The organism is Cupriavidus sp. D384 (genome assembly GCF_001652915.1).
In the GTDB taxonomy this organism is placed as follows: Bacteria; Pseudomonadota; Gammaproteobacteria; order Burkholderiales; family Burkholderiaceae; genus Cupriavidus.
The window spans coordinates 56,230-99,133 of the sequence record NZ_BBQI01000088.1 but is presented as its reverse complement, the minus strand read 5'-3'; the positions used below and the strand labels follow the sequence as shown (position 1 = coordinate 99,133).

Annotated in this window: 36 protein-coding genes (1 of these 36 cut by a window edge); 15 read left to right on the top strand and 21 right to left on the bottom strand. The window is 67.0% G+C overall.

Going from position 1 to position 42,904, the window contains the following annotated elements; all coding sequences use genetic code 11:
- Window positions 1-152: 152 nt before the first annotated feature.
- The 4 genes from purT to A9J21_RS17720 all read right to left on the bottom strand — a co-directional run bounded on the left by purT (window position 153) and on the right by A9J21_RS17720 (window position 5,528).
- Window positions 153-1,355 carry a formate-dependent phosphoribosylglycinamide formyltransferase gene (purT, locus tag A9J21_RS17735; protein WP_066737957.1) on the bottom strand — a complete coding sequence of 401 codons (1,203 nt, stop codon included), beginning with the start codon at window positions 1,353-1,355 and terminating at the stop codon, window positions 153-155.
- A gap of 148 nt (window positions 1,356-1,503) precedes the next feature.
- Window positions 1,504-3,684: a TonB-dependent siderophore receptor gene (locus A9J21_RS17730; RefSeq protein ID WP_066737955.1), complete on the bottom strand. Its 2,181-nt coding sequence runs from the start codon at window positions 3,682-3,684 to the stop codon at window positions 1,504-1,506.
- A 237-nt stretch (window positions 3,685-3,921) separates the two neighbouring features.
- Complete coding sequence (locus A9J21_RS17725; RefSeq protein ID WP_066737953.1) at window positions 3,922-4,746, bottom strand: IclR family transcriptional regulator; 825 nt, start codon at window positions 4,744-4,746, stop codon at window positions 3,922-3,924.
- The gene (locus A9J21_RS17720) at window positions 4,743-5,528 is read right to left on the bottom strand and encodes an IclR family transcriptional regulator (protein WP_066737951.1); all 786 of its coding nucleotides are present in this window, start codon (window positions 5,526-5,528) and stop codon (window positions 4,743-4,745) included. The genes A9J21_RS17725 and A9J21_RS17720 overlap by 4 nt, the downstream gene beginning before the upstream one ends.
- A gap of 134 nt (window positions 5,529-5,662) precedes the next feature.
- Between A9J21_RS17720 and A9J21_RS17715 the strand changes: the two genes are divergently transcribed.
- Together A9J21_RS17715 and A9J21_RS17710 are read left to right on the top strand one after the other, a co-directional pair.
- Window positions 5,663-6,820 carry an acyl-CoA dehydrogenase family protein gene (locus A9J21_RS17715; protein WP_066737949.1) on the top strand — a complete coding sequence of 386 codons (1,158 nt, stop codon included), beginning with the start codon at window positions 5,663-5,665 and terminating at the stop codon, window positions 6,818-6,820.
- A gap of 58 nt (window positions 6,821-6,878) precedes the next feature.
- Window positions 6,879-7,868, top strand: a complete 990-nt coding sequence (locus A9J21_RS17710; protein ID WP_066737947.1) for a tripartite tricarboxylate transporter substrate binding protein — start codon at window positions 6,879-6,881, stop codon at window positions 7,866-7,868.
- 53 nt (window positions 7,869-7,921) lie between these two features.
- Here A9J21_RS17710 and A9J21_RS17705 read toward each other — a convergent pair whose 3' ends face one another.
- From A9J21_RS17705 to A9J21_RS17680, 6 genes are all read right to left on the bottom strand, one after another.
- Window positions 7,922-8,608 (bottom strand): GntR family transcriptional regulator, encoded by a 687-nt coding sequence (locus tag A9J21_RS17705; RefSeq protein WP_066737945.1) that lies wholly within the window; start codon window positions 8,606-8,608, stop codon window positions 7,922-7,924.
- A 75-nt stretch (window positions 8,609-8,683) separates the two neighbouring features.
- Window positions 8,684-9,685: a TRAP transporter substrate-binding protein gene (locus A9J21_RS17700; protein WP_066737943.1), complete on the bottom strand. Its 1,002-nt coding sequence runs from the start codon at window positions 9,683-9,685 to the stop codon at window positions 8,684-8,686.
- Window positions 9,686-9,753: 68 nt separating this feature from the next.
- Window positions 9,754-11,019 (bottom strand): TRAP transporter large permease, encoded by a 1,266-nt coding sequence (locus A9J21_RS17695; RefSeq protein WP_066737941.1) that lies wholly within the window; start codon window positions 11,017-11,019, stop codon window positions 9,754-9,756.
- Between the two features lie 3 nt (window positions 11,020-11,022).
- Window positions 11,023-11,667 carry a TRAP transporter small permease gene (locus tag A9J21_RS17690; RefSeq protein ID WP_082926490.1) on the bottom strand — a complete coding sequence of 215 codons (645 nt, stop codon included), beginning with the start codon at window positions 11,665-11,667 and terminating at the stop codon, window positions 11,023-11,025.
- A 112-nt stretch (window positions 11,668-11,779) separates the two neighbouring features.
- Window positions 11,780-12,694 carry a dihydrodipicolinate synthase family protein gene (locus tag A9J21_RS17685; protein WP_066737939.1) on the bottom strand — a complete coding sequence of 305 codons (915 nt, stop codon included), beginning with the start codon at window positions 12,692-12,694 and terminating at the stop codon, window positions 11,780-11,782.
- Window positions 12,695-13,133: 439 nt separating this feature from the next.
- Window positions 13,134-13,694, bottom strand: a complete 561-nt coding sequence (locus tag A9J21_RS17680; protein WP_066737936.1) for a YSC84-related protein — start codon at window positions 13,692-13,694, stop codon at window positions 13,134-13,136.
- Between the two features lie 262 nt (window positions 13,695-13,956).
- Here A9J21_RS17680 and A9J21_RS17675 point away from each other — a divergent pair, with 262 nt between their 5' ends.
- The 4 genes from A9J21_RS17675 to A9J21_RS17660 all read left to right on the top strand — a co-directional run bounded on the left by A9J21_RS17675 (window position 13,957) and on the right by A9J21_RS17660 (window position 18,150).
- On the top strand, window positions 13,957-15,249 hold the full coding sequence (locus tag A9J21_RS17675; RefSeq protein WP_082926489.1) for an LssY C-terminal domain-containing protein: 1,293 nt from the start codon (window positions 13,957-13,959) through the stop codon (window positions 15,247-15,249).
- Complete coding sequence (locus tag A9J21_RS17670) at window positions 15,246-16,529, top strand: LssY C-terminal domain-containing protein (protein WP_066737932.1); 1,284 nt, start codon at window positions 15,246-15,248, stop codon at window positions 16,527-16,529. The genes A9J21_RS17675 and A9J21_RS17670 overlap by 4 nt, the downstream gene beginning before the upstream one ends.
- An 82-nt stretch (window positions 16,530-16,611) precedes the next feature.
- Window positions 16,612-17,652: a hypothetical protein gene (locus tag A9J21_RS17665; protein ID WP_231906964.1), complete on the top strand. Its 1,041-nt coding sequence runs from the start codon at window positions 16,612-16,614 to the stop codon at window positions 17,650-17,652.
- Window positions 17,653-17,889: 237 nt separating this feature from the next.
- Window positions 17,890-18,150: a hypothetical protein gene (locus tag A9J21_RS17660; RefSeq protein ID WP_066737927.1), complete on the top strand. Its 261-nt coding sequence runs from the start codon at window positions 17,890-17,892 to the stop codon at window positions 18,148-18,150.
- 56 nt (window positions 18,151-18,206) lie between these two features.
- On the opposite strand, the gene A9J21_RS17655 is transcribed toward A9J21_RS17660, so the two are convergent.
- The 6 genes from A9J21_RS17655 to A9J21_RS17630 are packed head-to-tail and all read right to left on the bottom strand — an operon-like array spanning window position 18,207 to window position 23,829.
- Complete coding sequence (locus A9J21_RS17655; RefSeq protein WP_066737925.1) at window positions 18,207-20,177, bottom strand: response regulator; 1,971 nt, start codon at window positions 20,175-20,177, stop codon at window positions 18,207-18,209.
- Entirely contained in the window at window positions 20,167-21,168 is a 1,002-nt protein-coding gene (locus A9J21_RS17650) for a sensor histidine kinase KdpD (protein WP_231906963.1), read from the bottom strand. Before A9J21_RS17650 ends, A9J21_RS17655 begins: the two co-directional genes overlap by 11 nt.
- Window position 21,169: 1 nt before the next feature.
- Entirely contained in the window at window positions 21,170-22,162 is a 993-nt protein-coding gene (locus tag A9J21_RS17645) for an ATP-binding SpoIIE family protein phosphatase (protein ID WP_066737923.1), read from the bottom strand.
- Between the two features lie 28 nt (window positions 22,163-22,190).
- Window positions 22,191-22,601, bottom strand: a complete 411-nt coding sequence (locus tag A9J21_RS17640) for an anti-sigma regulatory factor (protein ID WP_231906962.1) — start codon at window positions 22,599-22,601, stop codon at window positions 22,191-22,193.
- A 1-nt stretch (window position 22,602) separates the two neighbouring features.
- The gene (locus A9J21_RS17635) at window positions 22,603-22,962 is read right to left on the bottom strand and encodes an STAS domain-containing protein (protein ID WP_066737922.1); all 360 of its coding nucleotides are present in this window, start codon (window positions 22,960-22,962) and stop codon (window positions 22,603-22,605) included.
- Between the two features lie 15 nt (window positions 22,963-22,977).
- Window positions 22,978-23,829: an STAS domain-containing protein gene (locus A9J21_RS17630; protein ID WP_066737920.1), complete on the bottom strand. Its 852-nt coding sequence runs from the start codon at window positions 23,827-23,829 to the stop codon at window positions 22,978-22,980.
- 279 nt (window positions 23,830-24,108) lie between these two features.
- Here A9J21_RS17630 and A9J21_RS17625 point away from each other — a divergent pair, with 279 nt between their 5' ends.
- The 5 genes from A9J21_RS17625 to pdeM are packed head-to-tail and all read left to right on the top strand — an operon-like array spanning window position 24,109 to window position 30,567.
- Window positions 24,109-24,381, top strand: a complete 273-nt coding sequence (locus tag A9J21_RS17625; protein WP_082926488.1) for a hypothetical protein — start codon at window positions 24,109-24,111, stop codon at window positions 24,379-24,381.
- A 6-nt stretch (window positions 24,382-24,387) separates the two neighbouring features.
- Window positions 24,388-25,506 (top strand): ligase-associated DNA damage response exonuclease, encoded by a 1,119-nt coding sequence (locus A9J21_RS17620; protein WP_066737919.1) that lies wholly within the window; start codon window positions 24,388-24,390, stop codon window positions 25,504-25,506.
- Complete coding sequence (locus A9J21_RS17615) at window positions 25,503-27,182, top strand: ATP-dependent DNA ligase (protein WP_066737918.1); 1,680 nt, start codon at window positions 25,503-25,505, stop codon at window positions 27,180-27,182. The genes A9J21_RS17620 and A9J21_RS17615 overlap by 4 nt, the downstream gene beginning before the upstream one ends.
- Window positions 27,179-29,878 carry a ligase-associated DNA damage response DEXH box helicase gene (locus tag A9J21_RS17610; protein WP_082926487.1) on the top strand — a complete coding sequence of 900 codons (2,700 nt, stop codon included), beginning with the start codon at window positions 27,179-27,181 and terminating at the stop codon, window positions 29,876-29,878. Before A9J21_RS17615 ends, A9J21_RS17610 begins: the two co-directional genes overlap by 4 nt.
- Window positions 29,875-30,567 carry a ligase-associated DNA damage response endonuclease PdeM gene (gene pdeM / locus A9J21_RS17605; RefSeq protein ID WP_082926486.1) on the top strand — a complete coding sequence of 231 codons (693 nt, stop codon included), beginning with the start codon at window positions 29,875-29,877 and terminating at the stop codon, window positions 30,565-30,567. Before A9J21_RS17610 ends, pdeM begins: the two co-directional genes overlap by 4 nt.
- Window positions 30,568-30,845: 278 nt before the next feature.
- Here pdeM and A9J21_RS17600 read toward each other — a convergent pair whose 3' ends face one another.
- Entirely contained in the window at window positions 30,846-32,750 is a 1,905-nt protein-coding gene (locus A9J21_RS17600; RefSeq protein WP_066737971.1) for a PAS domain-containing sensor histidine kinase, read from the bottom strand.
- A gap of 422 nt (window positions 32,751-33,172) precedes the next feature.
- Between A9J21_RS17600 and A9J21_RS17595 the strand changes: the two genes are divergently transcribed.
- On the top strand, window positions 33,173-34,234 hold the full coding sequence (locus tag A9J21_RS17595; protein WP_404851391.1) for a Rieske 2Fe-2S domain-containing protein: 1,062 nt from the start codon (window positions 33,173-33,175) through the stop codon (window positions 34,232-34,234).
- A 52-nt stretch (window positions 34,235-34,286) separates the two neighbouring features.
- Here the strand turns inward: A9J21_RS17595 and A9J21_RS17590 are convergent, their stop codons facing one another.
- Window positions 34,287-35,375: an alkene reductase gene (locus A9J21_RS17590; protein ID WP_066737908.1), complete on the bottom strand. Its 1,089-nt coding sequence runs from the start codon at window positions 35,373-35,375 to the stop codon at window positions 34,287-34,289.
- 128 nt (window positions 35,376-35,503) lie between these two features.
- Between A9J21_RS17590 and A9J21_RS17585 the strand changes: the two genes are divergently transcribed.
- The 3 genes from A9J21_RS17585 (at window position 35,504) to A9J21_RS17575 (ending at window position 40,045) form a co-directional block, all read left to right on the top strand.
- On the top strand, window positions 35,504-37,087 hold the full coding sequence (locus A9J21_RS17585) for a phospholipase D family protein (protein ID WP_231906961.1): 1,584 nt from the start codon (window positions 35,504-35,506) through the stop codon (window positions 37,085-37,087).
- 202 nt (window positions 37,088-37,289) lie between these two features.
- Window positions 37,290-39,653: a glycosyl hydrolase family 28-related protein gene (locus A9J21_RS17580; protein ID WP_197497523.1), complete on the top strand. Its 2,364-nt coding sequence runs from the start codon at window positions 37,290-37,292 to the stop codon at window positions 39,651-39,653.
- Between the two features lie 50 nt (window positions 39,654-39,703).
- Window positions 39,704-40,045 (top strand): YciI family protein, encoded by a 342-nt coding sequence (locus A9J21_RS17575; RefSeq protein ID WP_066737904.1) that lies wholly within the window; start codon window positions 39,704-39,706, stop codon window positions 40,043-40,045.
- A gap of 47 nt (window positions 40,046-40,092) precedes the next feature.
- On the opposite strand, the gene A9J21_RS17570 is transcribed toward A9J21_RS17575, so the two are convergent.
- The 3 genes in view from A9J21_RS17570 to aepX are tightly spaced (at most 30 nt apart) and all read right to left on the bottom strand, a layout consistent with a single transcriptional unit that may run on beyond the window.
- Window positions 40,093-41,160 (bottom strand): 2-aminoethylphosphonate aminotransferase, encoded by a 1,068-nt coding sequence (locus tag A9J21_RS17570; protein ID WP_066737902.1) that lies wholly within the window; start codon window positions 41,158-41,160, stop codon window positions 40,093-40,095.
- 30 nt (window positions 41,161-41,190) lie between these two features.
- Window positions 41,191-42,378 (bottom strand): phosphonopyruvate decarboxylase, encoded by a 1,188-nt coding sequence (gene aepY / locus A9J21_RS17565; protein ID WP_066737900.1) that lies wholly within the window; start codon window positions 42,376-42,378, stop codon window positions 41,191-41,193.
- Window positions 42,375-42,904: the 3' portion of a phosphoenolpyruvate mutase gene (gene aepX, locus A9J21_RS17560; protein ID WP_066737898.1), read on the bottom strand. It continues 1,183 nt past the right edge of the window; 530 of the gene's 1,713 nt are visible here — the last part of the coding sequence; the start codon falls outside the window, past its right edge — the gene reads right to left on this strand; it ends in the stop codon at window positions 42,375-42,377. The genes aepY and aepX overlap by 4 nt, the downstream gene beginning before the upstream one ends.

Genomic DNA, 42,904 nt, shown 5'->3' with positions numbered 1-42,904 from the left:
CCCTTTTTGGGGGGGGGGGGGGGGGGGGGGGGGGGAGCGCCTCAAGACGCGACGGCCTCGATTTGAACCGCCGTGCCCTCTCCCCCAGCCCCTCTCCCGCAGGCGGGATGTGGTTGTCTCCCCTGTCCCGTGCGGGAGAGGGGAAAAATACATCAGGCCTTGCGCGGCTTGACCTTGCTGGCGGATTCCTTGGCGCGATTGCGGGCGGTATCGACGTCGGCGGCATAGGCCAGCGCCACACCCATGCGGCGCTTGGTGAACGACTCGGGCTTGCCGAACAGGCGCAGTTCGGTCTGCGGGACGCGCAGGGCTTCGTCCACGCCATCGAATACGATGCCTTCGGCGTCGACGCCGCCGTAGATCACGGCGCTGGCGCCGGGGGCGCGCAGGCTGGTGTCGACCGGCAGGCCCAGGATGGCGCGGGCGTGCAGTTCGAATTCGTTCTGCCACTGCGAGATCATCGTCACCATGCCGGTGTCGTGCGGACGCGGGCTGACTTCGCTGAACCAGACCTGCTCGCCCTTGACGAACAGTTCCACGCCGAACAGGCCCTGGCCGCCCAGGTCGGTCGTCACGGCGCGCGCGATGTGCTGGGCCGTTTCCAGCGCCTTCGGGTGCATCGGGTGCGGCTGCCAGCTTTCCACATAGTCACCCGCCACCTGCACGTGGCCGATCGGCTCGCAGAATTGCGTTTCCACCTGGCCATTGGCGCCCACTGCGCGCACCGTCAGCAGCGTGATCTCGTAGTCGAAATCGATAAAGCCTTCCACGATCACGCGACCGTGGCTGACACGGCCACCGGCCATGGCGTAGTCCCACGCCGCCTTGACGCCTTCGGGGCCGTCGATCTTGCTCTGGCCCTTGCCCGAGCTGCTCATGACCGGCTTGACCACGCACGGATAGCCAATGCCGCCATCGATGGCGGCCTGCAGCGCTTCGAGCGAATCGCAGAACTTGTACGGGCTGGTGGGCAGGCCGAGCGTTTCGGCGGCCAGGCGGCGGATGCCCTCGCGGTCCATCGTCAGGCGTGCGGCGCGGGCGGTGGGGATCACGCGGACCACGCCGGCCGCTTCCAGGGCTTCGAGCATCGGCGTGGCGATGGCTTCGATCTCGGGCACCACCAGGTCGGGACGCTCGGCCTCGATCAGCGCCTTGAGCTGCTCGCCGTCGCTCATCGTGATCGTGCGCGCGTGGTGGGCCACCTGCTGGCCCGGCGCGTTCTCGTAGCGGTCCACGGCGATGGTTTCCACGCCCAGGCGCTGCAGCGCGATCAGCACTTCCTTGCCAAGCTCGCCGGAGCCCAGCAGCATGACTTTGGTGGCGGACGGGGAGAGGGGCGTTCCAAGGGTGCTCATGGCGGGGGCTCGGCGGGAAGGAAAAACCGCGATTGTATACGGGCAGCAGGCTCACGGGCCAGCGGCGCGCCAAAAACAGAAAGGCCCCGCCGGGGCGGAGCCTTTGCGGCCATCCGGGGCAGCCCCGGAGCATGGCGATGGCGTCAGATCAGTACGCGATCTTCGCGCTCAGGCTGATGGAGCGCGGGTCGGCCGGCTGGGCGTAGTTCTCGTACTGGAAGGCCCAGTAGCGCTTGTTGGTCAGGTTGGACAGCGCCGCGCGCAGCGTCAGTTCCTTGCCCGCCACACGCGTGTTGTACGTGGCACCGAGATTGAACACCGTGTAGCCGCCCAGGTTCAGGTTGTTGGCGGCGTCGGCCTTCATCGGGCCGGTGTACTTGCCGTCCACGCCAACCTTCAGGCCCGGCACGAACGGGATGCGGTAGGCCACGCGGCCGGTCAGCATGAAGTTAGGGGCGCCCGCCACACGGTTGCCGATATTGGCATCGCCCTCGGTGTACTCGGTGTGCAGGAACATCGCGCTGCCGCCCACTTCCCACTGCGAGCCGATCCGCGACGAGCCGGCCAGTTCCAGGCCCTGGTAGACCGACTGGCCGTCCTGGACGAAGGTAGGCAGCGTGCCCGGGCCGTTGTCGCGCGCGAATTCGCTGCGGCGCTCGATGCGGAACAGCGCGGCGGTACCGGTCCAGATGCCCTGGTCGGTTTTGGCCCCCACTTCGTACTGGCGGCTCTTGGCCGGTGTCAGGCCCTGGCCGGCGTTCGAGTAGTTGGTTGCCACCACGCCGCCACCGTCAAACGATTCCACGTAGCTGGCGTACAGCGTCGTGCTCGGCATCGGCTTGAACATGATCGCCGCCGTGGGCGTCAGCAGGCCGTTCTTGGTGAAGCTGGTGTTACCCGAGCCCGTGCCGGTATAGCTGTTCTGCTCGTAGTTGGTCACGCGCAGGCCTGCCAGCACCGACCATTTGTCGGTCAGGTGCATCGTGTCGCTGACGAACGCGGCCTTCTGGGCCGTATCGCCGGCGCGGTATTTCTGGAACGCCGTGTCGCTGTAGTGCACGCCCGTGTACGGAGCGTAGAGGTTGCCGGACGCGAACGAGGAGTCGTTGAAAAAGTTGCTGGAATAGCGGTCGATCTGCTTTTGCCAGCTCAGGCCGGCCACCAGTTCGTGGCGGAACTGGCCGGTGCGGAACTTGCCCTCGACCATCGTCGTCCAGTTGCTGAATTGCTGGTTCTCGGCGCCGTCGTAGCGCGAGCTGGTGTAGTTGCCGGCGGCATCCGACAGGAAGAACGTGCTTTCGTTACGGCTGCGGGCCTGCTTGCTGAAGCTGTAGGTCGTGCTGACCGTCCAGTCCTGGTTCAGGTTGTAGCGCAGGCCGGTCTGGTAGACCTGCAGATTCGAGTAGAAGTGCGTGTCCGGGCCGCCGTAGAGACCGCCACGGCCGCTGATCACGCCCGGCAGCTGGTTGCCGCTCAGGCTGCCCAGGTAGAACGACGGCGTGGCGCCCCAGGTATTGCGGTCCTGATAGATGCTGTCGAACGTCCAGGTCAGGTCGCGCGTGATGCGGGCGTCCAGGCCCAGCGACACCGAATTGCGGTTGATGCCCACGGCATTGGCCGGCTTGCCTTCCTCGTGCGTCACGTTCAGGCGATACCCGAACATGTTGTCGGCGCCCGCGCGGCCGCCCACGTCGACGTGCTCGGTCCATACGTGCGACGACCGATAGCCCAGTTCCACGCTGGCCGTGAACTGGTCGGTCGGTTTCTTCGTCACGTAGTTGACGGTGCCGCCCGGGTTGCCAAACCCGTACATGAAGCCGGACGCGCCCTTGAGCAGTTCGACCTGGTCCAGCTGCTCGTACGGCAGCGTGATGCCGTAGGCGATAAACGGCATGCCGTTGATCTTGTACGCATTGCGCCAGTCGAGTTGCAGCCCGCGCACGGTGGTGTACGACGCCCACGCGTTGTTGCCGTTGCTGTTGTCCGAGACCGAGGCATCGTTGAAGAACACGTCGCCAACCTTGGTTACCTGGCGGTCGGCCAGGTCTTCACCGCTGACCACCGTGGTCGAAAACGGCGTGTCGAGCTGCGACCGGCTGCCCAGCGCGCCGCCGGAGGCCTTTTTCTGGAGCTGCGGGCCTACTTCGATGTCCTGCGCGGCGCTCACGGTCACCGTCGGCAGGGCCTGGTCGGCCGGCGCGGTCTGGGCGAAGGCGGTTCCGCATAGCGGAAAGCCGGCCAGGACGGCCACACGGGCGAAGGCGGCGAGAGGGCGGATGCGCGAGGGGGCGTGCTGCCGGCGGGATGCCGGCGACGGGCAGGACGTCATGATGCGGTTTGGCTCGTAAATGAAAACGTAAACCGTAATGCGAACAACTCGCATTACGGTGTCAAAGGGCGAATCATGCCCAGTGAGCACTTGAGCCGTCAAGAAAAAGCCATGGACCAGGCACGGCCTTTGCCATATTTCCAACAGGTGGCGGATTGGATGCAATCTGGACAAGACACGGCATCCGTCCCGATGCTGGGGGCGCGCTGGCGCGCGCTGGCGCTGACCACCCGATGCTCAGCGCAGTCCGAGCAGGTCTTCCAGCGTGCGGGCCAGCGCCACCACGCGCGGCCCCACGCGCTTCTGCACGGTGTCGAACGTGCCCGGGCGCGCTGGCACGCCGCAGTTGACGATGAACCATTGGGAGTCCACCGGTCTGCATAGCGGAACGGCGAAGCCGAACACGTCATGCCGCCATTCGGCCCGGTTCGAGCAGTAGCCGACACTTTCCAGGTCATGCCGCGCCTGGGACAGGGCCGCTTCGGCGCGGCGCCAGGCGTCGGGCGACGCCAGCCGCAGGCGGTTCAGCACCGGATCGCGCAATTCGGCTGGCACGCGCCACAGCCACGCCTTGCCGATGGCGGTGGTCAGCATCGGCAGCGCCGCGCCGATATCGGGCGGCACCACCAGGTTGTCGGTCGAGCGCGCGGTTTCCACGTAGATCATCTGGGTGCGGTCGCGGATGCCCAGCGACACGGCGCCGCCTATCTCGTCGGCCAGTGCCTTCATCAGCGGCCGCGCCACCTGGCGAATCTGCATGCTGGCGAGCAGCGGATAACCCGGCGCCAGCACCGGTGCGCCCAGGCGGTACTTGCCCAGTGCGGTTTCATGGCGCAGATAGCCCAGCACGGCCAGCGTATGCGTGAGCCGTGCCACCGTGGATTTCGACAGCCCGGTGCGCTGCACGAAATCGCGATTGCCCAGCAACGCCTCGCCGGGGCGGTAGGCCAGCAGGATGTCGATGCCGTTTGCCAGTGTCCGGGCGAACTGGCGGTCGGACGGATCGTTGTCTGGGGCGGGTGGCGGCGGCGTCCCGGTGTCATCGTGGATGTCTTGTGTCATGCCAGCAGCGCCTCGACTTCGGCCACCAGTTCCAGCAGGCGCGGCCCCATCTCGCTTTCGAGCTTGCCCGTCTTCATGCGCGCGGCGGGCACGCCGCAGTTGAACACCAGCGTTTCGCCGTCGATGGGCCGTTGCATCGGCACGGCCACCGCATGGACATCGGGCAGCCAGTCGCCCGCCGAACGCGCAAAACCGAGCGTGGTCAGGTCTTTGATGGCGGCCGGGATGGCGTCGGCGTGACGCTGCCATTCGTCGGGCTCCGTTTCGCGCAGGCCGGCCAGCACGGCGGCGCGCAGGTCGGCAGGCGCCTGGGCCAGCCAGGCACGGCCGATGGCCGACGCCAGCATTGGCAGCGACGCGCCGATATCGGGCCGGAAGGCAATGGCGTCGTGGCCCCGGCTGGTTTCCACGTAGACCATGCGCAGGCGGTCGCGCAGGCCCAGCGACACCGAACCGCCCATGCGGTCGGCCAGCGCCTTCATCAGCGGCCGTGCCACCTGGCGCACGCGCAGGCTCGCCAGCAGCGGATAGCCGAGCGCCAGGGCCGTCGACCCCAGCCGGTAGCGGCGCAGCCGCGCGTCATAGAGCAGCAGGCCGCGCACGGCCAGCGTGTAGGTCAGCCGGCTGATGGTGGCCTTGGACAGCCCCGTGCGCTCGGCCAGTTCCTTGTTGCTGAGTACCGCTTCGCCCACCCGGAAACACTGCAGCAGCGCCAGGCCATGCGCCAGCGTGGTGGCGAATGCCGGGTCGGGGTGGTGACGGGGAGATTTGGGCGCGGTCATTGGTTGTCATCCTACCGAAGCCAGTATGGCGCCGGGCGGGCGGGTGTTCAAGATAGCGAAACAACTGTGCCGGCATATCGAAGCCGCGCGTACGCTTGCTTCATCACAAAACACAAGACCGATGGAGCGAGACGATGATTCGTGACCCCGACGTATTCCAGCCGTTCCTGCATTCGCTGCGCCGCTTTGTGCGCGAGCGGCTGGTGCCGCGCGAAGCCGAGGTGGCCGCGCAGGACCGCGTGCCCGAGGATCTGGTCAACGCCATGGCCGCGCAGGGCATGTTCGGCTATTCGATCCCCGAGGAATACGGCGGCGCGGGCATGACCACCGAGGAACTGGTGCTGGCCGCGATGGAACTGTCGCAGTGCTCGGTGGCGTTCCGCGCCCGCGTGGGCACCAACACCGGCATCGGCTCCGAGGCCCTGGTGGCCGATGGCACGCCCGAGCAGAAGGCCCGTTACCTGCCACGGCTTGCCAGCGGCGAGCTGACCGGCTCGTTTGCGCTGACCGAGCCCGATGCAGGCTCGGACGCCACGGCGCTGAAGACCACGGCCGTACGCGACGGCGATGACTACATCCTGAACGGCACCAAGTGCTTCATCACCAATGCGCCCATTGCCGGCGTGTTCACGGTCATGGCGCGCACCGACCCGGAGAAGTCCGGCGCGGGCGGCATCTCGGCGTTTATCGTGCCGCGCGGCACGCCGGGGCTGGGCACGGGGCAGCCGTACCAGAAGATGGGCCAGGCCGGATCGCCGGTGTCCGAAGTCTATTTCAACGATTGCCGCGTGCCGGCCGCCAACCTGATCGGCGGCGAGGAAGGCCAGGGCTTCAAGACCGCGATGAAGGTGCTGAACAAGCAGCGCATCCATCTGGCGGCACTGTGTACCGGGCCGGCCATTCGCATGCTCGACGACGCGGTGCGGTTTGTCACCGAGCGCAAGCAGTTCGGGCAGTTGCTGGCCGACTTCCAGCTGGTGCAGGCCATGATTGCCGACTGCCAGACCGAGATCCACGCAGCCCGCGCGCTGATCCTGGAAACCGCGCGCAAGCGCGACGACGGGCAGGACGTGACGATGGAGGCGTCGATCTGCAAGTACTTCGCGTCCGAAATGTGCGGCCGCGTGGCCGACCGCTGCGTGCAGCTGTTCGGTGGCTACGGTTATATCGCCGACTACGGCATCGAACGCTTCTACCGCGACGTGCGCCTGTTCCGGCTGTACGAAGGCACCAGCCAGATTCACCAGCTCAATATTGCCAGGCGCACCTTCGCGCAGGCCGGCAGCCGCTGAGCGGCGCACCACGGGACGGCCGCCACAGAGCGGCTACCAAGATATCGACGGAGACAACATGTTCAAGCCCATCCTGATAGCCGCCGGACTGGCCTGCGGCATGGCCCTGATGCCGATGATGCCCGCCCACGCGGCCGACGCCGAGGCCCGGTATCCCAGCAAGGTGATCCGGCTGGTGGTGCCGTTTGCGCCGGGCGGGTCCACCGATATCGTGGCGCGGCTGATTTCCGAGCCGCTGCGCGAGGAACTGGGCCAGACTGTGATCGTCGATAACCGGCCCGGCGCGGGTGGCAATATCGGCGGCGACATCGTTGCCAAGGCCGCGCCGGACGGCTATACGCTGCTGATGGCCGCGGCCGGGCAGATCGCCATCAACCCGAGCCTGTACGCGAAGATGAGCTACGAGCCTGCGCGCGACCTGGCGGCCGTGACGCTGATCGCCCGGGACCACAACATGATGGCGGTGAATGCGTCGCTGCCGGTCAGGAACGTCAAGGAGTTCGTGGCCTACGCCCGCGCGCATCCGAACCAGATCACATTCGGCTCGCCCGGCAACGGCAGCCCGGCGCAGCTGGCCGGCGAACTGCTGAACCAGACCGCCGGCCTGAAGATGCAGCACGTGCCCTACAAGGGCAGCGGCCCGGCCGTGGCCGACCTGATCGCCGGCCATATCACGCTGATGATCGACAACATGCCGGCGATCTGGCCTCACGTGCAGTCGGGCAAGCTGCGGGCGCTGGCGGTAACCAGCGAGAAGCGCGCATCGGGTGCGCCTGACGTGCCCACGGCCGAGGAAGCCGGGCTCAAGGGCTATGTGGTGCCCGCATGGAAGGGGCTGATGGCGCCGGCCCATACGCCGCGCCCGATCGTCGACCGCCTGAACCAGGCCATGGTCAAGGTGCTGGCGCGGCCCGAGATCCGCAAGCGATTGATGGAGCAGGGCGCCGAGCCGGTGGGCAATTCACCTGAGCAGTTCGCGCAGCAGATCAAGTCCGATACCGCCTGGTGGGCCGCGCTGGTGAAATCCACCGGCACCACGCTGGACTGACGAAAACGCATGCCTTCCGGCAAGGAAGACCCTGGTTGCTGGCCGGCCGACGATCAGGCGTCGATGACCCGCCGCGCGAACCGTTCCAGGTAGTCCATCAGCAGGTCGGCGCCGCGCGCGGCGTCGGCCTCGTTGCCGCTGGCGATGGCGCTGGCCATGGCGTGGTGCGCCTGCGCGCCTTCGGCAATCTCGCCTTCGTGCTGGTAGGCGTACCAGAAGCGGCGGCACTGCACGATCAGCGGGATCACGGCCTTCACGGCCGACCGGTTGCGGCAGGCGGCGTGGTTGACGTGGTCCAGCGCCTGGTCGGCGGCCATGTATTCGTCCAGGTTGCCGCGCTGGGCGGCCTTCACCATCTTCTGTGCGCTCGCCAGCAGCGCCTTGCGCTGGACATCGGTGGCGCGCCGCGCGGCGCTGGCGGCAATCAGCCGCTCCAGCACGCGCCGCGTGGCAATCACGTCCAGGTGGTCCATCACATCGATGGTCGATACCATCAGGCCGCGCCGTGGCTGCTGCACGATCAGGCCCATCGACACCATGCGCATCAGCGCCTCTCGCACCGGCGTGCGGCCCAGCTCGGTCATTTCGGCCAGCTCGGCCTCCACCACGGGGCTGCCGGGCGCGATCTCCAGCTTCGAGATCATGGTCTCGATCCGGTCATAGGCGATATCGGCGGCGCGCCGCTTGCCGGTTTCCGGCGCGTGCGCGGCAGTACCCTGGGAACTGGAAGCGTTAGGCATCTCGTAGAAGTAAGCGGGGCCCGCCAGCCGGCAGGGCTGGCGGTGGCCGACATTATGCCGCAGGCGGGCAGGGCCTCAGAGCGTGGCGCCGATCTTGCGCAGTTCCGGGATGGCCGGGGCCTTGGCCACCCAGAGTTCGTCGAACTTTTTGATAACCGGCTGCGGATCGTAGCTGGATGCGCTCTTGAATGCCACCGACGACTGCTTGAGCTTGTCGACCAGGCCGGCTTCGGTGGTCACGATATCGTTGATCTGCGCCGTCAGCGCCTGGCTGACCAGTTGCCGCACCAGGTCGCGGTCCTTGGGGTCGAGCCCGGCCCAGATCCGGCCCGACACCAGCGGCGCGAACGGCATGAACAGCGCGTTCATCGGCAGCAGCGCCTTCGAGATCTTGTCGTAGCGCTGGTTCCAGGACAGTTCGATATCGGCTTCCAGCCCGTCCACCTGCCCGTTGGTCATGGCGTCGAATACGGCCGGGGTGGGGATGGGCGTGGGTGCGGCGCCCAGCATCGAATAGAAATCACGGTAGACCGGCGTGGGGTTGATCCGCAGCTTCATGCCCTTGAGGTCGTCGGGCGAGCCGATGTCCTTGGTGGCAAACACCACGCGCATGCCCGTGATACCCCAGCCAAGGCCGATGGTGCCGGTTTCGCGCGGCAGGGCATCGAGCAGCTTCAGCGCGGCGGGCGTGCGCACGAGCTTTGCCACGCTTGCCGTGGAGCGCACCAGGTAGGGAGCGTTGATGGCGGCCACGCTGGACACGCGCGACCCCAGTTCGGCGGCCTGGATCCAGCCCATGTCGAGCGCGCCCGACTGCAGTTGCTGCATCATCGCCGACTCGTTGCCAAGCTGGCCCGAGTGGAACACCGTGACGCTGAGCCTGCCGTCGGTTTCCTTCTTCAACGATTCGCCGAATGCCACGGCCGCGCGGTTCCACGAGTGGCCGGCCGGGGTAATCAGGCCCAGGCGGAATTCCTTGGTGGTAGCGGCACGCGTGGTGGACGTGATCACCAGCGGCGCGGCGGCGGTTGCCAGCGCGGTGGTCTTCAGAAAGCGGCGGCGGGTGAAGTGGGACATGGCAGGCTCCTGTACGTTCGGTGATATCGAGGGGGTGTCGAGGGAATGTCGAGGGGAAGGGAAACCGGTTACTTCAGCAGCCCGATGGACAGGCTGGGGAACAGCGACAGCAGTACCAGCCCAACGCAGCTGATCAGGAAGAAGGGCAGGGTGATCATGAACATCTTGCCGGGCTTGGCCCCGGTGACGGCCGACGCCACGAAGAAGCTCAGCCCCACCGGCGGCGACATCAGCCCCAGCACCAGGTTGATCACGATGACCACGCCAAAGTGGCGCGGATCGATGTGATAGACCTCGGTGGCTACGGGCAGCAGGATCGGCACGGTCATGATCAGGCCCGGAATGCCGTCGATCACGGTGCCGATGATCAGCAGGATCACGTTGGCGAGCAGCAGGAATGCCACCGGGCTGTGTGCCACGGTCTGGATCCAGGTAGCCACCATCTGCGGGATCTTCCCGTAGATCAGCAGCCACGAGAACACGGCCGCCGCCGCCACCAGGAACAGCACGATCGCCGAATAGATTGCGGAGCGCAGCAGGATGGCCGGCATCGTACGCATGTCGAATTCCTTCGTCACGTAGCGCCCCACCAGCGCCGCGGCCAGCGCGCCCACGGCGGCCGCCTCGGTCGGATTTGCCAGGCCGGCCAGGATCGAGCCCACGATCACGATCGGGATCAGCAGTGTCGGACTGGCCTGCAGCACGGTCGTCGCGCGCTCGCGCAGCGTCTGGCGGGCGCTGCGCGGGTAGTTGTAGAACATCCCCATGATGGCGATGATCACGAAGAACAGCACGGTCAGCAGCACGCCGGGCAGGATGCCTGCGATCAGCATGTCGCCCACGGCCACCTGGGCCAGCACGCTGTAGACCACGAACATCACCGAGGGCGGGATGATGGGGCCGAGCATGCCACCGTAGACGGTCAGGCCCGCCGCGAAGGTCTTGTCGTAGCCCTGCTTTTCCATCTCGGGCACCATGACCTGCGCCATGATGGCAACCTGCGCGGTGGCCGAGCCGATGATCGACGACACCAGCATGTTGGCCAGGATGTTGACGTAGGCCAGCCCGCCCTTGACCGAGCCGACAAAGGCCATCGACAGGTCCACCAGCCGGCGCGTGATGCCGCCGCTGTTCATGATCTCGCCGATCAGGATGAACAGCGGGATGGCGATCAGGCCGTAGCTGTCCACGCCGGCGAACATCTGCGTGGGAAACGACTGCAGCAGCACGGTGTCGCCGGTGCTGAAGATAAAGGCCAGGCCCGACAGGCACAGGCAGATGCCGATCGGCACGCCGGCCAGCATCACGGCGCAGAAGAAGAAAGTGGTCGTCATGGCTCAGTTCACCGATTCGGCATTGCCGACATGGAACTCGGGATACGCCCGGCGCGGCGCCAGGTCCAGGTCTTCGAGCAGGTTCGCCAGCGCATGCAGGCTCAGGGTGCAGGCGAACAGCGGCATGATCAGCTGCAGCACCCACATCGGCCATTCCAGCGTCTGCGTGCGCTCGGTGTAGAGGAAGTTGAACGACTGGGCCGCGTATTCCTTTGCGTCGAAGTTGAAGCTGGTGATGCCGACCGGGTCCATCCACAGCCAGCACATGGCGATCATGGCAAGGCCGAACACCAGCACGCCGCCCGTGGCGATGACCTTGGCGGCCTTTGCCAGCTTTGCGGGCAGCTGTTCGGTCAGCAGCCCCACCGCGAAATCGAGGCGCAGGCGCGTCATGATCGATGCGCCGACGAAGGTCAGCCACACCACCGAGTAGACCGACGCCTCGTCCACCCAGTAGAGCGGCAGGCCGGCGTAGCGCGTCACCACGTTCAGCAGGATCAGCAGCACCAGCAGGGTCATCAGCCCGCCAAGCGCCAGGCGCTCCACGGCGAGCACGGCGTCCGAGGCGCGCAGCACCCAGCGCACCGGGCGCGCCACGGGCGGGCTGGCGGAGGCTGCGTCCGCCGTGATCGAGGAGAGGTCTGGCATTGCTGTAAAGCTCCTGTGCGTGGGAATTGGCCGGGCCGGATCGAGCAAGTTGGATGCCAGTCGGCGCGCGTGGCACCGCGCTGGCATCGCAGGCGTCAGTGCGCCGGCCGGGTCAGGCCACCGACTGGTATTGCGCGGGCCGCGTCGCCAGCGCCTGGCGCACGACGCGTTCGACGAAGGCACGTTCCTCGCCGATCAGCGGCAGGCGCGGGCGGCGCATGTGCTCGGTGCCCACGCCCACGATGGCGTCGATCAGCTTCAGGTTCTGCACCAGCTTGTTCGACACATCGAGATGGAGCATCGGCGTCATCCAGCGGTAGAGCTTCAGTGCCTCGGCGAAATTGCCCGCGCGCATGAGGTCGAACAGCGCCACGGTCTCGCGCGGGAAGGCGCAGCCCACCCCGGCCAGCAGGCCGTCGCAGCCAAGCGCCAGCCCTTCGTAGGCCAGGTCGTCCACGCCCATGAAGATCTGGTAGCGGTCGCCCACGGTGTTGCGCAGGTCAGTCACGCGGCGGATGTCGCCGGTGCTTTCCTTGACCGCGGCAATCCATTTGCTGTCGGCCAGTTCGGCCATGTGCTCGGGCTTGAGGTCCACGCGATAGGCAACCGGGTTGTTGTAGACCATCACCGGTTTCTGGGCCGCCTCGGCCATGGCGCGCACGTTCTGCATGGCCTCGCGGGCGTCGGCCACATAGATGACCGACGGCATGACCATGAAGCCGGCCACGCCCAGCTTGTTGGCGCCGTCGATATAGCGCAGTGCGTCGCGCGTGCTGGTTTCGGACACATTGGCCAGCACCGGAATGCGGCCATCGGCGGCCTCCAGCGCAATGCGCGCCACGTCGAGCTTTTCTTCCAGGGACAGCGTGCTGGCCTCGCCCAGCGATCCGCAGGTGACCAGACCATGGATGCCGTTGCGGATCTGGAAATCGATATGGCGGATGGTGCCTTCTGCGTCGATGCGCTCGTCGGCGTGGAACTTGGTCGTGACGGCCGGGAAGATGCCGGTCCAGCGCGGATTGCTCATGAAGAACTCCTCGGTTGGGAAGGTGAGGCTGCGCACCCGGGCGATCCTTCGAACGCCCCGGTACGCGGCATGGAAATATCTTGTAAATATATTAAGGATATCTTTGGGAAATAATCCAGCACGAAGCGTGCCAGTGAAAACCCGGATAGGCGACGTGCCGGAAAACGGCGTCGGACGGTGGATTGGGGCAGGGCGCGCCGCGCGGGGCACGTTCCAGCGCGGGGAGGAAGAGAGCACGACGGGGCACGGTTGCATGCGGCGTGCACCGCAGGCGACAGGCATGCACCGATACGGCTCGTGGTTGGGCGTGGCTTGCTGAAGTAATCGGGGCGATCGGGGCGATCGGGGCGATCGGAATCGTCCCGACCAGACAGGCGTCTCCCCCGGGCCCCCCGGGCCCGGTCTCGCAGCCCCAAGCCAGCCGCTTTTCTGTAGCGGCTTAGTTCAGATCGTCATCCTTGTAGTACTTGGTGCCCTTGGCGGTCAGTTCCAGCGCCAGGCCCTTGTCCGTGATCTGGTAGAGCCAGATTCCGGGCCCCACGGCCAGTGCGCCCTGGTACGCGGTGCCGCTGTCGCCGGCCTTGGCCGCAGCCGTCGACTGGCCGCCAAACGTCCAGCCTGACTGGATGAAGTCGTTCAGCGCGGCTTCCTTCTCGAACACCCAGACCAGCTGGAATTTCTTGACGCCAATGCCCAGGCCCGCCTGGAGTTCGACCATCTTCATGTAGGTCGAGGCCTTGGTCTTGTTATTCACGGCGATGCCTTCGCCGGTGCCGCTGCCGGCCAGCAGGATCTTCATGCCGAAATTACTGAAAGCCGCGTAGCCGGCCGCCGATGACACGGCGCTGCGCGCCGACGGCTGGGCCTTGTAGAGCGCATCCAGCGCCTTCTGCGCGGCCTTGCGCACCTCGGCCTGCTTTTCGGATTTGCTTGCGCCCAGTGCGATCGCGGGTACCGCGACCAGGGCGGGGATTGTCAGGATGGCGATTCTTCGATTCATTGCTGCCCCCTTTCTTCGTATCGGGGCGCCAGGCCCCTTGCTTTTTGCAGCGCCGGCCAGTGTGCAACGCATAGGTTGTTCGCTTTCGGTCCCCTGATTCACCGTACTGTCGTGCGCCCGGCGGGCACCTCTTTCTTGTGAAACGCGGGAACGTATCCCAGACTAGACGATGGAAAGCGGTGCGGCAATCTGGCCCTGAAGCGGCCAGCTTCCGGGCTGCTTCGATCCCGTGACAGCCGGTTTCGCGTTCGCCGCGTCAGCCATGAAATCTGCCGCTACCGTTTGCATGCTGATGGCGCTGGTGGCCTGTGCGGCCCCCGAGCGCCAGGACGCGGTGGGTGACTTCCGGTCAAGGGCCGTCACGCGTGCCGATGGCGGTGTGAGCGTGGCCGTCTCGGTCTTGTCGGCGCGCGAGAGCGCCGAACTGTATGGCGTGCCATTGGCCGAAAAGGCCACGCAGCCGGTCTGGGTAGAGGTCCACAACGACGACGACCGGCCGTACTACCTGCTGTTTCCCGGGCTCGATCCGAATTTCGTCCCTAGCTCCGAGGCCGCCGAAGCGTTCGCCGCGAACCAGCGCCCCGACGCGCAACGCCAGCTTCGCGAGCGCTTTGCGGAACTGGCGTTCCGCAACCCGGTGCCACCCGGCCAGACCGTGTCGGGCATGGTGCTGACCAGCCTCGAGGAAGGCGTCAAGCTGGTGCAGATCGACCTGGCAGCCGACGGCCGCACGCGCACGTTCTCGGTGTTCACAGTGGTGCCAGGGTTCCGGGGCGACTACCAGACCAGCGAGGTGTTCAAGCGCGAGATCTATCCTGCCGAGGCGCTCCGCCATGTCGACGACGACGAGGCATTCCGGGCTGCCCTGGAGGCACTGCCATGCTGCGCCACCAACGGCGACGGCTCGCGCAATGGCGACCCGCTGAACCTGATCATCGTGGGCGGCCTAGAAGATGCCTTCCCGGCCCTGGTGCGGCGTGGCTGGCGTCCGACCGAGACGAAATGGTCGGGCGCCATCATGCGCGTGGTGACGTCGGCACTTTCCGGCGAGCGCTACCTGAATGCACCGGTCAGCGATCTCTACCTGTTCGGCCGCCCGCAGGATCTGGCGCTGCAGAAGGCGCGCGATTCGGTTCACCAGCGCAACCACCTGAGGCTCTGGCTGAGCCCCTTGCGCTATCAGGGCAAGCCGGTATGGGTGGGGCAGATCAGCCGCGACATCGGCAGCCGCATGACGATTCATTCGCCCACGCTGACCACCCACAAGATCGATCCCGACGTTGACGAGGCGCGCACGGCGCTGGCCGAAGACATGGCGTACTCCCAGAGCCTGGCCGTGGTCGGATACGTGGGCGGCGTTGGCCTGGCCCCGCCGCAGGCCCCGCGCCAGAACCTGACTACCGATCCCTATTACACGGATGGCGACCGCCTGGTGATGGTGTTCTACCAGCGCCCCGTGTCGCTGTCGGCGATCCGGCGATTCAGCTGGCATGAGACGCACGGGCAGCATGAGCCGGACGGGCGCCGCGGAACTGGTGTCGGGGTGGGACGATGATCGCCGCCCCGCGTGTCCGGCGCTGGCCGGCTGCACAGGGGCTGGCAATGGCGGCCTGCCTGTTGCTGTTGCTGGTGCTGGCGGGATGCTCGACCTGGCGACGGCCCGCCGAAGGCGGCGACGAGCCGTTGCGCGCCCGGGCAGTCAGCATGACAAAGGACGGCGTCACGCTGAGCGCGACGGTACCGAGCAAGCTGGAAAGCCATCGGCTGCTGGGCGCGAATATCGGTGCGGTCGGCGTGCAGCCGGTCTGGATCGAGGTTCACAACGGTACGGCCCAGTCACTGGCACTGCTGCGTACCGGGACCGATCCCGACTACTTCTCGCCACTCGAAGTTGCCTGGTCGCTGCACGGGTGGTTCACCGGCGGCACGAATGCCAAAATCGACGACTGGTTCAACCATGTGGGATTCAGGAACCCCATCCCGCCTGGCGAATCGCGCTCGGGCATTGTATTCACCAATCCCGCGCGCGGCACCAAGCTGCTGAACGTGGATCTGCTTGGCAACCAGCACCTCGTGGTCTTTACGCTGTTCCTGAGGGTGCCTGATGATTCCGGCGATCCGGACTTCTCGCGCTCGCTGTTTACCTACCCCGATCCGGTGGCGGTGGATTACCAGGACCTGGCGTCGCTGCGTGCCGCGCTGGAGCGCCTGCCATGCTGCGCCACCGACGCCAGCAGCCAGCACAGCGGCGATCCGCTCAATGGCGTGGCCATCGGCGGGCTGGAAGACTTCGGGGCGGCCATGGTGCGCCGGAACTACCGGCGCAACCAGGAGCCGTTCGACGATGCGCAGTACGTTTTCGGCCGCGTGCCTGATGCGGTCCTGCGCAAGCAGGGGCAAGCCGGCATGGTGTCGCCGAACTGGATACGTGCCTGGCTGGCGCCGTTTCGCTATGAGGGGCAGGCCGTCTATGTCCTGCAGATCGGCCGGCCAACCGGTGGCCGCCTGTTGGCAGCTCCGGCGCAGTCCGTGCTGCACGAGGACGTGGACGAGGCCCGGAACATGGTCGTCCAGGACAGCATCTACTCGGAAGGACTGGAAAAGCTCGGCTTCGTCGCCGGGGGCGGGCCGGTCAGCCGGCAGCAGGAACGCAGCAGCCTGAACGGGGCGAAGTACTTTACCGACGGACTGCGCGCGGTGATGTTCTTCGTGACCCGGCCCCTGAGCATTTCGGATCTGGAAATCCTGGACTGGGTGCCTCTTGGCAAGCCCGCGGCGACCGATGCCGTCGGAAAGGATCGGCATGCTGCCGAAGACACTGCGCAGACGCGCTAGGCTGCCAGTCGTCGGGCGACCCGCGCGGCGGGGATGGCCGGGACGCTGCGCCCAGGTCTGGGCGTTGGCCTGCGCCTGCCTGATGCTGGCCGCCTGTGCATCGAAGCCGCTGGTGCCGTATTCCACCGAAACGCCCCCGCTGATCCTGGCGCCGGCTGCCAGTGCCGGCGTGCGCGACGCACGCGGGCGCTTCCGCGAGATCTACTGCGCCATCCTGAGTACCCGCCAGCAGGCATTGCCTGACCACCTGCCGTGCGAAACCGCGCTGACGCGCGTCGGCGTGGAGCCAGCCGGCACAGGCAAGCCGGTGGATCTTGGTCCGTCGCGGCGGCATCTGATGGCGATGATCGTGCCGGGCATCGGCTACGAATGCTTCGAGCCGTGGCTCGATCCTCCAGGCACGGTCGCTACCCATGTGCGGCACTTCGGCTACGATGCCGCGCTGCTCAGGGTCGATGCGCTGTCAGGCACCGCCCACAACGCACGCCAGGTGCGCGATGCCGTCATGGCGCTGCCTGAAGGGCCGGACGGGCCGTATGTCGTGCTGATCGGCTATTCCAAAGGGGCGCCGGATATCCTTGAGGCGGTGGTCGGCTATCCGGAAATCCGCAGCCGCGTGGTGGCCGTGGTCAGCGCAGCCGGCGCTGTTGGCGGGTCGCCACTGGCCAACGATGCCGAGCAGTACCAGGCCAACCTGCTGCAGCATTTCCCGGGCTCGAAGTGCGAGGCTGGCGACGGCCGGGGCGTGGAAAGCCTGCGGCCGGCGGTAAGGCGTGCATGGCTGGCCGACCACCCGCTGCCCACCGGGCTGCGCTACTACTCGCTGGTGACATTCCCGGAGCCAGATCGCATCTCGTCCATTCTTGAATCCAGCTACGACAAGCTGGCACGCATCGACGCCCGCAACGACAGCCAGATGATCTTCTACGACCAGATCGTGCCGGGCAGCGCCCTGGTGGGCTATGTCAATGCGGATCACTGGGCGCTGGCCGTGCCGATCGCGCGCTCGCGCCCGACCATCGGCGCCATGTTCGTGACCCGCAACGCCTATCCACGCGAAGCCCTCACCGAAGCGCTGCTGCGGTTTGTCGAGGAAGACCTGGCAAGCCCGCCTTCCAGGTAGGCCACCTGAGCCGGGCAAAAAAATGCCGCGCCCAGGGAAGGCGCGGCTGTTGGAAATGCCCGTAACCGGGATATGTCCGGGCACCACGGCAATCTACCGGAACGAACATGTGACTGATTGTGTCCGTATAGGTGTCTTTCTGGACATACATCCCGCGCTCAACTGCGGTAATCTTTGGCGCGTCAGAGGGGATGGGTCACACCATGATGTGAGCCGAAAACAGATCAGGAGATCGCGATGGTACGCAATGCCTTACGCGACACGGTGATGCTGGAGCAGTACGTCAATTATCTGCAGACCAGGGTTGCCAAGCAGCAGGCTGTTGTCGCACAGCTCAGGGCATGCGGGCTGGACCCGCACGAAGACCAGATCGTGCTGGAGAACCTGGAGGGCGCCACGGCAGCGCTGGCGCGGCAGCTGGACCAGATGAAGGCCCGCCCGGCCCTGTTCGGTCCGGGCGAACGGCGCACGGCAAGGCCGCAGCCCGTGCCGGCCTGAAGCGCGGCAAGGGCACCTTGGGGTGCCCCTGCCTGAAGCCGCTGCGCTCCTGTGGCCTACGGCGTCGTGGCCATTGCCGCGTCGATCGCGTCCATCAGTTCCTGCAGCCGTAGCGGTTTGCCGCAGACCGCATCGAAGCCCGATTCCAGGGCGGAGCGTCGGTCCTGCTGGCGCGTGAACGCGGTCAGGGCCACTGCGGGCACGCGCCGCAGCGCTTCCACGGCTTCGCGTACGCGGATCTCGCGGATCAGGTCGTTGCCGTCGCGGCCGGGCAGGCCGATGTCGCTGATTACCAGGTCTGGCGTGACGCGCGCCACCTCGTCCAGCGCCTCCTCGCAATCGCGCGCCGTGCGCACGCGTGCGCCGTAGTCGGTCAGGATTGCGGACAGCGCGGCCGCCGCATCGGCGTCGTCTTCCACCACCAGCACGTCCAGCGCGGTCAGCGGCACCGGCTGCTGCAGCGGCGGCACGTCGTCGCCCGCCATCGGGATCTCCGGCGCGGTCGAATCGGTCAGCGGGATGATCACCTCGAACGTGGCCCCCAGGCCGGCCCCGGCGCTGAACGCCTGCACCGTGCCGCCATGCATTTCGGACAGATGCTTGACGATGGCCAGCCCCAGCCCCAGGCCGCCGTGCTTGCGGCGGTTCGTGTCCTCGCTCTGGGTAAAGCGGTCGAACAGCAACGGCACGAATTCGGCCGGGATGCCCCGTCCGTTGTCGATCACGCGCACGCGCAGGTAGTCGGTGTCGGACGACACGTCGATCTGCACCGTGCCGTCCTCGGGCGAGAACTTGATCGCGTTGGACACCAGGTTCCACAGGATCTGCTGGAAGCGGGCGGCATCGAGCCAGGCCGATTCCGCCGTGGCCGGGGCCAGGTGCAGCTCCAGCTTGATCTGCCGCTCGGCGGCCTGGGCCTGCATCGTGTCCAGCGCGCCGCGTACCACCTCGGCCACATTGGCGCGTTCGCGTTCGAGCTTCATCTTGCCGACGTTGAGCATCGATACGTCGACCAGATCGGCCACCAGCCGGCGCTGGATCGCCACGTTGCGCTCCACGGCGGCCAGCCCGCGCCGGCCTTCCTCGGAATCGACATGGCGCGACAGCACGTGGGCCCACACCGAGATCACGTTGAGCGGGTTGCGCAGTTCATGCGACAGGATCGCGATGAAGTCGTCCTTCATGCGGTTCAGCCGCTCCACGGCGGCACGCGCGGCCTGCTCGCGCTCGATCAGCTGTTCGCGCTGGCGCTCCAGGTTGATGTGGTCGGTGATGTTCGACACCACGGCCACCTTGACGCCCGTTTCCAGCACCGCCGAAATGCTCCACTCCAGGTGCATGGTCTCGCCCTGCGCATCCTCCAGCGGAAACGTGCCTTGCCAGCCGTCCACCTGCGCATGCCCGGTGGCTTCGACAACCTGGTCGCGGTACGACGGCGGGGCGAAGGCGGCCACGGGCTGGCCCAGCAGTTCGGCCTCGGTGCGCTTGAGCAGCGTCAGCATGGCCGGATTCACATCGACGAAGCGCCCGGCCAGGTCCAGCGTGCAGATGCCGCCAATGGCCTGGTGGTAGATCGCGCGGAAGCGTGCCTCGCTTTCGCGCATCGAGCGCTCGGCCGCGCTGGCACGCAGCAGCGATGCAATGGTGGCTACCAGCACGCCCGGCTCGGCCGGGTGGACCAGGTAGGCGCTGGCACCGGCATCGAGGCCGCGCACCTTGTCATAGTCGGCGACGTAGGTGGCCGACAGGTGCACCACGGGCACGGTTGCGGTCTCGGGACGGCCGCGCAGGGTGCGGCAGACCTGGAATCCGTCGATGTCCGGCAGGTTGACGTCGAGGACCACGGCCGACACGCTGGTATCGGCCAGTTGCAGGGCCTCCTGGCCGCTTTCGGCCTCCAGCGTCCGGTAGCCCGCCGCGGTCAGCACGCGTACCGTGGCGTAGCGCGTGACCGGGTTGTCGTCCACCACCAGCACCAGCGGGTCCGAGGCGCCGGGCAGGGGTGCATTGCGGTTTTCATCCGGCATGGTCGTCTCCGGAGGTTGTTGCCGGTTCGGCCTGTCGCCCGGCGTCACCTGCGGCCGTTGCGACGGCGTAGGTCGTGGGCAGCGTCACGTAGAAGCGCGAGCCGACGCCGACCTCGCTCTCGAAGCCAACATGGCCGCCCAGCAGTTCTGCCAGCCGCTTCGACAGCGCCAGACCCAGGCCCGAGCCCCGGTAGCGCCGCTGCAGCGGCGAATCGATCTGCACGAAGTCCTGGAACACCTCGCCATGCGAGCCGGGCGGGATGCCGATACCGGTGTCGCGTACGGAAAACGTGACGGTGTCGGGGGTGTCGCAGATGGCCGATACGCGCACCTCGCCGCTGGGCGTGAACTTCAGTGCGTTCGAGATGTAGTTGCGCAGGATCTGCGACAGCTTGCGGTCGTCGCTGAACAGCTTCGGCACGTCGTGCGGCGCCTCAAAGATCAGCGACACGTCGGGGTTGGTCAGCACGGGCTTGAACATGCCGCGCAGCGCGTCGAACAGCGCCACCATGTCGAACCAGGCGGGCGACACGTCGACCCGGCCCGCTTCCAGCCGCGCCAGGTCCAGCAGGTCGCCCACCATCTCGGCGAATTCGGCGGCGGTGTCGCGCACGAACCCGACCTGCTTTTCCTGCTCGGGCGTGAGCGGGCCGTCCACGCGGTCGATCAGCAGCCGGGTGATGCTCTGGATCGCCACGATCGGCGTGCGGAACTCGTGGCTCATATAGGCCAGGAAACGGCTCTTGAGTTCGGTGGCCTGGCGCAGTTGCTCGGCCTGGATGTCCAGTTCGGAATAAAGCGCCAGCACGCCGCGGTTGGTTTCCTCGATTTCGGCGCGCAGCGCCTCCACCTCCTGCGTGCGGGCATCCAGCGCGGCGCGCAGCGTCGCCACGTTGTCGGATGGCGAGGAGGGGGCGGGCTGTCGGGGCCGTTCGGGCTGGTCGGGCTGGTCGGGCATGGCGTTGTCCGGGATCGCGTCCTGGGCACTCATTTCAAATCTCCGCGCGGCGTATCACCACCACGGTGGCATCGTCGCGTCCACGGCTGAATTTCCAAAGTACGAAGGCGGCCACGATGGACGGGTCGCGCTGCAGCACGGTGGCGTCGTCGAATTGCCAGCGCGACTGGATGCCGTCCGAATGCAGGATCACCAGCGCATGCGAGGGCCAGTCGAGTTCCTGCTCCTGGACTGTGCGCATCTGGATGCCGGCCGTGCCATTCTGGTTGACCAGCGTACGGTCGCCGATGCCGGAAATCACGCGGCCCATGATGTTGCCCGCACCGGCAAAGCGGATGCGCTGGGTGCCACCGTCGATGCGGTAGGCACCAATGGCGGCGCCGCGCGTGCCGCGCAGGGCGGCGTGGGCGCGCTCCACATAAGGGCCCGGGCTGCCGCCGCAGTTCGGGTCGAATACGGTCAGCGCTGCGGTGGCGGCCTCGGCGGCTTCGGGGCCATGCCCCAGGCCGTCCACCACCACCACGTCGGCGCGATGATCGCATACGGCCACGCTCCAGCCGTCGCCGCTGACCTGCTCGCCCGGTGCGGCCAGGCAGATCGCGCCCACGGCGAAGCCGCCGTTGGGACGTCGCGCCTTGCCCTGGGTATCGCGCTCGCGGTAGAAGCGGGCCAGGATCAGGCTGCCGATACCGGCCTGCGTGTGGACGTCGAAATCGTCGGCCAGCCGGCTTACGGCGCCCAGGCCCTGGCCGGCGCTGCCGGCCGTGGAATAGCCATCCTGCATGCAGGCCTGCAGGTTCGCCATGCCGGGGCCGTCGTCGATCGACATCAGTTCGATGGCGACGCTGCCGCCCACCTCGCGCGCGGCCAGCAACAGCCGGCCGCCCCGTGCGTGGCGCACAAGGTTGTTGCCCAGTTCGTTGACGGCCACCGCCAGGCGGCCGCACTGGATGGCGTCGAACCCCAGGCGCGCGGACATCTCGGCGGCGTGGCGCCGGGCTTCGCCCACGCGGCTGGGGTCGCCCATCGGTACCGCATGATGCGGCCCGTGGTTCCTACTTCCACCGAGTGATGCTGACACAGGTTCCCTCGCCAACTTGCGTGCGGATCTCGAATTCGTTCACCAGGCGGCGCGTGCCTGACAGGCCCATGCCCAGGCCGTTGCCGGTGGTCCAGCCATCGACCAGCGCCTGCTCGACATCGGGAATGCCGGGCCCGTGGTCCTCGAAATGCAGGCGCAGGCCGCGCCGGGCGCCCTCGGCCAGGATTTCCCAGCGCATTTCGCCGCCGCCGCCGTACACCATCGTATTGCGTGCCAGTTCGCTGGCCGCTGTAATCATCTTAGTCTGCTCCACCAGCGAGAACTTCAGCTGGGCCGTCAGTGTGCGCACCACGGCGCGTGCCTGCACGATGTCGCGCTCGTCGCCGATGGGCGCGCTGCCCGTCTGGGCCAGTTCGGTTGCCACGTCAGGCCACCCGGGCGGCGTCGAGCATCGCCATGCCGCGTTCGACGTTGAGCGCGGTCTTCACCCCGCCCAGCGACAGCCCCAGTTCCACCAGCGTGATCGCCACGGCCGGGCGGATGCCCACCACCACGGTGGTGGCACCCAGGATGCGGCTGATGTCGGAGATGCTGACCAGCATGCGGCCGATAAAGGAATCGACCATTTCCAGCGCCGAGACGTCGATCAGCACGCCGTGCGCGCCGGTTTTCTCGACCATCGTTGCCAGGTCTTCCTGCAGCTGCAGGGCTGTCTGGTCCTGCATGTCGATCTGGATGGTGACAAGCAGGTGCCTGCCCATCCGCAGGATTGGAATCCGTTCCATGGCTCGCTCGCGGGGTCAGTTGCCGTTGCGGGACACCGTGTGCCCCGTCATGCGCATGGCGGCGGCCAGTGCGTCGGCCAGCGTCGACTTGGTAACGATGCCTTGCAAGTCGATGCCCAGATGCACGATGGTCTGCGCGATCTGCGGGCGGATGCCGCTGATGATGCTGTCCGCCCCCATCAGGCGGATGGCCGTCACGGTCTTCATCAGGTGCTGCGCCACCAGCGTATCCACGGTGGGCACGCCGGTGATGTCGATGATGGCGAGTTCGGAGCCGGTTTCCACCAGCCGTTCGAGCAGCGATTCCATGACCATCTGGGCGCGGCTGCTGTCGAGCGTGCCGATCACCGGCACCGCCAGCACGCCGTCCCACAGCTTGATGACTGGCGTGGACAGCTCCATCAGTTCGTGCTGCTGGCGCACGATGATTTCCTCGCGCGTCTTCTGGTAAGTGGAAATGGTCCACTGCGCCATGCGGTCGACGATGGCAGAGGTGGTCCAGATCACGTCGATCTGGCCTTCGACGCCGCTGGCCTGGCGCTGCAGTGCATCAAAGATCGGCCGCTTCAGCGCCAGCACGAAGCCGCTGGTCACGTCGGCCGTCTCGCCCTGCGCGGCGCGGTTGCGCGACAGGTGCGCCAGCGTGTCGCGCAGCGTGCCCCACGGGCCGGTGTTGAAGTTGCCGGCGTCGCCATCGGCGCGCAGGCCCGCTTCCAGGCCCTGCAGGATGGCAGTCTGTTCGGCTGCCACGTTTTGCGTCAGGCCGCGGCCCTCGGCATAGTTGTGGTATTCCACCGTCCATCCGCGCAGGATGTTTTCGTGTTCGGCGCGCAGGAGGTCTGCAAGTCGCTGGTTTTCGGTGCGCATGGGCGTCGCTTTGATGGGTTGGGGTCGCCAGCCGCAGGACTGCGCCGGCAGGAAGAATATCCAAGTCATTCTAGGAGAGATTCATAGCTCACACTATCGGCGTCCGGCTGATTGACGCCACAACCAAAATCGGCTTGTCGGATGCAAAGCGATGGAGACGCCTTATGCGTAACACCGTGCCGGCCTGTGAGAATGCGCCGACACCGGAACGGGACCGCCCCGGCTGACGGCGGCCCGCGCCCCGGCCTAGTCTGGAGCATCGGACGACGGAGGGTGACTGTGGACTGGCTCGATGCGCTGCAATGGCCCGCCATGGCGGTGACCGTGCTGGCAACCTGGCTGGTGGGCAGCGAGTCGGCGCGCCGCCGCAAGGCGGGGTTCTGGTGCTTCCTTGCCAGCAACGCGATGTGGGTGGGGTGGGGCTGGCATACCGGCGCCTGGGCGCTGGTGGTGCTGCAGTTTGCGCTGGCCTTGCTCAATATTCGCGGCCAGGCCAAGGCCGGCCGCGCCCAACGCGGCGGCGGTTCGCGCCAGGAGGGCGCCCCCGGCTGAATCGGGATGGATATCAGGACGCATATGGGATCGGACCTGATCGTGGCAACGCCGCAAGGGTTGTACTGCCCGCCCGGCGACTTCTATATCGACCCCTGGCGGCCCGTGGCGCGGGCCGTCATCACGCACGCCCATGCCGATCACGCGCGGCCCGGCAACGGTCACTACCTGTGTGCACAGCCCGGCCGGGGCGTGCTGCTGGCGCGCCTGCCAGGGATATCGCTCGATACCCTGCCGTACGGGCAGCGGATCACGCACCACGGTGTGACGCTGAGCCTGCATCCGGCCGGTCATGTGCTGGGCTCTGCCCAGGTGCGGCTGGAGCATGGCGGCCAGGTCTGGGTGGCCTCGGGCGACTACAAGATCGAACCGGAAGGCACCTGCGTGCCGTTCGAGCCGGTGCGCTGCGACACATTTATCACCGAAAGCACGTTCGGCCTGCCGATCTACCGCTGGCCGCCCGAGTCCACGCTGATGGCAGAGATCTTCACGTGGTGGCAGGACAATGCGGCGGCGGGGCGGGCCAGCGTGCTGTACTGCTACGCGTTCGGCAAGGCCCAGCGCATCCTGAACGGCCTGATGCGCCATGCAGGCGCGGCGCTGGCGATGCCGGGCCCGATCGTCGCCCATGGCGCGATCGTCACGCTGAACCATGCTTATGCCGCGGCCGGCGTGGCCCTGCCGCCCACCATGACCACGGCGGACCTGCCCGCGCGCAGCCCGGCACTGCGCCGGGCGCTGGTGCTGGCGCCGCCTTCGGCCCAGCGCTCCACGTGGCTACGGCGTTTTGGCGATGCGTCCGACGCGTTTGCCAGCGGCTGGATGCAGTTGCGCGGCACGCGCCGGCGGCGCGGCGTGGATCGGGGCTTTGCGCTGTCGGACCACGCGGACTGGCCCGGCCTGCTGTCGGCCATCGCCGCCACCGGTGCCCCGCGCGTGATCGTTACCCATGGCAACGTGCCGGTGATGGTGCGCTACCTGTGCGAGCAGGGGCTCGACGCGCAGGGCTTTCGCACCGAGTTTGGCGATGACGACGATGCCACCGGCGCCGCCGCCGAGGCAGCTTCCGAGACAGCTTCCGAGGTGCCTGCAGCGGATGCCGCCGCGGGGGAGGGTGCCACGTGAAGGCGTTTGCGGATCTCTACAGCGAGCTCGATGGCACCACGTCAAGCAAGGCCAAGCTCGCCGCGCTGGCGCGCTACTTCGGTAGCGCCGCCCCGGCCGACGCCGCGTGGGCTGCCTACTTCCTGGCGGGCGGCAAGCCGCGCCAGATCGTTCCGGTGGCCGCGCTGCGTGCGTTGGCGCAGCGTGCGGCCAGTCTGCCCGAATGGCTGTTCGAGGAAAGCTACCAGGCCGTGGGCGATCTGGCCGAAACCATCGCCTTGCTGTTGCCCGATGCCGATCACGTCGATACCGCCGGGCTGGCCGAGTGGGTGGAACAGCGCGTGCTGCCGCTGCGGGACCTGGCGCGCGGCCAGCCGCCCGAGGTGCTGATGGACGCGCTGGACGCCCTGTGGCGGCCGCTCGACGCGCGCGGCCGTCTGGTGCTGTTCAAGCTCATCACGGGCAGCTTCCGGGTGGGGGTGTCGAAGCCGCTGGTCACGCGGGCGCTGGGTGAGGTGGCCGGCATCGATCCCAAGCGCGTGGCCGAACGCCTGGTCGGCTATACGGACATCAAGGCCGCGCCCACACCGGAGCGTTTCCTGGCCCTGATCGCGCCCGAGAGCGAAGACGGTGCCATGCAGTCGCGCGGCGGCCAGCCCTATCCATTCTTTCTTGCCCACCCGCTGCAGGCCCCGGTCGATGCGTTCGATGCCGTGCTGGGTGGCCCGGCGGGCTGGCAGGTGGAATGGAAGTGGGACGGCATCCGCGCCCAGCTGGTGCGGCGCGAAGGCCAGACCTGGCTCTGGTCGCGCGGCGAGGAACTGATTACCGACCGCTTTCCCGAGCTTGCCGAGGTCGCGCAGCGGTTGCCGGACGGCACCGTGCTCGACGGCGAGATCATCGTCTGGATCGATGGCCGGGTGCAGCCGTTCGCGCTGCTGCAGCAACGCATCGGCCGCAAGACCGTGGGTGCCAGGCTGCTGCGCGAAGCACCGGCAATCCTGATGGCGTATGACCTGCTCGAATGGCAGGGCCAGGACTGGCGCGCCCGGCCGCAGGCCGAACGTCGGGCGCAGCTGGCCCGTGTGATTGCCGACCATATTCATCCGGCGCTGGAACTGAGCCCGCTGGTCGAGGCCGACGACTGGCCGCACTTTGCCCGGCTGCGCGACACATCGCGCGCACTGGGCGTGGAAGGTTTCATGCTGAAGGCTGCCGACGCGGCCTATGGCGCGGGGCGCACGCGCGACGTGGGCATCTGGTGGAAGTGGAAGGTCGACCCGTACACCGTGGATGCAGTGCTGGTCTACGCGCAGCGCGGCCACGGTCGCCGCGCCAGCCTCTATACCGATTTCACGTTTGCCGTGTGGAACGCGCCGCCTGGCACGCCCGACCGCGCGCTGGTGCCGTTCGCCAAGGCCTATTCGGGGTTGACCGATGCCGAAATGCGCGCTGTCGACGCCATCGTCCGGCGGACCACGGTGGAACAGTTCGGCCCGGTGCGCAGCGTTACGCCGACGCAGGTATTCGAGCTGGGTTTCGAGGGCATTGCGCGCAGCGGGCGCCACAAGAGCGGCATTGCCGTACGCTTTCCGCGCATGCTGCGCTGGCGCACCGACAAGCCGGTGGAAGACGCCGACACGCTCGATACGCTCGAAGCCATGCTGCCGGCAGCGCCGGCCCGGGACGCCGCATGAGCGCCGAAGATCCGCCGTTCGTCCAGGCCCCGCCCGTGGCGGAATCGCTGCCCGCGCTGTTTGCGGCGCGGCACTGGCAGCCGTTCGATTTTCAGCGCGCCGTGTGGCAGGCCATCGGCGCGGGCAAGAGCGGGCTGCTGCATGCCACCACGGGCACCGGCAAGACCTACGCGGCATGGCTGGGCGCGTTGCTGGCCTACGCGGTGCCGCCCGCGCGGGCCGGTGCGCTACCGCCGCCGCTGACCGTGCTGTGGCTGACGCCGATGCGGGCACTGGCCACCGACACCACGCGTGCGCTGCAGGCGCCGCTGGCCGAACTGGGACTGGGCTGGACCGTGGCGCTGCGCACCGGCGACACCGGCAGCACCGAGCGCGCGGCGCAGGCGCGCCGCCTGCCGACCGCGCTGGTCACCACGCCGGAAAGCCTGTCGCTGCTGCTGACCCGTGCGGATGCCCGCGAGGCGCTGGGCCGCGTGCGGCTGGTCGTCGTCGACGAATGGCACGAACTGATCGGCAGCAAGCGTGGCGTGCAGGTGCAGCTGGCGCTGGCGCGGCTGCACCAGTGGCAGCCGGACCTGTGTGTCTGGGGGCTGTCGGCCACGCTGGGCAACCTGGATCACGCGCGCGATGTGCTGCTGGCCGGCATTCCCGCAACACGCCGCGTGCTGGTTCACGGCCATACGCCCAAGACGCTGATCATCGATACGCTGCTGCCAGATGCCGCCGGGCGCTTTCCATGGGCGGGTCATCTGGGCCTGTCGATGCTGCCGCACGTGTTGCGCGAACTGGAGGCCAGCAGCACGTCGCTGGTGTTTCTGAACACGCGCTCGCAGGCCGAAATCTGGTACCAGGCCATGCTCGATGCCCGCCCGGACTGGGCGGGGCAGATCGCGCTGCATCACGGCTCGCTGGACCGCGCCGTGCGCGAATGGGTGGAGATGAACCTCAAGAATGGTGCGCTGCGTGCCGTGGTCTGTACGTCGAGCCTGGACCTGGGCGTGGATTTCCTGCCCGTAGAGCGCGTGCTGCAGATCGGATCGCCCAAGGGCGTGGCACGGCTGCTGCAGCGGGCCGGGCGCTCGGGCCATGCGCCGGGCCGCGCGTCGCGCGTGACCGTGGTGCCCACGCACAGCCTGGAACTGGTGGAATCGGTGGCGGCGCGGATGGCGATCCAGGCGGGCCGCATCGAGGCACGCGAATCGCCCGACAAGCCGCTCGACGTGCTGGCCCAGCATCTGGTGACCGTGGCGCTGGGCGGCGGCTTCCGGGCCGACGAACTGCTGGCCGAGGTATGCCAGGCGTGGGCCTATCGTGCCCTGACCGACGACGAATGGCGCTGGTGCCTGGATTTCGTGCGGCAGGGCGGGCCTACGCTGTCGGCCTATCCGGACTACCGCCGCGCGATGCCCGACGACGCGGGCGTCTGGCGCGTGCCCGATGGCCGGCTGGCCCGGCGGCATCGCATGAGCGTGGGCACCATCGTCAGCGATGCGTCGATGCAGGTTCGTTTCTGGACGCGCGCGGGCAGCGGCGGGGCGTCGCTGGGCACCGTGGAGGAGGGCTTTATCGCGCGGCTGGCGCCGGGCGACTGCTTTCTGTTCGGCGGCAGGCTGCTGGAACTGGTGCGTGTGCAGGAGATGACGGCCTATGTGCGGCGCGCCACGGGCAAGCGTCCGTCCGTGCCGCGCTGGAACGGCGGCAAGATGCCGCTGTCGACCGAACTGGCCGACGCCGTGGTGGCAACGCTAGATGCCGTGCAGGCGGGCCGGCTGGACCCCGCCACCACGCCGGAACTGCCGCTGATCGCCCCGATCGTGGCCCTGCAGGCGCGCTGGTCTGCGCTGCCGTCGCCCGGCACGCTGCTGGCGGAAAGCCTGCATTCGCGCGAAGGCTGGCACCTGTTCCTGTATCCGTTCGCCGGCCGCTCGGTGCATCTGGGGCTGGGCAGCCTGCTGGCATGGCGGCTGGGCCAGAAGGTGCCGGCCACGTTCTCGGTGGCGGTGAACGACTACGGGCTGGAACTGCTGGCATCCGCGCCGGTGGACTGGGCCCGGTGGCTGCCGCAGGTGCTGGCCGAGGAGCGCCAGCGCGACCTGGCCGCCGATGTGCTGGGCAGCCTTAACGCCGGCGAACTGTCGCTGCGGCGTTTCCGGGAGATTGCGCGCGTGGCCGGCCTGATCTTCCAGGGCTACCCGGGCGCGCATCACAGTGCGCGGCAGCTGCAGGCATCGTCGAGCCTGTTCTACGAGGTCTTCCGCAAGCACGACCCTGGCAACCTGCTGTTGGGGCAGGCCGAGCGTGAGGTGCTGATGCAGGAACTGGACGCGCACCGGCTGGCGGGGACGCTGCAGCGCATGGCAACGCGGCGGCTCGACCTGCGCACGCTGCAACGCCCGTCGCCGCTGGCCTTCCCGCTGATCGTGGAGTTCCTGCGCGAGAAGCTCAGCACCGAGAAGCTGGCCGACCGTATCGCGCGGATGCTGGCGGAGCTGGAGCAGGCGGCCGCCCAGCCCGACAGCGACAGGGGCGGCACGGGTGGCACCTACCGGGGGCCGATGCACGACACCCCGCCCGCCGTCGACGCGGCGCGCGTGGCCGAACTGGCACGCTTCGGCATGGCCGACCATGCCGGACCTGCGGGTCCGCGCAAGCCCCGGCGGCCGCGCAAGGCGTCGAAGCCGCTGCCGCTGCTATGACACCGGCTGCCATGACAGCGGACGAAGTGGGGGCCCAGGCCGTGACGCTGGCCGGCGAGACGCTCTGGCTGCTGCCCGAGCATGCAGTCTGGTGGCCGGCTGCCGCCACGCTGATGGTGGCGGACGTCCATATCGGCAAGGCAGCGGCGTTCCGGGCGCTGGGCCAGCCCGTGCCCCACGGCACCACGGCCGACAACCTGGCACGGCTGCTAACCCTGGCGCGGCGCTATCCGGCCCGGGAGCTGGTGTTTCTGGGCGATTTCCTGCACGCGCGGGCCGCCCGCACGGCGGCGGTGCTGCTGGCCCTGCACGACTGGCGCCGCGCCATGCCGTCGCGCGTGCGCTGCACGCTGGTGCGGGGCAACCATGACACCCACGCCGGCGATCCGCCACCCGAACTGGGCTTTGGCGTGGTGCCCGAACCGCTGGTGGCGCCGCCATTCGCGCTGTGCCATGAACCGGGCGCACGCACCGAGGGCTACACGCTGGCCGGCCATCTGCATCCCGCCTGCGTGCTGCGCGGCACGGGCGCCGACGTATTGCGGCTGCCGTGCTTCGTGGTGGGCGGGCGGGGCATGATCCTGCCGGCGTTCGGCGCGTTCACCGGGCACGCCACGGTGCGGCCGGGCGAGGGCGAACGGATCTATCCGGTGGGGGATGGCCGGGTGTGGGCGCTGCCGCGCGGATGACATCTCGCACCGGATGCGCCAGGCCCTCTCCCCCGACCCCTCTCCCGCGATGCGGGAGAGGGGAGAACCCCGGCAGCACGCAATGCCCGAATGTTTGCGGTGGCAGAACCCCGGCAGCACGCAATGCCCGAATGTTTGCGGTGGCAGAACCCCGGCAGCCCGCAATGCCCGAATGGTTGCGGTGGGTGAGAGGTCCGCATGGGTTTGCTCCCCTCTCCCGCGTGCGGGAGAGGGGCTGGGGGAGAGGGCAAGCCTGTCCGGTACCGCCAGGTCATGAATCAGTCGCCGGCAATCACCTTCAGCAGCATGTCGAGTTCCACCGGCTTGACCAGATGCACGTCGAATCCAGCGGCGGCGGTCTGCTCGCGATCGGAGGCCTGGCCGAATCCGGTCAGCGCCACATAGCGGGTGCCGGACAGCGCTGGCATGCCGCGCAACGCGTGGATGACCGCGAAGCCGTCCATGCCGGGCATGGCCAGGTCGATCAGGGCCACGTCGGGCCGCACGCGCGCGGCGGCGTGGATGGCCTCCATGCCGTCGTAGGCAATCGTGACATGGTGGCCCGACATTTCGAGCAGGATCGACATGCTGTCGGCCGCGTCGCGGTTGTCGTCCACCAGCAGCACGCGGCGTTCGTGGCCGCCGCCATGGCTCATGCCGCCGTCCGTGCCCGGTGTGGCGGCGGCTGCCGCCAGCGGCAGCTGGATGGTAAACGTGGCGCCCAGCCCAGGGCCTTCGCTGGTGGCGGCAATCGAGCCGCCGTGCATTTCCACCAGCGAGCGGCACAGCGACAGGCCGATGCCAAGCCCGCCCTGCGCGGTACTGCCGGGCCGGTCTTCCTGCGCGAACAGGTTGAAGATCGATTCCAGCGCTCCGGACGCAATGCCGCGGCCGTGGTCGATGACCTGGATCACCAGCGTCCGGTGGCGGATCGACGCCGAGATGGCGATCTGCGCGCCCGGCGATGAAAATTTCGATGCATTGAGCAGCAGGTTCTGCATGACCTGGCTGAGCCTGGTGCGGTCGGCATGCAGCGGTAACGGCCTGGCGTCGGTGGTCACGGTCACGGTCTGCGACTTGGCCGCCAATGCCGGATCGGCGGCCTCGATCCCAAGCGCGATGATGTCGCGCGTGTCAACCGGCTCCAGGCGCAGATCGATCTTGCCGGCTGCGATGCGGCCCACGTCGAGGAGGTCGTCCACCAGCCGTGTCAGGTGGGCCATCTGCCGTTCGACCAGGCTCACGCTTTTCTGCATGGCGTGCGGGTCTTCGGGGCGCATCTGCATCACCGTCAGCGCGTTGCGGATCGGCGCCAGCGGATTGCGCAGTTCATGGGAAAGTGTCGCCAGGAATTCGTTCATGCGCCGTTCCGATTGCTCGAGTTCCTCAAGCCGCTTGCGCTCGCTCATGTCGCGCGTGACCTTGGCAAAGCCGCGCAGCGCCCGCGTATTGTCGTAGACGGCGGTGATGGTCACGTTGGCCCAGAACAGCGAACCGTCCTTGCGCACACGCCAGCCTTCGTCCTCCACACGGCCCTGCTCGCGGGCGATGACCAGCTCGCGGCCGGGCTTGCCGGCGGCCACGTCATCTGGCGGATAAAACACCGAGAAGTGCTGGCCGATGATTTCGTCGCGGCGGTAGCCCTTGATATACGACGCGCCGGCGTTCCAGCTCATGACATGCCCGGCGGGGTCGAGCATGAAGATTGCGTAGTCCTTGACGCTGTCGACCAGCAGCCGGAAGGTTTCCTCGCTCTGGCGCAGTGCTTCGGCCGTGTTGCGCTGCGCGGTCATGTCACGCGTGACCTTGCCGAAACCGGTCAGGTTGCCGTGCTCGTCGCGCAGGGCGGTGATGATCACGTTGGCCCAGAACTGCGTGCCGTCCTTGCGCACGCGCCAGCCTTCGTCCTCGAAACGGCCCAGCCGGGCAGCGACCTCCAGCTCCGTGTCGGGCCAGTGGCGCGCCTTGGCTTCCTCGGTATAGAACCGCGAAAAATGCTGACCCAGGATTTCGTCGCGGCTGTAGCCCTTGATACGGGCGGCGCCAGCATTCCAGCTCATGACGTGTCCGGTGGCGTCGAGCCGGAAGATGGCGTAGTCGTAGATCGACTCGACCAGGGTGCGATAGGAGGCGTCGTCGCCGATGTCGCGGTGCGGCAGTGGCGGGTGGGCGGAACGGGACATGATCGGAGGGGCTGGCATGTCTCTGGTTTGGTAGTCTGAAAGGATAACCCGAGACCGGCCATTTGCCGGAGACCGCCGCAAATGTGTTGCAAATCAGCCGTCTGGCGAGCGGTCAGGATGCTTCTCACCCTTTCGGAGGGGGCGCCGCGCCGGCGTACGAAGCGCGGGTGCAAGGCGGGCGCGCCGGCCGGGCCGTACGGGTCGACAGTCGGATAAAAGCTGACAGACCGGCGGCCGGCATTGGGTTAGACTCGAAAGATTCCTGCCCGATGTACCCGCCGCGCCGTTCAGGCGCCGGAGATCGAGTGACTGGACCCAAGGAGACGTCCCGCATGTATGCAGAGTCTGCGCTTGACCGCCGTACCGCCGATCTCGCCACCGACCCGGCTGCAGCCGGGTCTGCGTCGCCCGTCCCGCCCACCATGCCCGAAGCACCGCCGCGCGACCTGCGCCGCGTGCCCATCCATCCCGATTTCTGGTATCCGCTGGCCTGGTCGCGCGAGGTCAGGACAGGTCGCGCGCATGGCGTGACGTTCGCAGGCGACCCGATCGTGCTGGTGCGCACGGCCACCGGCAAGGTGTTCGCGCTGGAAGACCGTTGCGCGCACCGCCAGGTGCCGCTGCACGCCGGCGTGGTGGACGGGGAGTCGATCCGCTGCTGCTATCACGGCTGGACCTACGACTGCACCGGCCGCTGCATCGACGTGCCGTACCTGGGCAAGGAACGCCTGCCCAACGGCGTGCGTGCGTACCCTTGCCAGGAACGGGCCGGGCTGATTTTCGTGTTTCCCGGTGATCCGGGGCTGGCCGACCAGAAGGCGCTGCCCGAGTTTGCGTCGGTGTCGGACCCCAAGTACAAGACGCGCCGCTTGGGCCGCGCGGTCAATTGCCATTACTCGTTCATGCACGAGAACCTGATGGACATGAACCATCAGTTCCTGCACCGCAAGCAGATGGGCATGATGCGGGCGCGCTCGCTGGGCCGGCGCCGTGGCGATGACTTCGTCGAGGTGGACTACGTGTTCGAACGCGAGGGCGGCAAGCAGCCCGTGGGCGAGGCGCTGGTGTTCGGCAAGGATGGCGGCCAGAACAACAAGGACGTGATGACGGTGCGCACCGGCTATCCGTACCAGACGCTGCAGATCCGCTCGGGCTCCGGCACGCTGGTGATGGACCTGTGGATCGTCTACGTGCCACTGGACGCCGCGCAGCGCACCAACCGCACGTTCGGCATGCTGTCGATCCGCCGGCCCGGCATTCCGCTGCTGCTGGACGCGGCATGGCCGCTGCTGGTGTGGTTCACCGAGCGGATTTTCAAGGAAGACCGCGAGATCGTGGAGATGGAGCAGGCCGCCCATGACCGCCAGGGCGAGGACTGGAACCACGAGGTGTTCCCGGTCATCAAGGAACTGCGCGACCTGCTGCGCCAGTGCGGCGGCCGCACCGTGATTCCGATCCAGCCCGTGCCGGCCGGCCCGGGCTGAAGCGCCATCCCAGGCACCCAGACACCCGGGTGCCCCTGGGCGGCTGGCGGCCTCAGGCCTGGACGGCCTGGATGGCCTGAGTCAGCGTCGGATAGTCGGTATAGCCCTGGGCCGGCGCGCCCGGGCTGCCGTACAGCGTGGCGGGATCCACCGCGTTCAGCGCGGCACGTTGTTTCAGGCGATCCACCAGATCCGGATTGGCAATATAGGCGCGGCCAAATGCCACCGCGTCGGCGTTGCCGCTGTCCAGCGCGGCCTGGGCGGCGTCCTGGTCGAACCCGTCATTGGCGATGATCGCGCCGCCAAACGCCTGTTTGAGCTGCGGCAGCAGCGCGCCTTCGCCCGGCGTTTCCCGCACGAACAGGAATCCCAGCCCGCGCTGGCCCAGCGCCTGGGCCACGTAGCCGAACGTCTGCGCCGGCTGGCTTTCGCTCATCGAATGGCTCGGCGAACGCGGCGCCAGGTGCACGCCCACGCGGTTGGGGCTCCAGACGGCGGTAACGGCGTCGGCCACTTCCAGCAGGATGCGGGCGCGGTTCTCGACCGATCCACCATAGGCATCGGTGCGGTTATTGCTGCCGTCCTGCAGGAACTGGTCCAGCAGATAGCCGTTGGCGGCGTGGATCGTCACGCCGTCGAACCCGGCGGCCCTGGCATTGGCTGCGGCACGGCCGAAATCGGTCACGACCGCGGCAATTTCCTCCACGGTCAGCGCGCGCGGTACCACGAACGGGCGCTGCGGACGCAGCAGGCTGACATTGCCGCCGGCCGCGATCGCGCTGGGCGCCACCGGCGTACGGCCATCCAGCAGGCTCGGGTCCGAAATGCGGCCCACGTGCCATAGCTGTGCCACGATACGGCCACCGGCGCGGTGTACGGCGTCCGTCACCTGCTTCCAGCCGGTCACCTGTTCGTCGGACCACAGGCCCGGCACATTCTGGTAGCCCACGCCATCGGGCGACACCGGTACGCCTTCGGAAATCAGCAGGCCGGCGCTGGCGCGCTGCGCGTAGTACTCGGCCATCAGGGCATTGGGCACATGTACCGGATCGGCCGCGCGCAGACGCGTCAACGGGGCCATCACGATACGATTGGGCAGATGCAGGTCACCAATCTGGAGCGGGTCGAAGAGGGTAGTCATAAGCTTATGCGGCTGGGCTATATAGCTTGCAAAATGAAAGTATCGAAAGCATAGCAGCGCACGGTAATATCGCTATCGTTGTTTTTGTACATGTCCATTGTTCACGCTGGAACAATCCCGGGAGGGGCATGATGCATGTCACGCAAACTGCGCTAAGGCAGGTGGGGCGGCCGTTGATGGTGATGCTGGCACTGCTGGTGAGCGCCTGCGCCGGGTTGCCGCAAAGGCCGCCGCTGGCGCCAGAGATGGCACTGCAGGACACCGGCGACACCATGCTGGCGCGCGGCATGGCGCCCAAGCTGGCCGCGCATCCGGGGCAGTCGTCTTTCTATCCGCTGCTGTCGGGCACCGACGCGCTGGCGATGCGGATCGCCCTGGTGCGCACCGCGCAACGCAGCCTGGACGTCCAGTACTACATCTTCGACGCCGACGAGACGGGCCTGACGCTGCTGGCCGAGATCATGGCCGCGGCCGACCGGGGCGTGCGGGTGCGCGTGCTGCTTGACGATATCCACCTGGCGCGGCAGGACCGCGCGCTGTCTGCCGTGGATGCCCATCCGAACGTGGAAGTCAGGGTGTTCAATCCGTTTGCCAGCCGCAACGTGCGGCTGTTCGAGTACGTGACCGACTTCCGGCGCATCAATCGCCGCATGCACAACAAGTCGCTGACGGCCGACAACCAGCTGACCATTGTGGGCGGCCGCAATATCGGCGACCAGTACTACGGCGCGGCCGATACCGATTTCACCGACCTTGACCTGCTGGCCGCCGGACCCGTCGTGCCCGAGGTATCGGCGGTGTTCGACGATTTCTGGAACAGCGAGGCCGTGTATCCACTGTCGGTCATGGCAAAGCCGCTGAGCGGCGACGAGGCGGTGACGCAGCAGCAGAAGCTCCGCAGCTATCTGGACGAGCACGCCGTGAACATGCGCGCCACGCCCTACGGCAAGTCGCTGCTGGAAACGGGCATCGTGCAACTCCTGCGCGACAACAAGCTGCCCGAGTACTGGGGCAACGCGACCGTGATTGCCGACCGCGCGGCCAAGGTGCTGCTGCCGCCCGAGGACGACTCGACCCACGCCATCCCCAAGCTGGTGAAATTCCTGGAAGGGGCGCAGCACGACCTGACGCTGATCTCGCCATACTTCGTGCCTCCAGAATCGGCCATGACCTGGCTGACCGGCATGCAGAAGCGAGGCGTGCAGGTGCGCATCCTGACCAACTCCTACGGCGCCACCGACGTGTCCGCCGTGCACGCCGGCTACGCGCCAAAGCGCAAGGCGCTGCTCAAGGCCGGCGTGATCCTCTACGAACTGAAGCCAACCGCCTACGCCGAGATGGCGAAGCAGAAGCGCCACCGGGGACCGGGCGGCAGCAGCCGCGCCAGCCTGCATGCCAAGACCTATATGGTCGACCGCCACGAACTGTTTATCGGGTCGCTGAACCTGGACCCGCGCTCGGCGCGGCTCAACACGGAAATGGGCATCATCGTCGACAGCAAGGAACTATGCGACATGCTGGCGCAAGGCGTGGACGATGCGCTGCTGGACGCGGCGTACCAGGTGGTGCTTGGCGACGACGGCGAATCACTGCAGTGGGTGACCCGCGAGGGCGGGGTGGTGCGGACTTATACCAGCGAGCCCGATATGAACGGGTGGGACAAGTTCAAGCAGGGGGTGCTGCGGATATTGCCGGTCGAGGAGCAGTTGTAGGAGGGACGTCCCCCGGGGTTTATCCCGTTTCGCACGTTGTTGATGGCTACCCGTTCCAGAAGGGTGTTGAAACACCGTGAAATGGAAGCCATGTCGAGCCCGCTCCTGGTCAGGAGCGGACTTTTTCTGGTTGATCGCGCCCTGCATTCGGGAAAAATGGGGGCGACAAATGCCAGCAAAATGCCCGATCAGGATGAGCGACATGCTTCGTCTTATTTTTCTGAGCCTGCTGTACACCATCGCTTACACCAGCATCACCCAGGGCGACGTTCAGGCCGCCGAAAACGTTACCGCGAAACCGGTATCGCAGTCGGTCGCTGACGCGGGCATCTCGGGGAACGCGCCGTTGCCGAAGAATCTTGGCGAACTCCACGGCTGCGCCAACCCATACGCGCTGAATGGTGGCCCGGTAAATCCGTCCGGCCTGAACTGGGGAAGCGGCAAGGCGGTCCATGTGGACACCAGCAAGATGTCCCAGATCGACAATTTTCCGACCTATGCCGGCAACGCGGTGTACTGGACCTCGCGCGAGGCAGGGCCCGGACTCCCGGTGTTGATGAACGGGGCCTTTACCAGCAATCCCAAGACAGTTCGGCTGCTCGCGGTTACTGCAGGAATGACGGACTGGCGTCGCGCCCTGCGCGCCAGCAAGATCACGGTGCCGGCAAAAAACCTGGCTTCCACGGGAATCCGCTTTACGATTCCGCCAACTTTCCCGCATGCTGTTTATGCCGTCCGCATCGAAGATCGCTCGGCCGATGCGGTGGAAATCCTGATCAATGTGCCGCAGCTCGACTGGGCTGTCGGGGTGCCTTCGGAGAGCGATCCCCTTGAGGCACCGAAGCACCAGCTCCGTATCTGTGGCGCCGATGCCGGTGGCATCCTGCGACTTTTCGGCAAGAATTTTCCCGGCCGACCATCGGTGATCCTGCAAGATGCCGGCGGCAGCTATTCCAGGCTTTCGGTCATCAGCAGCGACGAGAATGCCATTGCGGTGTCAATTCCCGCATCTCTTGCTGCAGGCGACTACTACATCTGGCTCGGCAATAGCACGCAGGATGCGGCATCGGGGCCCGCCAGCAAGATCAGGATCTACGCGAATCCGGGCGTGAATCTGAGCGCGATGCATTGCAGCGGCCTGGCCGGCGATGGGGCAACCGATAACGCAGCGGTCATGCAGAAATGTCTCGACGCCAACAAGGCATCGTCAACCGCAGCGAATCCCCGTTATCTCCCGCTGCCGGACGGTAATTTCGTGATTACCAGGGCGGTGACGCTGCATCCTCACCAATACATCATCGGCCGCTCACCATCGGCCACCACCATCACCGGGCAGTCTTCTTCGCCGCCGCCGGCGTGGATCCAGGGTAGCCATTGGTTTGGTCTTGAAAGCCTTTCGCTCAAGGCCCCAATGTCCGCCAACCTTGTCAAGGGCGACCTGACCGGCGCTCCGTCCCTTTCAGGACATCTGTTATTCAATCAAGTGAATATTACGGTCAGCGCGGACAAGACGAATGGCAAGGGAACCATCGTTGCGCTGTCGGGACCCGATATTCGGGTCCTTTCCTCAAGGATCACCGGCCCCGGCAGGTCTGTTGATATTCTGTATGGCGATGGTGCCCTGGTTACCGACAACGATTATGTCCAGGCGAAGGGTTCCGACATCGGCTTTTCAGCCGCTCAAAACGTCATATTCGAGAAAAACCGGGTCCAGGGAGCAGGAAGCGGAATGGGTGCTGGCGTGGCGTTCAGCCGCCCATTCTGGAAGTTCAGTTATTCGATGATCTGCCAGAATCTCTATGCGGGATACAACCAGATCACGGACATCGGCGACCCGTATGGTCAGGGCATCACGACCGACGGGGGAGGCCAGGCGTATCTTGGCATGACGTCCGGAGCTTCCGCGGAATCCGTGACCACCGCAAACGACATGGATTTCAGCTCGGTCGGCGTGACCAATTTCCAGACGCTGGCGGTTGCAATCAGCCAGGGGCGGGGCGTTGGTCAATACCGCATGGTCCGGGCGATCAATGGACGCACCATCACGGTCGATCGTCCGTGGGATGTGGTCCCTGACAAGACATCGATAATCTCGGTCACGAGTTCCGTCTTTCGTTTCGTGATCAGCCACAACACGATTACCAACGCGACTACCGTGCAGACTGGCAACGGCTTCTTTGGCAATGTGTTTGACAGCGCCATACTCGGCAACGCCATGACAAACACGGCAATCTCGGTGATTTCGAAGCAGTACGATTCGTATTTCTTGAATCTGATCGGCATTGACATTATCAATAACAGCGTGCGAACCGGACTCAATACAATGTTTCCGACCGACCCCAGGGGAAGTGGCTTCTACACCAGAAACTTTCCTGGCACGCTTATCAGTGGAGTCTATGTCCGGGGCAATTCGATTCAGGCTGGCTACAACTTTACCCTTGCGAACGGCATCGCAGGCATTACGTCCTACCTGGTTGATTCGAACCGCATGACGGTTGGTGAATCTACCAGGCAGTTTGCTTCGGGAAATCCGGCGATTCTGATTTCCAATAATCAGGCGAATTAGGACGGTGCGGCTGAAATCCTGCGCTTTGTGAAGAACCGAAGGAGCCAACGATGACGAAATACCTGATCTCGTTTCCGGGACCGGCGATGAAGGTACCTGACGAGGAATTTGCCGCCGTGGGCGAAGCCGCGCGCGAGGTCATACGGGAGGCGAAGGCTGCGGGCGTGTACGTGTTCGGTGGCGGAATCAACGGGGGCGTAGCGCCAGTCATGGTCGCCTCGGACGGCAGCGTCACAAACGAAACCTATCCCCAGACAAAGGAGTTCGATGGCGGCTTCTGTGTCCTGGAGCTTCCTTCGCGCGAAGCCGCCATCGCGTGGGCTGCAAAGATCGCCACGGCATGCCGCTGCGCGCAGGAACTGCGCGAGTTTGGGTACGACCCGGAGAGTTGAGGGGCGGGGGCCGAAGCTGACCAGCAAGCCAGCCCCGGCACTCCCGATCAACGATGCAGCAGTTCGCGGAAGCCCGCGATCAGGCGGTGCATGTCGGCGGCCGTCAGCGCGCCCATGGTCGAGATGCGGAACAGTTGCGACGACAGGCCGCCCTGGCCTGCATAGATCACGAAGCCGCGTGCCTTCAGCCCGTCGTGCAGTTGTTCGTACGTGACGCCCTGCGGCAGCTTGTACGCGCGCAGCACCACCGACGACTGGGCCGCCGGCCACAGCGCCTCGATGCCCAGGGCAGCCAGGCCGCTGCGGACTTCCTCGGCCAGCGCGGCATAACGCTGGTGGCGCGCCTGCCAGCCGCCTTCGTCGCTGTGCTCGCGCAGGGCTTCCACCAGCGCGTAGAACGCCTGGACGGACGGCGTGAACGGCGTGTTGCGCTGGTCCTGCTGCTTCGCGTAGCGCGCGATATCGAGGTAATAGGTGCGGCTGACCGCATGGGTCAGCGCCGCGCGGCGCACGATCACGAAGGCCGCGCCGGGCACACCATGCAGGCACTTGTTGGCCGTGGCCGCCACTGCATCGATGTTGCCGCTGAAGTCGATGGCCTCGGCGCCGAAGCTGCTGACCGTATCGGCCAGCAGGCGCACGCCGCGCGCCTGGCACAGCGCGTCGATGGCCGGCAGGTCGTTCAGGCGGCCCGTGGTGGTCTCGTGATGGATCACGGCCAGGTGGGTGATGGCCTTGTCCGCCGCCAGCGCCGCATCGATGCGGGCCAGGTCCGGGGCTTCCATCCACTCGTGCTTCACCACGGTGTGCGGGATCTGGTACTGGGTGGCGATCTGTGCCACGCGCTCGCCGTAGACGCCGTTCTGTACGATCAGCAGCTTGCCTTGCGCCGGCACCAGCCCGGCGATCATGCTTTCCAGCGCGGCAGTGCCCGAGCCGGTCATCAGCACGGCCGACCAGGTGGCTGGGTCAAGCCCGTAGATGTCCAGCAGCCGCTGGCGCGCTTCGTCCTGAAGGTCGAAGAACTCGCTTTCGCGGTGGCACAGGTCCGTTTGCAGCAGGCTATTGCGGACGCGTTCGGACAGCGTTACGGGGCCGGGATTCAGAAGCAGCATGCGTTCTCTCAAGCTCTCAAGCGGGTTGGGTCAGGCGTGATTGGCGTTGCCCTGGTCGGCGCCGATCTGGCGGCCCAGGCGCGTGGACACCTGTACAGGCGTCACCGACGGGCGCGGCAGGTCATCGGGCGATCCGGGACGCGTCTGCAGGCACACGAAATTCGGGCCCGCCGTGGCCGTGGCCGCGCGCGCCAGTACGTCGTCGAGCATGGCAAGGTTGTCGCCCTCGATGGCCGACGCGTAGCCACATGCCGCCGCCACGCCGGCAAACGACACGTTGTGCGACACCGTGGCCTGGCCGCCGGTGGAGTCATGCGCGTTGTTGTCCAGCAGCACATGCGTCAGGTTGGCCGGGCCATAGGCGCCCAGCGTGGCGAATACACCCATGCGCATCAGCGCGGCACCGTCGCCATCGACGGCCACCACCTTCAGGTCCGGACGCGCCAGCGCCAGGCCCAGCGCGAACGGCGTCAGGCAGCCCATCGACCCCACCATGTAGAGCTGGTTCGGCCGGTCGTCCAGCGCGTACAGTTCGCGGCCGCAGAAGCCGGTCGATGCCAGTACCACGGTCGAATCGACCGGCGTATGCGCAATCACGCGCTGCAGTGCTTCGGTACGGCTCGGCAGTGTGGCCGCGCCGGTGTGGGACACCTCGGGCAGCGCCTTGTCGCGGGCCACCGGGCCCTTCTGCGACTTGAGCGGGTAGGGCGCGACGCTGCCCTTCTGCATGATCAGCGCGTACGGCCGGCCCGTGGCGTCCATATGGGCGATGGCCCGGTCCAGCGCCGCGCCCACGGCCTCCGGCTCGGTCGGGAACAGTTCCCACGGGATGTCCATCGTGTCGAGCATCTGCGGCGTGACCGGGCCCATCAGCGCGTGCTGCGGTTCGTCCGATGCACCGCCGGGCTGGCCGCGCCACGTGACGATCAGCAACTGCGGCAGGCGGAACGTCCAGGTCAGCGACGTCAGCGGGCTTACTGCGTTGCCCAGGCCCGAGTTCTGCATCATGGTGATGCCGCGCACGCCGTTGCGCGCACCCTGCGTCACCCCGGCGATAAACGCCACGGCATCGCCTTCGTTGGCGGCCGACACATAGTGCAGCGACGGATCCTGCACCACGTAGTTGATGAACGGCGTCAGGTACGAGCAGGGCACGCCCGCATACCACTCGAAACCGCGCTCGCGCGCGGCTTCCACGAACTGGACCGCCTCGATCATTGCGCGGCCTCGCCGTCGCTGCCGCCGACCGAGAACGGCGACTGGCCGTGCGCGAAATCGCCGGCGCGGCGGAAGTCGTCCAGGTCGTTCACGCCACGCCAGTGGCCGTGCACGTACTTGACTTCGACCTGTTCGCCAGCGGCAACCAGCGCGTTGAGCAGGTCCGGCAGGTCGAGCTTGTCGAAGTCCGGGCGCTGGCGCAGTTCGCCCAGCAGCTTCTGCAGGCGCGCGCGGCCTTCGCCACGGACGTTCATCAGGCCGATCCAGCGGCCATGCGGGGCATCGCCAGCCGGCACGTCGTCCGAAATCTTCTTCAGCAGGACCTTCTGGCCGAACAGGTCGCGATCATCCGATGCCGAGCACCAGGCAAAATCACGCACGCTCTGGTTCGACGGCGCCGATTCCGATGAATCGATCACCACGCTGAACGGCGCATCGGTATCCACCAGGTCGCGCAGGATGTAGCTGCGGAACAGCAGGTCGCCATAGGCGATCACGGTGTCGTTCTGCAGCGTGTCGGCGGCAG

Bases quoted from the DNA above. Each gene is read 5' to 3' on its own strand.
- purT (WP_066737957.1), bottom strand. From the start codon at position 1,355: ATGAGCACCCTTGGAACGCCCCTCTCCCCGTCCGCCACCAAAGTCATG.
- A9J21_RS17730 (WP_066737955.1), bottom strand. From the start codon at position 3,684: ATGACGTCCTGCCCGTCGCCGGCATCCCGCCGGCAGCACGCCCCCTCG.
- A9J21_RS17725 (WP_066737953.1), bottom strand. From the start codon at position 4,746: ATGACACAAGACATCCACGATGACACCGGGACGCCGCCGCCACCCGCC.
- A9J21_RS17720 (WP_066737951.1), bottom strand. From the start codon at position 5,528: ATGACCGCGCCCAAATCTCCCCGTCACCACCCCGACCCGGCATTCGCC.
- A9J21_RS17715 (WP_066737949.1), top strand. From the start codon at position 5,663: ATGATTCGTGACCCCGACGTATTCCAGCCGTTCCTGCATTCGCTGCGC.
- A9J21_RS17710 (WP_066737947.1), top strand. From the start codon at position 6,879: ATGTTCAAGCCCATCCTGATAGCCGCCGGACTGGCCTGCGGCATGGCC.
- A9J21_RS17705 (WP_066737945.1), bottom strand. From the start codon at position 8,608: ATGCCTAACGCTTCCAGTTCCCAGGGTACTGCCGCGCACGCGCCGGAA.
- A9J21_RS17700 (WP_066737943.1), bottom strand. From the start codon at position 9,685: ATGTCCCACTTCACCCGCCGCCGCTTTCTGAAGACCACCGCGCTGGCA.
- A9J21_RS17695 (WP_066737941.1), bottom strand. From the start codon at position 11,019: ATGACGACCACTTTCTTCTTCTGCGCCGTGATGCTGGCCGGCGTGCCG.
- A9J21_RS17690 (WP_082926490.1), bottom strand. From the start codon at position 11,667: ATGCCAGACCTCTCCTCGATCACGGCGGACGCAGCCTCCGCCAGCCCG.
- A9J21_RS17685 (WP_066737939.1), bottom strand. From the start codon at position 12,694: ATGAGCAATCCGCGCTGGACCGGCATCTTCCCGGCCGTCACGACCAAG.
- A9J21_RS17680 (WP_066737936.1), bottom strand. From the start codon at position 13,694: ATGAATCGAAGAATCGCCATCCTGACAATCCCCGCCCTGGTCGCGGTA.
- A9J21_RS17675 (WP_082926489.1), top strand. From the start codon at position 13,957: ATGAAATCTGCCGCTACCGTTTGCATGCTGATGGCGCTGGTGGCCTGT.
- A9J21_RS17670 (WP_066737932.1), top strand. From the start codon at position 15,246: ATGATCGCCGCCCCGCGTGTCCGGCGCTGGCCGGCTGCACAGGGGCTG.
- A9J21_RS17665 (WP_231906964.1), top strand. From the start codon at position 16,612: ATGCTGGCCGCCTGTGCATCGAAGCCGCTGGTGCCGTATTCCACCGAA.
- A9J21_RS17660 (WP_066737927.1), top strand. From the start codon at position 17,890: ATGGTACGCAATGCCTTACGCGACACGGTGATGCTGGAGCAGTACGTC.
- A9J21_RS17655 (WP_066737925.1), bottom strand. From the start codon at position 20,177: ATGCCGGATGAAAACCGCAATGCACCCCTGCCCGGCGCCTCGGACCCG.
- A9J21_RS17650 (WP_231906963.1), bottom strand. From the start codon at position 21,168: ATGAGTGCCCAGGACGCGATCCCGGACAACGCCATGCCCGACCAGCCC.
- A9J21_RS17645 (WP_066737923.1), bottom strand. From the start codon at position 22,162: ATGGGCGACCCCAGCCGCGTGGGCGAAGCCCGGCGCCACGCCGCCGAG.
- A9J21_RS17635 (WP_066737922.1), bottom strand. From the start codon at position 22,962: ATGGAACGGATTCCAATCCTGCGGATGGGCAGGCACCTGCTTGTCACC.
- A9J21_RS17630 (WP_066737920.1), bottom strand. From the start codon at position 23,829: ATGCGCACCGAAAACCAGCGACTTGCAGACCTCCTGCGCGCCGAACAC.
- A9J21_RS17620 (WP_066737919.1), top strand. From the start codon at position 24,388: ATGGATATCAGGACGCATATGGGATCGGACCTGATCGTGGCAACGCCG.
- A9J21_RS17610 (WP_082926487.1), top strand. From the start codon at position 27,179: ATGAGCGCCGAAGATCCGCCGTTCGTCCAGGCCCCGCCCGTGGCGGAA.
- pdeM (WP_082926486.1), top strand. From the start codon at position 29,875: ATGACACCGGCTGCCATGACAGCGGACGAAGTGGGGGCCCAGGCCGTG.
- A9J21_RS17600 (WP_066737971.1), bottom strand. From the start codon at position 32,750: ATGTCCCGTTCCGCCCACCCGCCACTGCCGCACCGCGACATCGGCGAC.
- A9J21_RS17595 (WP_404851391.1), top strand. From the start codon at position 33,173: ATGCCCGAAGCACCGCCGCGCGACCTGCGCCGCGTGCCCATCCATCCC.
- A9J21_RS17590 (WP_066737908.1), bottom strand. From the start codon at position 35,375: ATGACTACCCTCTTCGACCCGCTCCAGATTGGTGACCTGCATCTGCCC.
- A9J21_RS17585 (WP_231906961.1), top strand. From the start codon at position 35,504: ATGATGCATGTCACGCAAACTGCGCTAAGGCAGGTGGGGCGGCCGTTG.
- A9J21_RS17580 (WP_197497523.1), top strand. From the start codon at position 37,290: ATGCTTCGTCTTATTTTTCTGAGCCTGCTGTACACCATCGCTTACACC.
- A9J21_RS17575 (WP_066737904.1), top strand. From the start codon at position 39,704: ATGACGAAATACCTGATCTCGTTTCCGGGACCGGCGATGAAGGTACCT.
- A9J21_RS17570 (WP_066737902.1), bottom strand. From the start codon at position 41,160: ATGCTGCTTCTGAATCCCGGCCCCGTAACGCTGTCCGAACGCGTCCGC.
- aepY (WP_066737900.1), bottom strand. From the start codon at position 42,378: ATGATCGAGGCGGTCCAGTTCGTGGAAGCCGCGCGCGAGCGCGGTTTC.